The 53,148-nt window shown below is 60.0% G+C and carries 52 protein-coding genes, 3 tRNA genes, 1 rRNA gene and 1 pseudogene; 34 read left to right on the forward strand and 23 right to left on the reverse strand.

Annotated elements, in window-relative coordinates:
• Positions 1–116 precede the first annotated feature (116 nt).
• The 4 genes from rrf (at position 117) to ASH01S_RS01460 (ending at position 2,894) form a co-directional block, all read left to right on the forward strand.
• Positions 117–233, forward strand: a 5S ribosomal RNA gene (gene rrf, locus ASH01S_RS01445).
• A 239-nt stretch (positions 234–472) separates the two neighbouring features.
• A tRNA-Gly gene (locus ASH01S_RS01450) sits at positions 473–547 on the forward strand.
• Positions 548–551: 4 nt separating this feature from the next.
• A tRNA-Ile gene (locus tag ASH01S_RS01455) sits at positions 552–628 on the forward strand.
• Between the two features lie 403 nt (positions 629–1,031).
• Positions 1,032–2,894 carry an alkaline phosphatase D family protein gene (locus tag ASH01S_RS01460; protein ID WP_157066935.1) on the forward strand — a complete coding sequence of 621 codons (1,863 nt, stop codon included), beginning with the start codon at positions 1,032–1,034 and terminating at the stop codon, positions 2,892–2,894.
• A gap of 150 nt (positions 2,895–3,044) precedes the next feature.
• Here ASH01S_RS01460 and ASH01S_RS01465 read toward each other — a convergent pair whose 3' ends face one another.
• The 3 genes from ASH01S_RS01465 to ASH01S_RS01475 are packed head-to-tail and all read right to left on the reverse strand — an operon-like array spanning position 3,045 to position 5,088.
• Positions 3,045–3,698: a ferric reductase-like transmembrane domain-containing protein gene (locus ASH01S_RS01465; protein WP_067922316.1), complete on the reverse strand. Its 654-nt coding sequence runs from the start codon at positions 3,696–3,698 to the stop codon at positions 3,045–3,047.
• A complete protein-coding gene (locus tag ASH01S_RS01470) occupies positions 3,686–4,612 on the reverse strand; it encodes an FAD:protein FMN transferase (protein WP_083516721.1) in 927 nt (308 codons plus the stop codon). The genes ASH01S_RS01465 and ASH01S_RS01470 overlap by 13 nt, the downstream gene beginning before the upstream one ends.
• 8 nt (positions 4,613–4,620) lie before the next feature.
• Positions 4,621–5,088 (reverse strand): hypothetical protein, encoded by a 468-nt coding sequence (locus ASH01S_RS01475; protein WP_067922322.1) that lies wholly within the window; start codon positions 5,086–5,088, stop codon positions 4,621–4,623.
• Between the two features lie 205 nt (positions 5,089–5,293).
• Between ASH01S_RS01475 and ASH01S_RS01480 the strand changes: the two genes are divergently transcribed.
• Positions 5,294–5,367: transfer RNA gene (locus tag ASH01S_RS01480), tRNA-Gly, on the forward strand.
• Positions 5,368–5,676: 309 nt separating this feature from the next.
• On the opposite strand, the gene ASH01S_RS01485 is transcribed toward ASH01S_RS01480, so the two are convergent.
• Complete coding sequence (locus ASH01S_RS01485; RefSeq protein WP_067922325.1) at positions 5,677–7,305, reverse strand: MFS transporter; 1,629 nt, start codon at positions 7,303–7,305, stop codon at positions 5,677–5,679.
• Between the two features lie 3 nt (positions 7,306–7,308).
• Positions 7,309–7,845 (reverse strand): PadR family transcriptional regulator, encoded by a 537-nt coding sequence (locus tag ASH01S_RS01490; protein ID WP_067922328.1) that lies wholly within the window; start codon positions 7,843–7,845, stop codon positions 7,309–7,311.
• 227 nt (positions 7,846–8,072) lie between these two features.
• Between ASH01S_RS01490 and ASH01S_RS01495 the strand changes: the two genes are divergently transcribed.
• From ASH01S_RS01495 to ASH01S_RS01505, 3 genes are read left to right on the forward strand one after another with little or no spacing between them, the layout of a single operon-like run.
• A complete protein-coding gene (locus ASH01S_RS01495) occupies positions 8,073–8,819 on the forward strand; it encodes an ABC transporter ATP-binding protein (protein WP_067922331.1) in 747 nt (248 codons plus the stop codon).
• Positions 8,816–9,844: an ABC transporter permease gene (locus ASH01S_RS01500; RefSeq protein WP_067922338.1), complete on the forward strand. Its 1,029-nt coding sequence runs from the start codon at positions 8,816–8,818 to the stop codon at positions 9,842–9,844. Before ASH01S_RS01495 ends, ASH01S_RS01500 begins: the two co-directional genes overlap by 4 nt.
• Before the next feature lie 20 nt (positions 9,845–9,864).
• A complete protein-coding gene (locus ASH01S_RS01505; RefSeq protein ID WP_067922341.1) occupies positions 9,865–10,530 on the forward strand; it encodes a TetR/AcrR family transcriptional regulator in 666 nt (221 codons plus the stop codon).
• A 245-nt stretch (positions 10,531–10,775) separates the two neighbouring features.
• Here ASH01S_RS01505 and ASH01S_RS01510 read toward each other — a convergent pair whose 3' ends face one another.
• The 3 genes from ASH01S_RS01510 to ASH01S_RS18760 are packed head-to-tail and all read right to left on the reverse strand — an operon-like array spanning position 10,776 to position 12,673.
• A complete protein-coding gene (locus tag ASH01S_RS01510; RefSeq protein WP_067922345.1) occupies positions 10,776–11,144 on the reverse strand; it encodes a hypothetical protein in 369 nt (122 codons plus the stop codon).
• A complete protein-coding gene (locus tag ASH01S_RS01515; RefSeq protein ID WP_067922348.1) occupies positions 11,145–12,029 on the reverse strand; it encodes an ABC transporter ATP-binding protein in 885 nt (294 codons plus the stop codon). It lies immediately after the preceding gene.
• On the reverse strand, positions 12,026–12,673 hold the full coding sequence (locus ASH01S_RS18760; protein ID WP_067922351.1) for a TetR/AcrR family transcriptional regulator: 648 nt from the start codon (positions 12,671–12,673) through the stop codon (positions 12,026–12,028). The genes ASH01S_RS01515 and ASH01S_RS18760 overlap by 4 nt, the downstream gene beginning before the upstream one ends.
• Positions 12,674–13,447: 774 nt before the next feature.
• On the opposite strand from ASH01S_RS18760, the gene ASH01S_RS01525 reads away from it, so the two are divergent.
• The 3 genes from ASH01S_RS01525 (at position 13,448) to ASH01S_RS01535 (ending at position 16,983) form a co-directional block, all read left to right on the forward strand.
• Positions 13,448–14,926, forward strand: a complete 1,479-nt coding sequence (locus ASH01S_RS01525; RefSeq protein ID WP_067922354.1) for an IS5 family transposase — start codon at positions 13,448–13,450, stop codon at positions 14,924–14,926.
• Positions 14,927–15,225: 299 nt separating this feature from the next.
• Positions 15,226–15,459 (forward strand): hypothetical protein, encoded by a 234-nt coding sequence (locus tag ASH01S_RS01530; protein WP_217994672.1) that lies wholly within the window; start codon positions 15,226–15,228, stop codon positions 15,457–15,459.
• A gap of 6 nt (positions 15,460–15,465) precedes the next feature.
• Positions 15,466–16,983: a sodium:solute symporter family protein gene (locus tag ASH01S_RS01535; RefSeq protein ID WP_067922357.1), complete on the forward strand. Its 1,518-nt coding sequence runs from the start codon at positions 15,466–15,468 to the stop codon at positions 16,981–16,983.
• 101 nt (positions 16,984–17,084) lie between these two features.
• Here the strand turns inward: ASH01S_RS01535 and ASH01S_RS01540 are convergent, their stop codons facing one another.
• The gene (locus tag ASH01S_RS01540; protein WP_067922360.1) at positions 17,085–17,822 is read right to left on the reverse strand and encodes a class I SAM-dependent methyltransferase; all 738 of its coding nucleotides are present in this window, start codon (positions 17,820–17,822) and stop codon (positions 17,085–17,087) included.
• 263 nt (positions 17,823–18,085) lie between these two features.
• Between ASH01S_RS01540 and ASH01S_RS01545 the strand changes: the two genes are divergently transcribed.
• The 3 genes and pseudogenes from ASH01S_RS01545 to ASH01S_RS18765 form a co-directional block, all read left to right on the forward strand.
• Positions 18,086–19,378, forward strand: coding sequence for a homocysteine synthase (locus ASH01S_RS01545; protein WP_067922363.1), 1,293 nt, complete (start codon positions 18,086–18,088; stop codon positions 19,376–19,378).
• 320 nt (positions 19,379–19,698) lie between these two features.
• Positions 19,699–20,661, forward strand: coding sequence for a ring-cleaving dioxygenase (locus ASH01S_RS01550; protein WP_067922366.1), 963 nt, complete (start codon positions 19,699–19,701; stop codon positions 20,659–20,661).
• Positions 20,658–20,885, forward strand: a pseudogene (locus ASH01S_RS18765) (hypothetical protein); the annotation flags it as partial. The gene ASH01S_RS01550 and the pseudogene ASH01S_RS18765, both read left to right, overlap by 4 nt.
• Positions 20,886–21,120: 235 nt before the next feature.
• Here ASH01S_RS18765 and ASH01S_RS01560 read toward each other — a convergent pair.
• Genes ASH01S_RS01560 through ASH01S_RS01580 form a run of 5 tightly spaced genes read right to left on the reverse strand, consistent with a single transcriptional unit; the run spans position 21,121 to position 25,152 of the window.
• A complete protein-coding gene (locus ASH01S_RS01560) occupies positions 21,121–22,017 on the reverse strand; it encodes a glycine betaine ABC transporter substrate-binding protein (protein WP_067922372.1) in 897 nt (298 codons plus the stop codon).
• On the reverse strand, positions 22,004–22,402 hold the full coding sequence (locus ASH01S_RS01565) for a Rieske (2Fe-2S) protein (protein WP_067922375.1): 399 nt from the start codon (positions 22,400–22,402) through the stop codon (positions 22,004–22,006). Before ASH01S_RS01565 ends, ASH01S_RS01560 begins: the two co-directional genes overlap by 14 nt.
• Before the next feature lie 5 nt (positions 22,403–22,407).
• Entirely contained in the window at positions 22,408–23,505 is a 1,098-nt protein-coding gene (locus ASH01S_RS01570; protein WP_245628889.1) for an amidohydrolase family protein, read from the reverse strand.
• Positions 23,477–24,325 (reverse strand): ABC transporter permease, encoded by an 849-nt coding sequence (locus tag ASH01S_RS01575; RefSeq protein WP_067922379.1) that lies wholly within the window; start codon positions 24,323–24,325, stop codon positions 23,477–23,479. Before ASH01S_RS01575 ends, ASH01S_RS01570 begins: the two co-directional genes overlap by 29 nt.
• A 5-nt stretch (positions 24,326–24,330) precedes the next feature.
• The gene (locus ASH01S_RS01580; RefSeq protein ID WP_157066936.1) at positions 24,331–25,152 is read right to left on the reverse strand and encodes a quaternary amine ABC transporter ATP-binding protein; all 822 of its coding nucleotides are present in this window, start codon (positions 25,150–25,152) and stop codon (positions 24,331–24,333) included.
• A 228-nt stretch (positions 25,153–25,380) separates the two neighbouring features.
• On the opposite strand from ASH01S_RS01580, the gene ASH01S_RS01585 reads away from it, so the two are divergent.
• Both ASH01S_RS01585 and ASH01S_RS01590 read left to right on the forward strand, forming a co-directional pair.
• The gene (locus ASH01S_RS01585) at positions 25,381–25,932 is read left to right on the forward strand and encodes a TetR/AcrR family transcriptional regulator (RefSeq protein WP_067922385.1); all 552 of its coding nucleotides are present in this window, start codon (positions 25,381–25,383) and stop codon (positions 25,930–25,932) included.
• 4 nt (positions 25,933–25,936) lie between these two features.
• Entirely contained in the window at positions 25,937–26,257 is a 321-nt protein-coding gene (locus tag ASH01S_RS01590) for a DMT family transporter (RefSeq protein WP_067922388.1), read from the forward strand.
• A gap of 51 nt (positions 26,258–26,308) precedes the next feature.
• On the opposite strand, the gene ASH01S_RS01595 is transcribed toward ASH01S_RS01590, so the two are convergent.
• The 3 genes from ASH01S_RS01595 to ASH01S_RS01605 all read right to left on the reverse strand — a co-directional run bounded on the left by ASH01S_RS01595 (position 26,309) and on the right by ASH01S_RS01605 (position 29,335).
• Positions 26,309–27,310, reverse strand: coding sequence for a zinc-binding alcohol dehydrogenase family protein (locus ASH01S_RS01595; protein ID WP_067922392.1), 1,002 nt, complete (start codon positions 27,308–27,310; stop codon positions 26,309–26,311).
• Positions 27,311–27,462: 152 nt separating this feature from the next.
• Positions 27,463–28,824, reverse strand: coding sequence for a multicopper oxidase domain-containing protein (locus tag ASH01S_RS01600; protein WP_067922395.1), 1,362 nt, complete (start codon positions 28,822–28,824; stop codon positions 27,463–27,465).
• 310 nt (positions 28,825–29,134) lie between these two features.
• Positions 29,135–29,335: a hypothetical protein gene (locus ASH01S_RS01605; protein ID WP_067922398.1), complete on the reverse strand. Its 201-nt coding sequence runs from the start codon at positions 29,333–29,335 to the stop codon at positions 29,135–29,137.
• A 180-nt stretch (positions 29,336–29,515) separates the two neighbouring features.
• Here ASH01S_RS01605 and ASH01S_RS01610 point away from each other — a divergent pair, with 180 nt between their 5' ends.
• From ASH01S_RS01610 to ASH01S_RS01640, 7 genes are all read left to right on the forward strand, one after another.
• The gene (locus ASH01S_RS01610) at positions 29,516–29,869 is read left to right on the forward strand and encodes a PadR family transcriptional regulator (protein ID WP_217996290.1); all 354 of its coding nucleotides are present in this window, start codon (positions 29,516–29,518) and stop codon (positions 29,867–29,869) included.
• 3 nt (positions 29,870–29,872) lie between these two features.
• Positions 29,873–30,589 carry a hypothetical protein gene (locus ASH01S_RS01615; RefSeq protein ID WP_067922406.1) on the forward strand — a complete coding sequence of 239 codons (717 nt, stop codon included), beginning with the start codon at positions 29,873–29,875 and terminating at the stop codon, positions 30,587–30,589.
• A gap of 122 nt (positions 30,590–30,711) precedes the next feature.
• Entirely contained in the window at positions 30,712–32,268 is a 1,557-nt protein-coding gene (locus ASH01S_RS01620; protein WP_281178174.1) for a spore germination protein, read from the forward strand.
• Positions 32,265–33,551 carry a Ger(x)C family spore germination protein gene (locus tag ASH01S_RS01625; RefSeq protein ID WP_157066937.1) on the forward strand — a complete coding sequence of 429 codons (1,287 nt, stop codon included), beginning with the start codon at positions 32,265–32,267 and terminating at the stop codon, positions 33,549–33,551. The genes ASH01S_RS01620 and ASH01S_RS01625 overlap by 4 nt, the downstream gene beginning before the upstream one ends.
• Positions 33,548–33,787 carry a hypothetical protein gene (locus tag ASH01S_RS01630; protein WP_067922412.1) on the forward strand — a complete coding sequence of 80 codons (240 nt, stop codon included), beginning with the start codon at positions 33,548–33,550 and terminating at the stop codon, positions 33,785–33,787. Before ASH01S_RS01625 ends, ASH01S_RS01630 begins: the two co-directional genes overlap by 4 nt.
• Before the next feature lies 1 nt (position 33,788).
• Positions 33,789–34,892 carry a GerAB/ArcD/ProY family transporter gene (locus ASH01S_RS01635; RefSeq protein ID WP_067922415.1) on the forward strand — a complete coding sequence of 368 codons (1,104 nt, stop codon included), beginning with the start codon at positions 33,789–33,791 and terminating at the stop codon, positions 34,890–34,892.
• 105 nt (positions 34,893–34,997) lie between these two features.
• Entirely contained in the window at positions 34,998–35,894 is an 897-nt protein-coding gene (locus ASH01S_RS01640) for an aldo/keto reductase (protein ID WP_067922418.1), read from the forward strand.
• Positions 35,895–35,969: 75 nt separating this feature from the next.
• Here the strand turns inward: ASH01S_RS01640 and ASH01S_RS01645 are convergent, their stop codons facing one another.
• Entirely contained in the window at positions 35,970–36,542 is a 573-nt protein-coding gene (locus ASH01S_RS01645; RefSeq protein ID WP_067922421.1) for a hypothetical protein, read from the reverse strand.
• A 293-nt stretch (positions 36,543–36,835) separates the two neighbouring features.
• Here ASH01S_RS01645 and ASH01S_RS01650 point away from each other — a divergent pair, with 293 nt between their 5' ends.
• The 11 genes from ASH01S_RS01650 (at position 36,836) to ASH01S_RS01700 (ending at position 48,348) form a co-directional block, all read left to right on the forward strand.
• Positions 36,836–38,062: an MFS transporter gene (locus ASH01S_RS01650; protein ID WP_067922424.1), complete on the forward strand. Its 1,227-nt coding sequence runs from the start codon at positions 36,836–36,838 to the stop codon at positions 38,060–38,062.
• Positions 38,063–38,181: 119 nt separating this feature from the next.
• Positions 38,182–38,676, forward strand: coding sequence for a flagellar protein FlgN (locus ASH01S_RS01655; RefSeq protein ID WP_067922427.1), 495 nt, complete (start codon positions 38,182–38,184; stop codon positions 38,674–38,676).
• Between the two features lie 65 nt (positions 38,677–38,741).
• A complete protein-coding gene (gene flgK, locus ASH01S_RS01660; protein ID WP_067922430.1) occupies positions 38,742–40,388 on the forward strand; it encodes a flagellar hook-associated protein FlgK in 1,647 nt (548 codons plus the stop codon).
• A gap of 122 nt (positions 40,389–40,510) precedes the next feature.
• Positions 40,511–41,425 carry a flagellar hook-associated protein FlgL gene (flgL, locus tag ASH01S_RS01665; RefSeq protein WP_067922433.1) on the forward strand — a complete coding sequence of 305 codons (915 nt, stop codon included), beginning with the start codon at positions 40,511–40,513 and terminating at the stop codon, positions 41,423–41,425.
• A 120-nt stretch (positions 41,426–41,545) separates the two neighbouring features.
• Positions 41,546–42,118 carry a DUF6470 family protein gene (locus ASH01S_RS01670; protein WP_067922440.1) on the forward strand — a complete coding sequence of 191 codons (573 nt, stop codon included), beginning with the start codon at positions 41,546–41,548 and terminating at the stop codon, positions 42,116–42,118.
• A gap of 231 nt (positions 42,119–42,349) precedes the next feature.
• Positions 42,350–43,636: a flagellin N-terminal helical domain-containing protein gene (locus ASH01S_RS01675; RefSeq protein ID WP_067922443.1), complete on the forward strand. Its 1,287-nt coding sequence runs from the start codon at positions 42,350–42,352 to the stop codon at positions 43,634–43,636.
• A gap of 177 nt (positions 43,637–43,813) precedes the next feature.
• Entirely contained in the window at positions 43,814–45,850 is a 2,037-nt protein-coding gene (gene fliD, locus ASH01S_RS01680) for a flagellar filament capping protein FliD (RefSeq protein ID WP_067922446.1), read from the forward strand.
• A 15-nt stretch (positions 45,851–45,865) separates the two neighbouring features.
• Positions 45,866–46,264, forward strand: a complete 399-nt coding sequence (gene fliS / locus ASH01S_RS01685; protein WP_067922449.1) for a flagellar export chaperone FliS — start codon at positions 45,866–45,868, stop codon at positions 46,262–46,264.
• Positions 46,265–46,491: 227 nt separating this feature from the next.
• Entirely contained in the window at positions 46,492–46,911 is a 420-nt protein-coding gene (locus ASH01S_RS01690; RefSeq protein ID WP_067922453.1) for an SRPBCC family protein, read from the forward strand.
• The gene (locus ASH01S_RS01695) at positions 46,908–47,264 is read left to right on the forward strand and encodes an ArsR/SmtB family transcription factor (RefSeq protein ID WP_067922456.1); all 357 of its coding nucleotides are present in this window, start codon (positions 46,908–46,910) and stop codon (positions 47,262–47,264) included. Before ASH01S_RS01690 ends, ASH01S_RS01695 begins: the two co-directional genes overlap by 4 nt.
• 142 nt (positions 47,265–47,406) lie before the next feature.
• On the forward strand, positions 47,407–48,348 hold the full coding sequence (locus tag ASH01S_RS01700; protein WP_067922459.1) for an NAD(P)-dependent oxidoreductase: 942 nt from the start codon (positions 47,407–47,409) through the stop codon (positions 48,346–48,348).
• Positions 48,349–48,382: 34 nt separating this feature from the next.
• Here the strand turns inward: ASH01S_RS01700 and ASH01S_RS01705 are convergent, their stop codons facing one another.
• The 5 genes from ASH01S_RS01705 to ASH01S_RS18770 all read right to left on the reverse strand — a co-directional run.
• Complete coding sequence (locus ASH01S_RS01705) at positions 48,383–50,056, reverse strand: sensor histidine kinase (protein WP_067922462.1); 1,674 nt, start codon at positions 50,054–50,056, stop codon at positions 48,383–48,385.
• A complete protein-coding gene (locus ASH01S_RS01710) occupies positions 50,053–50,736 on the reverse strand; it encodes a response regulator transcription factor (RefSeq protein WP_067922465.1) in 684 nt (227 codons plus the stop codon). Before ASH01S_RS01710 ends, ASH01S_RS01705 begins: the two co-directional genes overlap by 4 nt.
• A 21-nt stretch (positions 50,737–50,757) precedes the next feature.
• Positions 50,758–51,204 (reverse strand): GtrA family protein, encoded by a 447-nt coding sequence (locus ASH01S_RS01715; RefSeq protein WP_083516726.1) that lies wholly within the window; start codon positions 51,202–51,204, stop codon positions 50,758–50,760.
• Positions 51,201–52,280 carry a glycosyltransferase family 2 protein gene (locus ASH01S_RS01720; protein ID WP_083516727.1) on the reverse strand — a complete coding sequence of 360 codons (1,080 nt, stop codon included), beginning with the start codon at positions 52,278–52,280 and terminating at the stop codon, positions 51,201–51,203. Before ASH01S_RS01720 ends, ASH01S_RS01715 begins: the two co-directional genes overlap by 4 nt.
• Positions 52,258–53,148, reverse strand: an 891-nt coding sequence (locus ASH01S_RS18770) for a mannosyltransferase YkcB-related protein (RefSeq protein ID WP_505578020.1), incomplete at its 5' end; no start/stop codon positions are given. The genes ASH01S_RS01720 and ASH01S_RS18770, both read right to left, overlap by 23 nt.

Genomic DNA, 53,148 nt, shown 5'->3' on the forward strand with positions numbered 1-53,148 from the left:
CGATCGGTCCGGCGTGGAAGCGTGGTGACACGTGGAGCGGACGGATACGAATCGGTCGAGGGCTTCACCAGAGGGTGGAGGGAGGAGCGCTTCGCTATGTCGGTGTCAAGGAGAGGTCTGGTGACGATGGCGGAGGGGACCCACGCGTACCCATACCGAACACGAGAGTTAAGCCCTCCAGCGCCGATGATACTGGGAGCGGGAGCTCCTGGGAAAGTAGGAGGTTGCCAGGCGCAGGACACCGCACCCGGTGGAGAGCATCCCCGCTCTCCCCGGGTGTTTTGTTGTGATGGGGGGGCTCTCCTTGGTTTGGTGTCGTATCGCCAGGATAGTCCATATAGTCCATATGGAAAACAAGATGCGTTGGGCCTGACATTCCGTGACATGATTGTCCTGCGCCACATTATGTGTTATACTGATCAATGCCTGTAGTCAGGCGTCGCGTCCGTTGTGTAGTGCGGTGCATTGATGGGCGGAAGTGGCTCAGGGGTAGAGCATCGCCTTGCCAAGGCGAGGGTCGCGGGTTCGAATCCCGTCTTCCGCTCCAAACTGGGCCCATAGCTCAGTTGGTTAGAGCGGCCGGCTCATAACCGGTTGGTCCTAGGTTCGAGTCCTAGTGGGCCCACCACAACGAACATCCGAAGCCCAGAAACCCTTGCATGGCAAGGGTTTTTCTCTTTTGACAATCGGGCAAGCAACAAGAAATCTACAAGGCGTTATTCATACCCTTCCCACTCGCCCAGCATGGCGTTCGACCTCGGTGTGGAGGCCGAGCTCCATATCCAACAGCCTGAACACAACGTTCCAGCCTGAACACAACGCTGCATCTGTGAGGCGAGCTGCATCCGCGAGTGAAGAAACCGTGCCTGCTGCCAGGTGTCTCCCACCTTCCCGTGTGTGATCGATTTGCGTTCCGTCATGCGCCACGCTCGAAGCCGACGAATATCGTATAGCGTTCAGAACGACTCCTGCCCAACCCTGGATCAGGGGGACCTGGACCTGAAACATGTCAAATCAGGGGCGTGGCCGATATGACGAGCGGATCGTGGAAAACGGTCAAAACGTGGTCGAGTGGGTCTATCTACGTGGCGGCAAACCGTCTCGGGCTGCACCATTGGGGGTTCTTGCCGCGGCTATCGCCTGGTGAGGGATTTCCGCAATCGGTGGCTGCTGGAGATCCGACGCCGACCGGGGCCGTCCTCTGGACGCGGGTCCATCCGTCCGTCTCCCGTGGACTGCGTGCCGCCAGCCTTCCCCCAGGGCACGTACAGTGGCTGGAAGAGGTGGGCCGGCCATCGTCGCGGCGGGCTTGGCGCCACATGCTGGCGCAGGCCATTCGCAGCGGCCGGTTTGTGCTGTTTGAGGTTGCCCGAGACCCCCAGTTCCAACAACCCGCGCTGAAAGGGTTTGCCCCCATTTGCGGCGATTTCGACAATGTGGTCAAGGTCGATCTGGATGGACGCCTGCATCCGAAGACGACGTATTATTACCGATTTGTGACCAAAGACGGGCATGTCAGCCGCCCGGGACGGTTCAAGACCTTGCCGCCGCAGGGCGATCCGCTTTCGTCCCTCCGTCTGGGGTATGTTACCTGCGCCGATTATACCAACGGGTACTACCACGCGTACCGGTTCCTGGCCGAGGAGGACGTCGATTTGGTCATCCATCTCGGCGATTACATCTATGAATCCGTCGCCGACGCGAAGTTTCAAGCCCCGCTGCCGGACCGCGCGTTGCGCCTCCCCGGCGGCAGGCTGAAAGCTACGACGCTGGCGGATTATCGCAGCTTGTACCAGACGTACCGGGCGGACGCAGACCTGCAGGCGTTGCACGAACGGCACGCGATGGTCGCGGTGTGGGATGATCACGAATTTGCCAACGACGGCTACGTGGACGTGGCGCCCGACGACGGCCTGGAAGCCGACGGCGACCGGCGCCGTGCTGCCACGCAAGCGTGGCTGGAATACATGCCCGTGCGCATCCCTCTGGCCGCGCAGCAAGATGCCGCTTCATTCCGGCTCTACAGATCGTTGCGGGTGGGCAACCTAGCGGAGCTCATCCTGACCGACGAACGACTCTACCGGAGCCCGCATCCGTGTGGATCGAAAGTGATGGGACAGCGCTATCTGACGCCCGGGTGCCCGCAGATGTTCAGCCCCAGCCAGTCGATGCTCGGGGCTGGGGTCTGTAACCAGCGGGAGTGGCTCGTGGATTGCCTGGCCAACTCGCCCGCCGTGTGGAAGCTGTGGCTGAATGAGGTGCACTTTACCCAGCTGAAGCTGCTTGGCCTCTATTGGAACCTGGACGCCTGGGACGGGTATTCCGCAGAGCGTGCCTGGCTGTTGAGGAAAATTCAGGCGGCGAGAGTCAAAAACTTCGTCGTCCTCACGGGGGATATGCATGCTTTTGAAGCCAGCCTGATACCGTCCCACTTTTCCTCCGTGCGTCCCGGGAAGAACCTTGGGGTCGAGTTGACGACCGGATCGGTCACGTCGGCCAATCTCAAAGAAACCGTGGAGCAGGTGTTGTTCGCCCGTCCGGCCCGTGGCTTGCCCTTTCCTCCCTCTGTCGCAAAGAAGCTGGTCCAGCACGTGTGGAAGCCGCTGCAGGACGGGGCGCACGAATACATCGAACGGTTCTTGCAGGAGGTCTCCCGTGTCATCAGCCGCGAAAACCCGTGGATAAAATGGTTAAATACCACGGAGCATGGTTACTGTATCCTGGAGCTGACGCCGGAGAGGCTCACCTGGACGGTGTACTCGGTGGGAGACATCCGCCTGCCTTCGGGTGCCAATAAGCAAATTTTGTACCAGTGTGAGGTGCCTTCCGGCCAGCCGTCCCTGCGCGTCCTTCAGCGTGCAGGGGATTCCCCTGCGAAGCATTCGAGCGCCTAAACAAAGGTGGCTGTCGATCCGCTCGTCACATGCGACCCGGTGAGGCGGTCTGGCGCGAGGGAATGTGGACACGCGTGAAGAAGCGAAACGACACATATGGGAAGATGCCGAAATCGGGTACAATCGTTACGAAGCGGTTGGCATCGGGAATTATGCAGGACGGGTTGTGCGCCGCCGCCGCGTCCGGAGCACCAGCAACACGAGGAACAGCGCCCACGGTACGCTGTACAGTACGAGTGCCCAGTGGCTGCCGGCATCGGTGCCGCTCAGCAGGCCGTGCAGCGTGACCAGGATGAACACCGGGATGGACAGGTAGTGGATGGTCCGCCACACCTTGGGTCCAATCATCGGGCGCAGATACGAGGTGAGAATCAGGACGAGGACGCCGTACATTCCTAGGACCCCGAGCGCCACCGGCAGCGGCCGGTACGACGAAACGAACGGAAGCAAGAGGCGTTGCAAAGAGAAAGGGATAGTCGTATCCTCGTGCAGTCCCCACAGGTGCAGAGCGAGAAATGCCAGCAGAAAAAGGGCGATGAACTGGTGCAGGTCCGTCGCTAATTTGCGCGCCCGCCACCTATCCCACAGCCCGCTGGCGCTGGCCATGCCGAGCAGCACGCTCGCGGCCAGCAGTTCGTACACCGTGAAACCAGCCGCCCGCTCCATGTACCAAAAGAACTGATTGGTACCCGCCTGTGTGTGGTACAATACGTGCGCCAATCCGTACGATCCGGTGATCATCAAGAACAGAAACAAGCCCGCGCTCAACAGGGCAGGTGTCTGCCGTTCATTTACCAGTTCCAAGCGTGAATCACCCTTCCGTGTTTGGTCACAATCACCCAGCCGTCAGGCGCGTGACGGCGCAGCCAAGGCATCCCATCGGTGCTGCCGAGGAGGAGGGCGGCCTTGGCCAGCACCTCGGCCGCCGCCAACCGCGGGTGAAGGACGCTGCAAGAGACCACGTCGGTTTCCGCCGGCCGGCCTGTGCGCGGATCGATGAGGTGGTGCAGAGTGGCGCCTGCTCGTTGCCAGCGGCGGCGGTAGGTACCGCTGGTCGCCAGCGAGAGATTGTCCACATCGAGCGTCAACAGCGTCCGTGCAGGCTCCTGTGGATCTGCGATGCCGACTTGCCACGGCCGCTCGCCGTGTCGCCCGGAGCAGACCATGTCACCGCCCGCGCTGACGATAAAGTCGTGAACGCCGTGGCTGCGCAGATACAGGGCGGCCTGCTCCACAATCCACCCTTTGGCGAGCCCTCCCAGGTCCAGCTTGTAGCCAGGCGCCACCCGAACGCGTCGTTCCGATTCACGAACCTCGAGCGGGCAAGCCGCGCCTGATGCGGGTGGCAGCGTGGGTACCGGATCCTCCGAGGGGGAGGGCAGCATGTCGAACGACACCGCATAGCCCAGGCTCTCCAACCATGTGCCGAGGCAGGGGTTGAAGAGGCCAGCCGTCGCCTCGAATCCTTCGACGGCCAAGGCCGCCACGCGTGCCGTCGCGGGGTGCACGGGTACCCATGTCCCGAGCCGCGCGTTGACCCGGGCGACGTCACTGTCCGACCGGAACCGCGAGAGCCGCCCTTCGTGCTCACGGATGATGGATTCCGTTGTGTCCAGTACAGTCTCGAGATCTGTCTCGATGGACTCTACCTCGATGGACGGTGGCGCGATGGCGATTTCCGCCGTCGTCCCCATGGCGGAGAACGTCCTCGTGTGCATGGTCGGCCTCACGACGCGTGCGACTGAACATCCGAATGGTTTCCAGGGCTGATGCCGGCACTGCCTTGTCCGCCGCCGTCAAACAGCCCGGACCCGCCGGAGCTGCCATAGTTGTCACCATAAGACCCGTGGTGGTGACCATACCCGTCGCCGTAGCCATAGTTCCCGGACTCTTCTGACCCAGACGACCCAAATTGCGACCCTGGTTCAGTTCCGCCGCCAGATTGGGCTCCTGAACTCGCGCCATCACCGCCGGAACCTGTGCTTGAGTTCCTATGCGAGTGGGCGCCCGCGTCGCGGCTGGCCGTGGTAGAGGATACGGGGCTGGCCTCTGCGGATTGGTGGATGTTGTACCAAATGGTGAAAAAACCGGCGACACTGGTGATAACCGTGCCCCAGGTGAAGACAGACAGCAGTCGCGCGCGCAGCGCGCTTCGCTGTTTTCGATCCGATTTCAAGTCGGTGGATTTCGCCATCCATTTCGCCTCCTCGAGGCACCATGGGCTTGTTATTCTGGAGTATAGGCGGTGATGATTGAAAAAGTCTCAAACAGGCAGTTGCATAGGAGGCGAAGTCTGGGTAAAATAGAAGGGTAACTGTGGAGGCATTGAAGGGGACTGGCTCGGGAAGGGCCTGTACGGAAGTAACCTACACAGGTACGCAGTTTGTCCGGAAAGATATGCGGGTGTAGTTCAATGGTAGAACTCCAGCCTTCCAAGCTGGTAGCGGGGGTTCGATTCCCCTCACCCGCTCCACAACGAACCAAACTAAATTTGAACTGCCGCTGTGATTCACTAAGTGTGAAGAATACAGCGGCAGTTTGTGTGAAAGGAGATACATTCATGTGAACGTACGGGCACTTCTTCGGCAGTTGAATGAAATCGCCGTTGTCGCCGAGAAGAAGGGTTGAACAATAAGAGACTTGTCGACGCCATCGCTCGCACTGGCGTGGACATTCCTCATCTGGAGTTCTTGGGGTGCTTTCGGGGACCTCACAAAGCATCAACAGGTTCGAGGGGGAGCCGTGGTCCCCCTCGAAAACCTTTGTGTGACCGGACCTCCTGTCATTCCGGCTGACGCTCAGGTGCATGCGGAACACGGACCATGTCCTTGTCGCGAATCAAGATCAGACACAAGAGTGCACCGATTGCCAGGATACTTCCTGCCATCACCAGAACATCAACCGTCCCGTGAATGAAGGAAGTGCGGGCGATGTGCTGGAGCGTTGGAAACGCGGGATTGTGTACATACGGAGCGGCCTCTGGTGAGGAACTCGGCAATCCCATACTTCCAGCAATCGTACCGGCCTTTTGCACGCCTGCAATCATGTTCTGCTTCGCGGCTTCCGTCAATCCAGGGACGCTAAGGGCGTTCACCATGCCCTGCACGGAGTGGTTGTACCGGGTGGTCAGCATGGCGCCCAGAAAAGCGATTCCGAACGCGATCCCGATTTGACGGCTCACATTGTTCACGCCCGACGCCATTCCAATCTGGGTGGGGTGGACGGTGCCCATCGCGATGCTGGAGAGGGGAGGATTGACCATCCCATTCGCAATTCCGGCGATGATGAAGGATGGAAGCAGTACGATCCAATCCGCCTTGGTGTCGACGGGCGAGATGCGGGTCATGAGGAATACCGCGATCGATAGCAACGCAAGGGCAATGACCAGGAACCACTTGGGTCCGAATTTGTCTGTCAATCTTCCGGCGAGGGGCGCGCCAAGCAAGACGAGTGCACTCATCGGCAAAGTCCGAAGTCCCGCCTGAAGGGAGTCAAATCCCAAGTAATTCTGCAGGAACAATGTCAAATAGAAGAACAGGGAGTAGAGCCCTGCGCTTAAGGTGAAGGCAGCAATGGCCGAACCTGTGAAACTCGGATTTTTAAAGAGCCGCGGATCAATCATCGGGTTTTTGATGCGCATTTCTCCGACAATGAAAACCACAAGGAAAACCGCAGCGACAATCAGCAAGGTCAGGATGTACCCGGAAGACCAGCCCTTTTCGTTGCCTTGCAGCAGGGCAAGCACAAGGCACAGCATGCTGACCGTGAGCGTGATGAGCCCGAACACGTCTATGAAATGAGCGGCCCGTTCTTCCTTCGATTCACGGATGGCCCACAGCGACAGCAAAATTCCGATAACGCCAATCGGCACATTGATGTAGAAAATCGATTGCCAGTTGACTTTCAGGACAAGGATACCACCCACGAGAGGTCCAACTGCCGTGGCTAGGCCCGATACTCCGCCCCAAATGCCGAAGGCCGCGCCGCGCTCTTTCCCATGAAATTCAGTCGAGATGATAGAGAGGGATAGTGGCATCATCGCCGATGCTCCGAGGCCTTGGATGGCACGGGACAGATTCAGCGTCGCGATATGCGACATTGTAAGGAACGTAAAATCGCCGGAAAGGGCGCAAAACAGAGAACCGAGACTGAAAATAAACAACCCGGTGATGAAGACCTTCTTTCGCCCAAGGATGTCTCCAAGGCGCGATGAGGTGATGAGCACAACCGCGAAGGAAAGGGCATACGCGTCAATGACCCATTCCAGGTCCGAGAAGGGGGCATTGAGGCTTGCTTGAATCGTCGGCAATGCCACATTGACAATGGTGACGTCGAGCAGGGCCATGAACAATCCAAAGCAAACTGCCGTTAAAGCCCACCACTTGTGCGATTTCACTTTTTCTGTGTTCATCTCTTAGTTCGCTCCTTCTGTACCCTGCTTCATCTTCTCAACCCACTCAAGTTCCAATTCCCACTCTGCTTTGATGTGTGTCATCACGCTGATCGATGATTCCACATAATCGCCAATGTCTCTGTGACGGTTTTGCAAGTCCTCGATTTCGTGGTCGAGGTGAAAAATGTGGGTCTGGCAATAGTTCCGGTAATGATCAAGCAAGTACAGTTGCTCATTGGGTTCGATGAGGTCCCAAAATACCATTTTCATTTGGAAAAGCTTTTTGTACTCGCCCGGATTTGACACCGTGTCCATCATCAACTGATGAAACCGCTGCTTTCCTTTCTCCGTGATGATATATTCCCGCTGCCTCGTGCCCTTGCCTTGCGCGTTTGTTGCTTCAATCTGTCCATCTCTGGCTAGTTTTTCGAACAAAGGATATAGCCTGCCGCTGCTCAACTTGGCATATGGACCAATAATGTCGTTAATGATTTTCACGATACGGTACCCGTGTGAAACGGAGCGCATCAGGAAGCCAAGAATGACGAGTTCGTACACCAGGACACCTCCTTCACGTGAAGTATAGATTTATTCTCATATAGATATATCACAATGATATACATCGCGTCAATGGTGTACGGTGCGGAACCGGGCATCATGGGCATCCTCATCCTGGCCACGGGCTTCATGCATCCCGTGGCTGCATCTTTCATCGGTATTGCGAAAGACACGCCTGTGTGGTATCTCGTTAGTGAGTGATTACTCACTTTAAAGGGGCGGATGACATGTTCGGCAAAGGGAGCCGCGAAGAAGGATGGGGAATCCAGGTCAGCCACGTGGACCGCAAGTTTGGCAAGAGGCTGGTGCTGCAAGACATCGATTTTGAAGTCAAGCCCGCAGAGATATTCGGGCTGTTGGGCCCCAGCGGATCGGGAAAGACGACGCTGGTCAAGCTCATGGCTGGAATCGATCGGCCTACGAGTGGAACGGTGGTCGTCGGCGGGGTACAGATGCCCCGGCTCGACATGTTGGGAAAAATAGGATACATGGCGCAATCGGACGCGCTGTACGCAGAGCTTACCGCGAAAGAGAATCTGGACTTTTTCGCATCCTTGTTCGGCCTGAGGGGCAGGGGACGCAGGCGTCGAATCGAGGAAGTCATGGAGCTTGTCCACCTCACCGATTCCATGAAAAAGCGGGTGTCGACGTATTCTGGCGGGATGAAACGGCGGCTGTCCCTGGCCATCGCGATGCTCCATCGGCCGCGGATTCTCATTTTGGACGAGCCGACGGTTGGCATCGATCCCGCCTTGCGCGTGTCCATCTGGAATGAATTGCGGGACATGAGTCAATCCGGAACGACCATCTTGGTCACAACCCATGTCATGGACGAGGCGGAGAAATGTCATCGTCTGGGTATGCTGCGGGACGGACGGCTGATTGCCGTCGGCACACCAGGCGAGCTGAAGGCAAGCACAAACGTGACGACAATTGAAGAGGCGTTCCTCGCCTTTGGAGGTGTTCGGGGATGAGGGTTTGCGCCCTGGTTGTCCGGATTTGGCGTCAATTCCTGCATGACAAACGGACCCTGATGCTGATGCTGGTGGCGCCCATCCTGATTCTGACCCTTGTTTCTCTCGTTTTCAACGGCAACACCTATAAGCCCAAAATCGGCACCGTCGATGTGCCGGCGATGGTGACGCAGCGCCTGGCCCAGGAGGACGTGAGCCTGGTTTCGTATTCGTCAACGAACAGCGCGCTTGAGGCATTGAAGACGCAGACCATCGACGCCTACATCAGCTGGCAAGACGGAAGGCCCGCTGTCGTTTTGGAAGGCAGCGATCCGTCCAAGAACAAGGCGATTCTCCTCGATCTTCAACAAATGGCCGAGGCCTCCTCGCCCGGCCCAACCGGCATCCAGCCCAAAATCACGTATCTGTACGGATCGGCCAAGATGTCATCCTTTGACAACTTCGGCCCTGTCCTCATTGGTTTCTTTGCGTTCTTCTTTGTCTTTCTGGTTGCGGGGATCTCCTTCCTGAAGGAGCGCACCACGGGCACACTTCAGCGCCTCGTGGCCACGCCGATTCGGCGTTGGGAAATCGTGGCGGGCTACGTCGCCGGATTTGGGTTGTTCACCACCATCCAGGCCATTTTGATAGCATGGTTTTGTGTCGACATCCTGGGCATGATGATGAATGGAAGGCTCATCAACCTGTTGTTGATCACCCTGCTTTTGTCTATCACCGCGCTGACGCTGGGGACGTTTCTATCGTCGTTCGCCAACTCTGAGTTTCAAATGATGCAGTTCATCCCGCTGGTCATCGTACCGCAGGTGTTCTTTTCTGGGCTGTTCAACATTGATACCATGGCGGTGTGGCTCCGTTGGCTGAGCAAGATCATGCCCCTCTACTACGGCGCAGACGCCATGCGAAACGTGATGATTCGGGGCAAAGGGTTTACTGACATCGTGATGGATTTGGCCGTGCTGCTGGCGTTCTCGCTCGTTTTCATGGTGCTGAACGTGTTGACGTTGCGCAAGTATCGGCACGTGTAGCCGGTGATGGGGGTGAAGCCATGGCTGAGGAGATGGAACAGTGGCTGTCTTCCCTGCTTCGTCTCACCGATGAAGAAGAGAAGATGACGGAAAAGCAGATCAAAATCATTCAGGCCGCCGTGGACATTTTTGCGGACAAAGGGTACGCGTCGACGTCGACAAGCGAGATCGCCCAGCGAGCCGGTGTGGCGGAGGGCACGATTTTCCGTCACTACAAAACGAAGAAAGACCTCCTCTTGTCCATAGTCGCGCCTGTGATGTCGAAGCTCGTCGCGCCGTTCGTGCTTCGCGATTTGCACCAAGTCCTGGATACGGAATACGAGCAGTTTGAGGACTTTCTGCGGGCGATGATGCGCAACAGGTTGGAGTTTGTTGTCAAACACGCGCCGATTGTGAAGATCATGCTGCATGAGATCCCGTTTCATCCCGAGCTGCAAAGCCAGTTCAAGGAGCAGCTGTTCCCCCAGGTCGGCGAGCGCCTGAAGCGCATCATCACGCATTTTCAGTCCCGCGGGGATCTCATCGAAATGCCCCCGTTCGCTCTTCTGCGAATGAGTGTGTCCGCCATCATGGGCTACATTTTCACGCGCTGCTATCTCTTTCCGGAGCATGATTGGAACGATGAGGAAGAGATTGAGCGTGTGGTGAATTTCATCATGCACGGATTGGCGCCGAGGAAGGAATGATTCTCCCCCGACGCGTTTTTCGGAAAGGCTTGCCGCGCGGCACGGGGTTCGTGTCCTGGCCTACGGATGCCGGGTCGAGGCCGACCGGCTTGAGCTGGGCGACCCCGTGCCTGTGCAGCTCACTTGATTCGTCACCTACAGCGACATCTCTCGCCGGCGGAAGCCAGCGACGGCGACGGCAAACAGCGCCGCGGCTGCGAGGGCGAGCCAGAGTGAGGTGGAGACAACGGGACCACGCCCGTGAATCAGGTCCTGCGGCTGGAAGACCGTGAACACGGACAGGTTAACAGATACGCCATCGATCCGTTGTCTACACTGCGCGCCATGAGTTTGGTGGCTGTCGTCACGGTATAGATGGCGAGGATAATCAAGTAGATGAGTCCGTAAAATTCGCCCGCGAGGAAGTCTCCCACTTGCGAGACGCCGGATTGGTACCCGATGACCTGCAGCATCCCGGGCGGCAAACTTTGCAACAGGGAGTTGAGCGCCGACGACTTGGCCAGCGACGGATACACGCCGATAAAGAGCCACAGATAGACGCTCGTGCCCAGTGCGTAACTCAGGATTGTAGGCGTATGGATCTTCAGGGTGGTTCGGAAAAGAGCCGCGCTCACTTATAACGCCTCCTGTCCAGCGTAATAGTGCATGAAGATCTCCTCCAATCCCAAATCCCGGGTGGTCATGCCTGTGACGTCGCACTGGGACAGGGCTTTGACGAAGCGGTTGTAATCCCCTCGCACCTCGATGTCGATTTCGTCGCCTCGCGTTTGCACGATTCGACATCCCGTTCTCTGCAGCTTCTGCACGTCTTCCCGGCCCGCCAGCTGCACCGTGAACACCCTGCGTTGGTGGGCGCGCAGGTCTTTCACGTCTTCCACGGCGACAATCCGCCCGTCCTTGAGGATGCCGACCCTGTCGCAGACGCGCTCCACTTCCGGAAACAGGTGCGAGGACAGCAAGACGGTGGCGCCCCGCCGCTCCTCCTCCTCAACCAGTTCCAGAAACCGCTGTTGCATCAGCGGATCCAGCCCGGATGTCGGCTCATCCAGGATCAAGACTTCAGGTCGGTGCATGAAGGCAGCCACGATGCCCAGTTTTTGTTTCGTCCCCTTTGACATTTTTGGAATCGGCATGCGGACGTCGAGTTCAAACCGCTCTATGAGTTCGTCTCGTCGCGTCACATCCTGGAGTTTCCTCATCCCTCCAAGCAGACGCAGAAACCTCATCCCGTTCATACCTTCCATGAAGCTCAACTCGCCGGGCAGGTATCCAACCATCTCATGTACCCGCGTCGCTTCCTGCCAACAATCATGCTGGCCAACGGTGGCGGCGCCGGAATCCGGACGGAGAAATCCCATGAGGATGCGGAGGGTCGTGGACTTTCCCGCCCCGTTCGGTCCCAGGTAGCCAAAGACCTCCCCCTTTTGGATGTCGAGGGACAGGTCGAAGATGCCCCGGCCACTCCGAAATCTCTTGGTGACTTGGCGGAGACGTATCACTGTTGATGGACCTCCTTGTATACACCGCGCTTGATGATGTCCAGGTACACGTCCAGCTCGTCGTGCAGCCGCTGAAAGGATGCCTCGAAGTTCTCATCCACTGCGTCCGGAATTTGGCTGATGTACGCCTCCCGAAACCCTCGCGTCATGCATTCAACGATGAAGAAGACCTGTTCCCACCGCAGCCCGTCGCGCAGCTTGCCCGGAGGGAGCAGCGCCGCGACCTGGGCCATATATTGCTGCGTCGTGGCGGTGATGGCGTCCATTACCTTCGCGTATACAGGGTGTTCCGGTTCTTTGGCTATTCGCACCAAAAACCGATAGATGAGTGGGTGCTCTTGGCTGAATCGGATTTTGCGCATGGTGACTTCCTTCAACCAATGAAACGGATCGTCGAAGGATGGCGCGTCCTCTGCAGGAAACGCATTGACATAAGCTTTGAGCGCAATCTCCACAACATACAGGAACAGGGATTCTTTGTCTTCGAAGTACTTGAACAGCACTCCCTTGGAAATCCTGGCCTGCTCCACGATGCGGTTGGTCGAAGCCCGGTCATACCCGTTCTCCGCGAACTCTCGGAGACTCGCCTGGACAATCTGCCCTTGTTTCTCCATGGGTAGGTTCAAAAACTGCGGAGAGGGCACACGTGTCACCTCCAGTTCTGGATGGGTTGCGGCCTGGACCAGGCCTGGCTCGGTCACGAGGGCGATGGCCGGCGGCCGATGGTCTGACCTGCAAAAGGGTGATGATGCAGCTGCCGTGACCATGTGGTCACGAGAGATGATAGCGGGTTGGAGGTGGGGAGTCAAGGGGGAGGTTGTCTGGAGACGGGTCATGTAGCAAACAGTTGCGCGTGGCTTTGGGTCATTGTAGGGAGCGCAGAGAAGTATGTGCACACATGGCACGGCAGGCAGGTGAGGCACGATCGGGTGCATGATCGAAGGAGTCTTATACGACATTTTTAGGGAATCTGCATCAATGCTCGCGTGGATGTGAAGCCGTTGTTGATACGCACAAGATCCGTCCTCCGTCATGAGCAACGAAAGATTTATTCCCGTGGAAAATGGAACCCTGTATTGTTCTGATGCACAGCTCTCGGCTTCCTGCAGTTACGGGATTTCGATATTCGTGTGAAGAAGCTGGTCATCCGCTCACAACACCAGCCATAGCGCATCCCACATTCTACCCAAGAGGGGCGGAGGGCTCATTTTGTGTACCATCCCTTTTTACAGACACAACTTCAACTGTCCATGTCAGGTTCGAAATAACCTAAGAGGTTATTGACGAAAGTAAATAGGGTCTGCTGAACGAACGGAAAGTCCTTTACCGGCCAGGATTTTTGGACCCTGGACGCGAATTTATGTGCAAGGGTTTTTGTAGACAGGAGCGCAAAATCCTTGCACATGGAGGACAGATCGATGTTCCGCGCGAGGGAGAACCAACTTATTTTGCCAGGTGATTTCTTCCTTCCGTTCGGTGGGAAGTTGAATGAGGATAATCGCTGGGTCAAGCTTGCGCAGGTGATCCCGTGGCGGAAAGTGGAAAAACACTACGGAGAACAGTTCAAATCCCGGACGATGGGTCAAGAGGCGTATCCAGTCCGTATGGCGCTTGGCGCCCTCATTATTCAGGAACGGTTAGGTCTCAGTGACCGGGAGACGGGCCAGCAGATCACGGAGAACCCGTATCTGCAGTACTTCATCGGACTTCCGGAGTTCCAACAGAAGCCGCCGTTCCACCCTTCCCTGATGACGCACTTCCGCAAGCGGCTAGGCAGTGACATCATCAACCAGGTCAACGAATGGATTGCCGAGGAACAAGACGATGACCACGCTGATTCGGATGATCAGGACGGTGGTTCCGGGTCTGAGGCGGACACACATGCGACGGAAGTGCGTGCTGAGAATACCCAAGAAACCGGAAATCAAGGCAAGCTCCTTTTGGATGCGACGTGTGCGCCGGCAGACATCGCTTATCCCACAGACCTGTCGCTGCTCAACGAGGCGCGTGAGAAACTGGAGGAAATCATCGACGTCCTGCATGCAGCACGGAAAGGCGGTAAGCGCAAGCCACGGACGTACCGTGAGAAGGCACGCAAAGCGTACCTGGCCGTGGCCAAACAGCGTCGTGTGAGTTCGAGGGTGCTTCGCAAGGCGATTGGCAAGCAGCTGCGGTTTGTGGCCAGGGACCTGCGCATCATTGCGCGGTTGAAAGATGAAGTCGGGCTGAGCGTACTCAGCTGGCGTCAGTACCATCAACTTCTCGTGATTTGCGAGCTGCACCGACAGCAAGAGGAAATGTATCGCAAGTGCACGCATCGCATTGAAGACCGCATCGTGAGCATCTCGCAGCCGCATGTGCGTCCAATCGTTCGAGGCAAAGCGCGGGCCAATGTGGAGTTCGGGGCCAAGGTGGCAGTGAGCCTCGTGAATGGGTATGTGAGGCTGGAACGGTTGGAGTGGAACAACTTCCACGAGGGTCTGACGTTGCAGGCGGCGGTGGAAGCGTACAGGGAGAGGTATGGTTGTTATCCGGAAACCGTGCTGGCCGACAAGGCGTACCGAACCCGGGAGAACCTGCGCTATTGCAAGGAACGGGGCATCCGGTTGAGCGGGCCAGCATTGGGGCGGCCATCGCGGTCCTTGGCGGTGGAACAAAAGCGAATCGAGCAGCAGGATGCAGCGGAGCGCAACGAGATTGAAGGCAAGATTGGCGAAGGCAAGCGCCTGTATGGGCTCGGCCTGATCCGTGCACGTCTGCGAGAAACCAGTGAAACGGTGATTGCCTTGCAACTGCTGGTGATGAACCTGGAGCGGCGGCTTCGCCTGCTTTTTTGTGCTATTTTGTACAGACTTATGACGATTGGTGTGTCGGGCAGGGGACCGTTGCTCGCGTGACGTTTGGCGGCAGGCCAAGACGCCATACAACAGCATACAAGCCAAGTGCCGTCGAATCTCGCAGAAAGACTCGTTCAGCAGACCCTAAATAAATATCATATACTTTCTGATCGTAAACCCTAAATATACTATTTGTTTACTATGCATTCCGCAATCCTGTCTTGATGTATCCCGATTTGGCATGAATTTGTTGCCTCTATGGATATCTCTGCAATTCAAGGATGCAGCCACAATACGTTGACGTCTATCTCGTCATCAGCTCAGATAAAACGCGGAGGAATAATTCGGAGGAATAGTCAATGAAGCGTGTAATAGCGATGTGGCTCGTTACCGTGGTTCTGATTGTCTTTCTGTACGTGGGAATGACCGCGCTTTGTATGAATCACGTAAAACCGACTGTGCTCGGTATGCCGTTGCTGTACTTCTGGTTTGTCTTAGTGCCTTTACTCAGTCCACTTATTCTCGGTGCTCTGTATTTGTATGATCTTCGGCATAATCCACAGTTGGAATACGATCAGCAGGAAAAGGGATGAAATAACATGTCTGTGGCAACTGTCATTCTGGGATCAAGTCTATTCATCGTATTCCTCATCACCTTGCTGGGTGCTTTTTCGGGCAGGTTACAGTCGAAGGACCTCGAGGGCTGGCTTGTGCACAGTAGGAGAATGGGTTCCCTCTTGGTATGGTTTCTCTTGGGCAGCGAGATCTACACGGCATTCACCTTTGAAGGGCTAGCTGGGTATGCGTATAAAAATGGGGCCGCCGCCTTCTACAACGTAGCTCTGAATGACGTGGCCTATGCTGTTGGATTTTTCGTGTTGCCAACCATTTGGCTGATTGGTAGGCGCTTTCGCTATGTCACTCAATCAGATTTCATCGCGGGTAGGTATCAAAGCAAGACACTCGGGATTTTCGTTGCCTTTACCAGCGCCATTATTATGATTGCCTACATCGATTTGAACATCACTGGCCTTTCGGCAGTCATTCAGGTCATTGGTAACGGTGCTATCTCTGATCTGTGGTCGGACGTGATTGGTTTTCTAATTCTTGCGCTCGCAGTGTTCCTTGGAGGAATTCGCGGCAATGCCCTCCAGGCGACGGTTAAGGACATGCTCATGTTTATTTCGATTGGTGTCCTGTTTGTCGTCATTCCCATCCACTACTTCGGTTCTTTTGGAATCATGTATAGCCAGTTCGTGCAGAAAATACCTTCCTACTTTGTATTGCCGGGGGTTTCTAAACATCTTGGGGTGGCATGGTTGATTACGACGGTTATCCTCAATGGCATAGGTCAATGGATGTGGCCGCAGTGGTTTGGTGTAGCATTTACCGCAAAGAGCCCAAGGACACTAAAATTGCAAGCCGTGTTCATGCCATTTTATCAACTGGTAAAGGTCGGAGTCATCACAATCGGATTTGCAGCGGTGTTGATCCTCGGTACATCGAAGCAAATCAACGGCAACAACGTTGTTATGATGTTGGCTACGAAGACATTTCCGGCGTGGTTCGTGGTTCTCTTTACTGTTGCGGCGATGTTGTCCGCCATCATTCCGGCAGGGCCAATTATCATGACATCATCTGGTCTTTTGGCGCGAAATGTGCTCCAAGCCCTAAGACCGTCCATGGGTGAAGAAACCGTATACTGGGTGACTCGTCTGCTCGTCTTCCCGTTAACCATTATCGCATTGATTCTTACACTGGTAGTTCCTTCCCTGATTGTATCCATCTTGCTCGTGGCTTATGATTTTATTTCACAATTCTTCCCGGCCGTGGTGATAGGTGGACTGTTCTGGCGCCGAGCGACCAAAGAGGGAGTTTTCGCCGGACTTATCACTGGGTGGCTGGTCACGGCCTACCTTGTTCTCACAAATCACGATCCGATTGGTGGTTGGAATGCAGGGTTTGTAGCCTTACTGGCCAACCTAGCCGTTTTCGTAGTGGTGAGTTTGCTGACGAAACCTGTCCCACGGACGCATCTAAATGAGTTTTACATGGGAGCCTTCCCGCAGGAGTCTCGACACGCAATGGGGAATGTCGCGCAACAGGCTGGTGATTGACCATCATGAGGCGTGTGCAACGAACTGTCATGAGTCTGTCAGGCACCCACACGTTGCCCGGGTAGGGCGCAACGAGAGTCTCGCCTACGAATCAGCCTCCCTCAACCGTTCTTTGATGCTGAATCCGATTCATCCTTTTTCACCGCCACAATCAGCGCCCGGTTGCCGACGACATACAGCGGTGCGGGGACGAGGCCGGCGGCCCGCAGCCATTGCAGGTGCTGTTCCACAGTGGCTGGCCGGTCGCCCCGGTCCTGCACGCGCTGTTGGTGCTCCTCGTAGCTTGCGCCTTCATGGGCGGCCCAGGCCGAATCATGCAGCGCGTCCATGTGTGACCAGAGAGCCTGCATCGGCTCCCACACGGCGGCATCCACCTGCACCCGGTCGAGCAGCGCGAACACGCCGCCCGGGCGCAGCACGCCAGCCGCCCATTTGTACACGCCCGGCATTTGTTCGTGCGGCAGGTGGTGCAGGGACTGGACGGCCAGCACGCACCCGTAGCGCGCCTGCGGGGGATGCCACCCCGCCAGGTCGAGCAAATCGCGCGTCACCGACACAAACCGGTCTGCGTCAGGCGCAAGCCGCTCGCGCGCCAATTCCATCATCGCCTCAGATCGGTCGACGCCGAGCACACGCACCTCAGGCAAGAGCGGAAACAAAAACGCCTCCACCTTGCCCGATCCGTACCCGAGATCGATCACCCACTCGCCTGGCTGAAGGATGCGCGCCAGCACGGATGCCAGCGCGTCCAGCTGGTAGGGACGCAGGGGATTGGCTTCGTCGCCGCGCGCGTCCCAGGCCCGGGCCACGGTTGGGTCTCGCCATTCCTGATACGCCATAGATTTCCTCGCGCTCCTCCCTGACGGCGCGCCGGCTCGGGCGTCCGAACGCGGCACGCACGCTTTTTTCCGCAGTCTACCCCACCAACAGGCGGGGCACAATCGCGGAGCAGAATCGTTTCGCGAGGATTCCCGCGAGTTCACCTCAGCGAGCCCGGGTCGCGAAAGTCGAACGATTGACACCAGTGTCTGAAAACTGTACAATCCATGCGAATAAAAATCCCACTAAACATCTGTGTTTGTGTAAAAATGGAGGAGAGCTAATGGAAGAGGAGATTCGCTGGGCGCTGGAGACCCTCGCCGTGCACGGGGGACAGCAGGCAGATCCAACCACGTTGGCGCGGGCGGTGCCGTTGTACCAGACCACGTCGTACGTGTTCCGGGACACGGACCATGCCGCCAATCTGTTTGGCTTGAAGGAGTTCGGCAACATCTACACACGCATCATGAATCCGACCACGGACGTGTTCGAGCAGCGCATGGCGCAGCTGGAGGGGGGCGTGGGAGCGCTGGCGGTGGCCTCGGGGCAAGCCGCTATCGCCTACAGCATCCTCAACATCGCTGGCGCAGGGGACGAGATTGTGTCGGCGACCAGCCTGTATGGCGGCACGTACAACCTGTTCGCCATCACGCTACCCAAGCTCGGTGTCCAGGTCCGCTTTGTCGATCCGTCCCAACCCGAAAACTTCCGCCAGGCCATTACGGATCGGACCAAGGCGTTGTACATCGAGAGCATCGGCAATCCCAGGTGCGATGTGCCGGACATCGCCGGCATCGCCGCGATTGCGCATGAACACGGCTTGCCGCTGATTGTCGACAACACCTTTGCCACACCCTATCTGTTGCGCCCGATTGATCACGGTGCGGATATTGTCGTCCACTCGGCCACCAAGTTCATCGGCGGGCATGGCACATCCATCGGCGGCGTCATCGTCGATGGCGGGCGCTTCGACTGGCAGGCCAGCGGCCGTTTCCCAGGCCTTACGGAACCGGATGCGAGCTACCACGGGCTTGTCTACACCGACGCGTTTGGTCCGCTGGCGTACATCCTCAAGGTCCGGGTGCAGCTGCTGCGCGACTTGGGAGCGGCGCTCTCGCCGTTCAACGCGTGGCTGTTCCTGCAAGGGCTGGAGACGCTGCACCTGCGCATGCAGCGGCACAGCGAGAACGCCCTGGCGGTGGCGCGCTTTCTGCAGACGCACCCGGCTGTTGAGTCGGTCAGCTACCCGGGGTTGGAAAGCCACCCTTCCCATGCCCTGGCGCAAAAGTATCTGCCAAAAGGTCAGGGGGCCATCTTGACCTTCGAGGTGCGCGGCGGTGTGGAAGCCGGCCGCAGGGTGATCAACTCGGTGCGCCTGTTCTCCCACCTGGCCAATGTCGGGGATTCCAAGTCGCTCATCATCCACCCGGCGAGCACCACGCATCAGCAGCTCACCGCCGAGGAGCAACTGGCGGCGGGGGTGACGCCAGGTCTCGTCCGCCTGTCTGTGGGGACCGAGGCTATCGCGGATATCCTGGATGACCTCGACCAGGCTCTGCGCAGCAGCCAGGCCTGATGTGCCCGCCACGTCCTGCACGCCGGTCGGGCTATCCAGCGCAGCCAACTGCGGCGCCTTGCGGCTGCGCCGACATACAAGGAACAAGCGTTCAGAATTCGGGCCCCGGGACAACCCCGGGGCTTTTCCTTACGGTGCGCCGTCCAGGGCGCAGCACGAGCCTTTCTTTTTACTTGCAAAAAGTAAGTAAATAGAATATGATAAGTCGGTGACAGGGCGGATTCATCGGTCTTGTCCACCCGAGCATCGCCTGTCTTTGCTGCGCAGGATATGGCGTCCACGCACTTGGAAGAATAGCTACTATGAAGGGGGGCTTGCTGATGCCATCGGCCATTCGCGGCATTCACCATATCACCGCCATCGCCGGCGATGTCCAGCAAAACGTGGATTTTTATGTCGGGCTGTTGGGGTTGCGACTGGTGAAGCTCACCGTCAACTTTGACGATCCCGGCACCTATCACCTCTACTACGGGGATGAACTGGGGCATCCCGGCACCATCCTTACTTTCTTCCCGTGGGGGGCGGGCCATCCGGGGCGCATCGGGACCGGTCAGGCCACCGTCACCTCCTTCTCCATACCCGAGGGTTCCGTTGGGTTCTGGACGGATCGGCTGCGGCGGGCCGGTGTCTCGTTCACCGGCCCCACACGGCGATTGGATGAACAGGTGATCTCGTTGGCGGATGCGGACGGCATCCGGTTGGAACTGGTGGCCCACCCGGGAGCCGAGGACCGCCCCGGTTGGCCGGAGGGGCCGGTGCCGCATGAACACGCGGTGCGCGGGTTTTATGGTGTCACCCTGTCTCTGGCCGACAGCACGGCGACGGAGCAGCTGCTGGCCGAGGTGATGCAGTTTCGCCCGGTCGCAGCGGCCGACAACCGGCGCCGCTTCACAGTCGGGGACGGGGGGGCCGGCGCCTACGTGGACATCCTCACCCACACGGCAGATGCGCGCGGCCTTGTGGCCGTTGGCACGGTTCACCACGTGGCCTGGCGGGTGGCCGACCGCGAGGCGCTGGTTGCTTGGCAGGGACTGATGGCCAAGGCGGGCCTGCGTGTGACTCCTGTCATGGACCGGAAGTACTTTCAATCCGTGTACTTCCGGGAACCTGGCGGTGTCCTGTTTGAATTCGCGACCGATCCGCCCGGATTTGCGGTGGACGAATCTCCTCGGGAGCTTGGAACGCACCTGATGCTGCCCGAGTGGCTGGAGCCAGACAGGGAACAGCTGGAATCGGTGTTGCCGCCGATTCGCATTCCGGCGGTGGGGGGTGGCGACAGATGACCGGCACCTCACACCCGCGGGATGGACACCTGGATTTCGCGCATGCGTTCATCCCGGCGCAAGATGCCGACGCCGCGACGCTGGTGCTGTTGCACGGAACCGGCGGCAACGAGGAGGACCTCATTCCCATCGGCCGTACCTTGACGCCAGACGCGCACCTGCTTGGGGTGCGCGGCAAGGTGCTTGAGAACGGCATGCCGCGTTTCTTCCGCCGCCTGGCGGAACTGCTGACCACGGCCGGGGCCGACGTGTCGCTCTCCTGGCAAGATACCGGGCACGGGCTCGTCCAGGATGAGGTCTGGGCGGCGCGGGACTGGCTGCAAAAAGTGCTCAGGGCTCTCTCCACGCAGCCTAGGAAGTGAAGGGCACAAACTTGCGAGAACGAAAGGACTCTAGACGGCATGCAGCCGGACAACGAGAGGAAAAAGGAGCGACGCGGGCGTCACCCCAGACATGGTATCACGTGAACCACGTGTCGATGGTGGAACGGTTATTTTGCATCCATTTTTCCACACCCGCCTGAGGGGTCTTGGCGGCATGAATGTCTTGCTCCAGCGTTTCTAACTGGTGTTCGCTCAGCTTAAAGTTGCGGAACCACTTCATGGCTTGTGGATGTTCAGACGCCCAGGCCTTGTTCGCTTCCCCCTGAATTCTGCCAGCCTTGCCCCAATCGCCTTTCGGATCCGACAGATATTTGAGCTTGTACTCCGAGTATATCCAGTGCGGGCTCCAGAGTGTGACCACTACGGGTTTCTTGGCTTCATAATCTTTCATGAGGGTTGCGAGCATGGCAAGGTCTGAACTCGGGACCAGGGTCAGCTTGCTGGCACCGTAGTCGTCCAATGCCTTCTGCGCAATATGCATTTCCACGGAGCCCGCATCAATACCAATCACTTGGTTACCGAATTCCGACGCATGAGTCTTCAAATCGGAGATGGAGTGGACATCCGTCACGTACTGGGGAACCACAAAGCCTTCCTGAGTTACTCCCTCATACCACCTGCCAATTTCCGTGAGGGTGGAGCTGTAGTGGTGCAAGTACTGTTGCTGCTCCGGCACCCAAGCATCCAAGAACACGTCCACGCCGCCTTTCGACAGACCGGCGTACATAGGGCCGAGATCGAGCGCCTGCAAGTCGACATGGTAACCCCTCTGTCGCAGTAGGTTTGCCCACAGATACGTGACGGCCACGTCTTCTTCCCAATTTACATAACCCAGTGTGATTGTCTTGTCTTGGTCAGATGCGGTGCTCGCGTTCGCGTTATGGAGCGCGTTCTGACGAATCTCAACAATTCCCACAATGATGATGGCAGTCATCACGGCGGCAGTCACGCCCGCCCGCCTATTTTTGTTCATCGGCCACTTCTCCCTTCTCCGGCTTGTTCAGAGTGGAGACGACAACATCCTCTCCAGCGACGAATATTTGGAACCTGCCCAGCGCCCGTCTTGGGTCGGACATCATTTGTCCACCTGCCGTGACATCGAATTCCCGGCCGTGCCATGGGCACCGCAGCACTTCGCCTTCCTTCACATAACTGTACTGACCAGGCAGATCCGTGGGAGCGGACGTTCCGCACAGTTTGCCTTTGGATAACGGGGCCCCTTGGTGAATGCACCGATTGGAGAAGGCGAACAATTCTCCGGCCCCGGTGCGGCCGATTACCAAGGAAATGCGGCCAAACTGAATCTCCTTCAGCTCTCCTGGTTGCAATTCGGTGAGTTTGCAAACGACCTGCTGCATGTCGGTCACCTCCTGTGGTCCTGTGGGAGTTTCGGGTAGAGGGCCAGCGCGTTATCGTGAAATATTTTCTGGCGCAGGGAGTCGCGCATGTTCGGGAACCCTCCAACGGGATGATCAAAGTCCCAGTGTGGATAGTCTGAAGAGAAGCACACCATCTCCTCGGACCCTAGCAAATCCAACCATTGTTCAAACTCCGCTTTGGAGAATTCCTCCATAGGTTGGGTTGTGAAGCGGATATGCTCGCGAACAATTTCGGACGGCAACCGCTTAATCCAAGGCACCTCATGGCGAAGGTCCCGGTATTGCTGGTCCATTTTTCTCATCAGGTGTGGCACGTAGGTAAAACCGGCTTCAATCATAAGCAGCTTGAGGTTCGGAAACTTCTCAAACACGCCGTTGAACACGAAGCTGGTGACCTGCATCATGTGCGCCGTGGAAATCAATGTGTGCCATTCGATGAAATATCTCGGGAAGCGGCCGAAATAGACAGCGGGTTCGTTGTGATGCATAGCGATCACCAGGTTGTTGCGTTCAGCCGCCGCGAATATAGGGTGATAATACGGATCGCCCCACACGATGTTGTCGATGGGGAGCAGCACCTGGACCATTTTCGGATGCGGGCCCACCCGGTCGATCTCGCGGGCGGCCGCCTGCGGGTCCTGAGCTGCGATATGTACAGATCCATACAATCTGCTGTCTTTCTCCAACCAATGTTCAATCTGATAGTCGTTGTAAGCAGACGCCAGGGCGGTCGCCATCTCATGCCATCCATTCATGGAAGAAGGGCTTGGATCTAGGGCGCCTGTCAGAATGCCGTACCGAATGTTCAACTCGTCCAGCAGTTGGCTGCGTAAAAAGGCTAGATCCGATCCGGCTGGACGCCCGTCTGGGAGCGCGGCGTCTGCCCGGTTCAGCCCGGCCACTGTGGGCTGGGTGTAAGGCAGGTGTTTCTCCTGAACCCAACCACAGTCGGTGATGTAGCGCCGCCAAGGGTTGTCGAGATAGGGGACCAAGTCGGGATACAACACCCGCTCATGGATGTCTGTATCAATGATGCCCGTCTCCAGCGGCCCGTCAGTTGTTTGTCCCTGTTTGACTTCCACGTTGCATGCCTCCTATCGTCTGCGAAATCCTATCCAGGATGATGGCTAGAATCACGATGCACAGCCCGGCTTCCAACCCTTGCCCGATGTTGACCGTTTCCAGGGCTGTCATCACGCTGTTTCCGAGCCCTCCGGCGCCAATCATCGCCGACACCACCACCATGGAGAGGGACAGCATGATGGTCTGATTGATTCCGGTCATGATGCTCGGCAGGGCCAATGGCAACTGGAGCTTGACAAGCACTTGCCAATCGTTGGCGCCAAACGCAGCCGCGGCCGCCACGAGGTCGTCCGGGACTTGCAAAATGCCTATCCGAATCAGTCGTATGACAGGCGGGATTGCGAAAATCACGGTGGCCAACACCGCGGGCACCGGCCCCACACTGAAAAACATGACCGCCGGCACCAGGTACACGAAGGACGGCATCGTTTGCATGACGTCGAGAATGGGCGAGAGGATGCGATACGCAAACCTGCTCTGGGCGCACCAGACACCCAGCGGGAAGCCAATGAGCAGGGATACGCATGTCGACACCAGCACCAGGACCAATGTGGTAATCATGGCGTTCCACATGCCCAGGTTTTCAATCATCGCAAATCCCAAGACGGTTCCTACAACCAGCCGCCACTTTCCGCCGTAGTACGCCAGTGCTGCAAATGCGGCCGTCACCAGCCACCACGGGAGGGCAGACAGGACGTGGATGAGGAGGTCCAGGAAGTGCAGCAGGGCATTGGAGAACTGGTTGAAACCCGAGCCGGTCCGGTTGTAGAGCCATGTCACGATTGTGTTGATCCATACATCGAGCGGAATACTGTGCATGGACGTCATCCCTTCTCCGGTTCCACGTTGCGCAAGAGATTGGCTACGTAGTCATTGACTGGAGCCTTTTTCATGACTTCGGGTGTGCCCACCTGGACCAGTTCCCCATCCTTCATCACTCCGACACGGTCCCCCAGGCGCATGGCCTCTTGGGGATCATGCGTGATGAAGAGGATGGTCTTTTTCAGCGCTCCTTGCAGGCGAATTAACTCGGCCTGCATCTCCGTTCGCGTGACGGGATCGAGGGCGCTGAACGCTTCATCCATGAGGAGAATGTCGGCATCGGTGGCTAAAGCCCGCGCCAAACCCACTCTTTGTTGCATGCCTCCGCTCAACTGGCTCGGATAGTGAGATGCCCACTGTTCTAGGCCAACCATCTGAAGTTTCTCCTTCGCGATGCGCCAACGTTCGCTTTTGGGCACACGCTGGACCTCGAGTCCAAACGCGACATTGTCCAGAACGGTGCGATGGGGAAACAGCGAGAATGTCTGAAACACCATCGCCATGCGCCGCCGGCGGAAGCGAAGCAAGTCCGGTTTCTTCATTGCGGTCACTTCTTCATCTTCTACCTGCACACGCCCCGCAGACGGTTCCACGAGTCGGTTGATGCACCTGAGCAGGGTGGACTTGCCGCTTCCGGAAAGCCCCATGATGACAAACAACTCACCGTCATGAACCTCTAGGTCAACCTGGTGGATGCCCACGGTGCAGCCCGACTGCTCCTGGATTTGCCGCTTACTGGCGCCGTTTCTTAACAGTCTCAGCGCCTCATCGGACCTGGGGCCGTAAAATTTGGTGAGACGGTAAGTCTTCAGGAGGGTACTCATGCGTGTACGTGCGTCACTCCCTTCTTGGCTGGAAAAAAAGAAGACAAAAGCAACCACAGCCCGTCCCCTCGGGCGTACGTCGCTCTTGTCTTCGGTGGTCCGATCGACAATTCGCAGTATGCAAATCAGTATAGAGAGAATATAATCGTCTCCAGTGGTTGTGTCAATATGTGTACCGTACGGACGGTACAGATTTGGACTGAAACGGTGGGAAAGGATGAAGCGAATGTGAGCACGCATCGTGGACGTCCGTCGAAGCGTGAACAGATTTTGCGAGCCGCCGCGCAGTTGGTCCGCGAACAGGGGGTGGCCCACCTGACGATGGAGGCTGTGGCCGAGCAAGCTCACGTCAGCAAGGGGGGCGTATTGTATCATTTTCCAACGAAAGAAGAGTTGGTCAAGTCTATGGTGAATCACATCATGGACCAGTTCACCGCGAATATGGAGAGGACCGCTCTGTCCGACGAGGAAGGGGTGGGGCGGTGGACGCGGGCGTATGTATGGGAGACATTTAAACTGCTGGAGGGGGTCCCCGACATGACAGTTGGGCTCCTCGCCGCCAGTTCAGAGAATCCTGAACTCCTGAAGCCGGTACAAGACCACTACGACACTTGGCAGCTGCGGATTGAGAACGACGAGATTGACCCTGTGCTGGCCACCATCATTCGCTTGGCCGCAGACGGACTGTGGTTCATCGAACTGTTTGGCTGCACCTCTTTGGAACCCAAATTGCGGCAACAGGTAAAAGACACACTCATAACCATGACGAAAGGACATTGACGACATGGCCTACTTGTATCTTGGCATCGCTATCGCCAGCGAGGTGTTCGCCACTTCCATGCTGAAGGCCACGCTGGGGTTCACACGTATTCTGCCTACCATCGGTGTGTTTCTCGGATACGGCGTCGCCTTCTACGCCATGTCGCTGGCGCTCAGGGACATCCCGCTCAGTGTATCCTACGCCATCTGGTCGGGCTTGGGGACTGCCAGCACGGCCATCATCGGCTGGATTTTCTGGAAGCAGGCTCTGAACGGGACGATGGTGGCCGGCATCCTGCTCATCATCGCCGGGGTGGTGCTGTTGAATCTGAATCGGGGCGCCTAGCGGACGGCCGCCTTCTGGGTTCGCGGCGGCCGTCGGATTCCGGTGCGGGTATTACCTCGCAAACCCCTCCAGCGCAATCTTACCAATGGTGCGCCGCGAGCGGATCTTGGCGAACGCGGCCGCCAGGTTGGCCGCGGAGATGGGCGACAGGCGCTCGGACAGGGTGGTCTGAATCTGCCCCGCGTCCACCCAGTCGGCCAGTTCGCAGAGGATGCGGTGCTGTTCCTCCATATCCGGCGTTTGGTGCTTGGAGCGCGCGAACATCGCCTCAATCGACCAGGTGATGCTTTTGTCCGCCATCGGCCGGAAGTTGAGCGGCTCCATCGGCGGCAGGATGGTGCAGATGCGGCCCATCGGGCGGAGCACCGAGAGCATGTTCTCCCAGTTGGAATGCACTTCGTTCAGGCAAAACACGTAGTCCACCTGGGGAATGCCAAGCGCCTGCAGCTGCGTCGCAAACGGCTGGGTGTGGTCGACGACATGGTGCACGCCGTGGGCCAGGGCCCATTCCCGCGATTCGGGTCTGGACGCGGTCCCGATGACAGTGAGGCCAGCGCGCCGTGCCAATTGCGTCGCTATCGATCCGACCCCGCCCGCGGCTCCGACGATGAGGATGGGCGCTCCCTGCATGCCCGTTTTGGCCACGCCGAGGCGCTCGAACAGGCCCTCCCAGGCGGTCAGGCTGGTCAGCGGCAGCGCCGCGGCTTCGGCGAAGTCCAGCGTGCGCGGCTTGCGTCCGACGATCCGTTCATCCACCAGGTGGTACTCACTGTTTGCGCCATTGCGCACGATGGAACCGGCGTAGTACACGTCGTCTCCTGGGCGAAACAGGGTGCACTCGCTGCCCACCGCCTCCACCGTCCCCGCCGCGTCCCAGCCGAGAATCCGCGGGGGCGCGGACGGATCGGCCGGGGGTTGCTTAGTATCGACGGGGTTCATCGCGACCGCACGTACACGCACCAGCAGGTCACGGCCGGTGGGCTCTGGTTTCTCGACCTCGATGTCCACCAGATTTTGGTTGGGATCCAGAGCGACGGCTTTCATCTTGGCCATGGTATCGCCTCCCAACAGTTGTTCATCCCCATTGTAACGCAAATCGGCGCCAAGCGGCGCCGCGCCCCAGGCACCCGGCAGGCTGACCCAGTTGCCTGCGGACCCGCGGATGGGCCGGATACAGCGGTCGGGCCCGCCCAGGCTGGCTGGGGCTACTTTTTCACGTCAAACATCGTGATCATCCCGCTCATGTTGCCTTGGCTGTCGGTCACGTGCGCCGCGATGTGGCAGTGGAACAACCACTTTCCGGGTTGGCTGGCCACAAACGACAGGTCATACGTGGTGCCGGGAGCGGTGTTGACCGTATCCATGGTCACGGGGGCGGGCAAGGGATACCCGTCCTGTTCAATCAACTGGAAGTGCATTCCGTGCAGGTGCATCGGATGATCCATGGCCCCGATGTTGATGAGGTGGACGAGCACCTTGTCACCGACCTTGGCGGGCAAGACGGGCGTGGCCGGGTAGGACAGCCCATTGATGGTGTACCCGAACTGCGGCGAGTCGTTGACGACCAATGTGTACTCCCGCTGATACCCGGGATGCACCTGTTTCCATGCGGTTCCTTTCGGTTCTACGATGAACGGGCCGAACAAACCCATGTTCTCCTGTTTCTCCATATCTTTCATAGGGTGGCTATGGTAGATATACGTCCCAGGTGGAGCCTTGACGGTGAACGTATAGGTCCACGAATGGCCGGGTTGAATATCGGGCTGACTGATTCCACCAGTGCCGTCCTGGGAAAACGGGACGTCGAGCCCGTGCCAATGCACGGTCGTCCCTTCCGGCAGTTTGTTGTCGACGACAATTTTCACTTTGTCCCCTTGGTCCACTTTGATTTCCGGCCCGGGTACAGATCCGTTGTACGCCCACGCTTTCGCCTTCTGCCCTGGTTTCACCTGCCACCATACGGGCTCGGCCGTCAAATGGAACACTTTATATCCGTCTTCCATCTTATACGGCAGCAGGCGGATATCGTCCGCTTGTTTCGGCTCCCCGGACCATCCGGTGCCGAGCGGCGCATACTGGGTCTTTGAACTGGAACTCGGTGTTTGGGAACGGGTGTCATGCATGCCCGTCATCGCATCGCCGGTCGTCGTTGGGGACGCGGCCTGGGGCTTGGAGACGACCACTGTTCCGGTCATGCCCGGATGGTAGGCGCAAAAATAGTGGTAGGTTCCCGGTTTGTGAAAGGTGTACGAGAAGGTTTGGCCCGTGGCCAGGTTCCCCGAATCGAAAAGCCCGTCCTTTTGCTCATGGGCACCGCTGGTGACCGTGTGCGCGACCGAATCGTCGTTGCGCCACGTGATGGTGGTGCCCGCGGTGATATGGATGGTTTTCGGATTATAGGCCATGTTCGTGATGGCGACGGTGATGGTCTTGTGCGGGGATGATTTGGCGGAGGCGGCGACACCTTGGGCGTCGTTGTGGGCAGCGGCTGGGGTTTGACACCCAACGCTGACCCCGGCTACACACAGTGCGGTCAGAACTGCTGCCAGTCGATACAATCGTTTCATCCCATCATCATCTCGGTGTCCATTTTTGGCGTTCACAAACTCGGTGCCAGGTCGATTGTATCACTTGTCCAGTTAGGGGATGCTAATTATCCGTGACAAGACTATGGCGATTGTTTGTCGATGACGGGGATTGTCATCGTCGCGCAGCCAGGAGGTTTATGCGCGACGAGGTCTCGCCTGCCGGAGGGCCGCCTTTTTTGGCGATGCCCAGCGGGCAGGGGGGAGGGGCAGAGCCCCGCTCACACGGCGCGCCGGGCGGGGCGGAAGGATTGTGCCCCGCCCGCGGGTAGGCGCCGGTCAAGTGAACCGGTCACCGCTTGTGGTGCACTGGGCAGCCGGGATCCAGCGTGACCTCTTGCGATCCGGGCTGCACCACATACCGGGGCACGTTGACCACGATGTTGCGCCGCACGTGAATCACCGGCTGCACCACGGGCACCTCGCGCGCGACATAGCAGTCGTGGTACACGTACACCGGCGGGCAAACAATGGGCGAGCAAGGTTTCATCATCAATTCTTCCTCCCTCCGTCGGAGTCGACATGGTATACATCCTTGCGTGTTCCATATCATGCTGGCGGGCGACCGCCTGATACGGACAGGTGTCCGGCGTGCATATGCCCGACGCTTCGTACTCCACGCCGCCATTGACTCCTCCGCTACCTTGCCATACAATGCACCCAACTAACTTGTATGACAAGGTATGTGATCCGTTTGAACGACCGCACACAGTTGCTGAAGGGCACACTGGAGGGCTGCATCCTGCAGGTCATCCGCGGTGAGGAGGCATACGGCTACGAGATCTCCGAAAAGTTGAGGATGGCGGGCTTTCCGGCGGTTTCGGAGGGGACGATATACCCACTCTTGCTCCGGCTCGAAAAAAACGGTTTGCTTACCGCCACCTACAGGGACTCTCCGTATGGGCCCAGGCGCAAGTACTATCGCCTCACTGAACTCGGGGAGGTGGCGCTGAAGGATTTCTACCGACAGTGGCGAGAGCTGGTGAGCTGTGTGGACCGGCTGTTCGCGGGGAACGAGGGGGAGTGAACCATGACCACGTTCAAGGAACTCAACCGAAAGAACAACGAGCTGCATCATCGCTTGAACGATGAAAACATGGAGATCATGACCAACATGGTGGTGTACCTGCGCTCGCGCCTGTCTGACTTCCAGGTGGAGCTGATTCGCCAGGACCTGCTCGACATGGCGCTCTCCGCGCAGGACCGCCATGTGCCGCTGTCGGAAGTGTTTGGGGAGGACTACAAAAAGTTTTGTGACGAGATTATCGAAAATGTGAAGCGACGGGACGGCCTGTGGACGGCGCTCGACTGGATCCGCTACATGAGCCTGGGGGTGGCCATGTTGGCCCTCTATGATTGCGTGTTGACAAAGCGCGTGCTGGACCTCTGGCGCTTCGTGGCCTCAGGCGCTCACGTGGTTCCGGCGTACCCCATCACAGCCGGTTTTGTGTTCAGTACCTTGGCAATTATGGCGGCGGCGCATGCGTTGGTGTTTGCCATTGCGAGGCACGCCTTCGAGACCCATCGGCTGTTGACCCTCTCAAGGCCGAGGCGATTCGCCATAGGCGCCGCCCTGGCGACACTGTTCTGTGCGTTTGTGCTGGCGACGTACGCATTGTCGAAGGTCGTCCTCGTGCGTATTTCCATGTATGCGTACCTTTGTGCGCTGGCTTCGTTGTTCGTCCTCTACGGCCTGTTGTCTCTGGTCCTGAAACGGCGCCGCGTCCCCATCGCCGGGTCATGGTAAGGAAATTCCTCCACAAGACGCACGCGCATGCGTGTTCCAAGTATTGGGCATGATACCTCCGACATGGGAATACCCAAGGTAGATAGACTCATTGTGGCAGTACAGAGGTGGGAGGGAGTATCGTGAGACGCCGACAAGGCCCGACCCCCGTCCCGCAGCAGGCCGAGCGGGCGGCTGCGGAGCTGGAGCGGCGGTTGATGCCCTGTCCCGATTTGCGCCAGCAGAGTCTGGTGGTGGCCGGACGGACTGCGGTGATCGTCTGGTTGGAGGGTCTGGTCGATGAGCAGCGCCTGCAGATAGGGCTGGGGGCGTTTGCGGCAGGAGGCCGAGAAGCGGCGCAGCCGGGCTGGTGGGAGCGCCTGGGCCTGGGGCAGGGACGGGCGACGGCCGAATCCAGGCGCGGTCCGGCTCCAGGGGGGCGCTCGCCGCTGTTGCCGATGCGGTCCGTCCGGCACATGGAGGCCGCCGTGGAGGCGGTGCTGGCGGGCAACGCGGTGGCGTTCCTGGACGGGGAGCCGTTCGCCACCGCTTGGGATGTCGAGAAATCACCAGGACGTACCATCGAACGGGCAGAAAATGAACCGACCCTGCAAGGTCCACAAGAAGCGTTTACCGAAAACTTGGGGGGAAACCTGGCGCTCTTGCGCAAGCGCCTGAAGACGCCCGGTTTCAAAGCAGAACCGTGGGAGTTTGGTGAGCGCTCGCGCACGCAAGCGGCGTTGCTCTATATCGAGGGCATGACCAAGCCGGAACTGTTGGACACTGTGCGCCGCCGCTTGGAATATGTGCACGTGGACGCGGTGGTCGACTTAAATGTGGTGCGTGAGTACATCAACGACGCACCGTTCAGCCCGTTTCCAACCACCGAGGAGACGGAGCGGCCGGAGCGGGTGGTATCGAGTCTGCTGCAGGGGCGGGTCGGCTTATTGATAGATGGATCGCCCAACTGTGTGATGGTGCCTGTGACCCTGCCCATGCTGCTCAACTCCCCAGAGGACTATTACATGCGCTTTGCGCTCGCTCTGCCGCTGCGCCTCATGCGCCACCTGATGTTTTGGTCGGCGATGTTGTTGCCTTCTCTGTATGTCGCCCTGCTCACGTACAACCAAGACCTGATGCCGACGCCGCTTCTCGTCAGCGTCGCAGCCCAGCATACAGGCATTCCGTTTCCCACGGTGATTGAGGCGCTGGCAATGATGGTGGCGTTCGAGACGCTCCGGGAGGCGGGCACGCGGCTGCCGCGGGCGGTCGGCCAGTCGGTGAGCATCGTCGGGACGCTCATCATCGGGGACGCGGCGGTACGGGCTGGGCTCGTGTCGCCGGGGATGGTGATTGTGGTGGCGGCGACAGGGGTTGCGTCGTTCACTCTGCCGGCTTTGGGGTTGGTGCAGGTGACACGATTGTTGCAGTTCTTGTTTGTCGGCGTCGCCGCCCTGATGGGGCTGTACGGGGTTATGCTACTGGCGGTGGCCACGGTAGGTCACCTGGTATCCATCCGCTCCTTCGGTATCCCCTATATGTCACCGTTGGCGCCAACGGTATGGAGCGACATGAAGGACACGGTCGTCCGCGCACCGTGGTGGGCGATGCGACAGCGTCCGCGCCAGTTTGAGCCGCTGGATTCAAGGCGGGCCAAGGGGAGGCCCGGGCAGCGCCAGAAGCGGTGGTGGGCGCGTTGACAAGGGCGTGGGCGTGGTGCCGTGCTTGGCTGTCAAGCCTGTTGCTCACGGTGTCTCTGGCGGCCGGGTGCGCTGACTACACGGAGGTGGACGACTTGTATGTTATGACCGGGCTGGGCGTGGACGTGGCCGATGACGGACGTTTGCGGGTAACAGCCGACATTATCAATCCAGACGCCAGCCAATCCCAGCAGACGGTCGGCACGGGCGGCGGGTCGCAAACGCCAGACCTGGTGGTGCAGACGGAGGCGGACAGTCTGGAGATGGCGATTGACGATGTACAGCGGCGCCTGCCACACCGGGTCTATCTGTCGCACAACGCGGTGGTGGTGCTCGGTGAGGGCATTGTACAGCGGCAGCTGCAGTCGCTCATGGACGAATTGGAGCGCAACCGCTCCATTCGCCGCAGCGAGCTGCTCATCATGACCAAGGACAGGGCGGCCGATGTGTTGTCGGCGCGAGTGGCAGCATCGGTGTCCTCGGCTCTGCGCCTGCAGGACGTGGTGGAACAGGCGGCCGACTGGTCTCCGGTTCTCCGCAGCGACCAACTGCATGTCATGAGGCGCTGGCTGAGCCCCTCCGGCACCAGCGCCATGATCTGGATCGACAGGAACGGCCAAGGTGAGCCGATTGTGCGCGGTTTGGCTTTGGTGACGCGCGAGGGACGGACGTTGTGGGTGGACGCTAAGGAGTGGCGCGGGATGTTGTGGTGGCTCTCTTCCACACGGGGGCTGCTGGATTCGGTTGCATGCCCAAAACCGCATGGCACGAGGATATTCGGCGGCGGTCGTGCCCGCGAAGCAGCGGGCCACCAAGGAGAGGACGGGTTGACCCGTTTGGACGAAACCGTCTTGGTTCACTGGCTGAGTACGCGCACGCGCGTACGCTGGGCGGGGACGGCGCAGAGGCCTAGGTTTTGGGTCGAGTGGCGGGGGGAAGGAGAGGTGGAACGCGGGTGCGCATCCATGCGCTTGGATACGGATGCGTACAGCCGGTTGGAAGCGGCCGCAGCGAGTTTGGTGCGGACCGAGATGCAGGCGGCGCTGCAGCGTGCGCGGCGTGCGGGGGTGGATGCGATGGGCCTGCAGAACGCGTTGTACCAGGCGGACGCGAAGGCCTACCAGGCTCTGGCCGCTCATCCCGACTGGTGGCAAACGGCCCCGGTTCACTACGACATCCGGGCGCGGCTGGTCCGGTCTTACATGGTGACACACTCGCCGTTTGGCGAGTATGCCCGCGAGAGTCAGAAGAAATCACTGGGCACGGGCGGATTGAGCCGATGAACGGGGTGGTCGGGGTGGGGCTGGCGCTGCTGTGCGGTGTGCTGCAATGGCGTTTTTTGCTCCGGGCCGAGGAACCTGGGGCCAAAACGGCCCGCTTGGTTTGGTGTGTGCTGATGGGGGCGGGTATGGTGGCAGCGTTTGTGGCGGGGCGTCAGGACTTTCCGTCCCTGCATCCACTCGGGTGGCTTGAGACGGTGTTCACGCCGCTGACGCGGTGGCTGTACGAGGTGGGATAGGGTGGCCCAGATTTCGCGTTACCAGGTGATTTTGATGCTGGTGTGGGTGGTGCTCGGAACGGGCATTCTCACCATGCCTGGCACCATCGCCCAGTTCACCGTGCACGACGCCTGGATGGGCGCCTCCTTCTTGCTGTTGGGAGGGGGACTGTCGGCCGGGGTAGCGTGGCTGCACGTGCGGTTGTTTCCCGGCCTCACGCTGACGCAGGCTGTGCGGGCGGCATTTGGACCGTGGATTGGCCGCTTTCTGGCCGTGTGGCTGTGCCTGTGGCTGCTGATTACCACCGCTACGGTTGGACGCGAGATGAGCGCCTTTGTCACGGTCGCCACATTGCCCAACACGGCGGAGTATCTGGTCGGCGCCGCTGCTTTCGCCTGTGTGGCGTATCTGGTGTATCTGGGGATTGAGGTGGTGGGGCGCGTCAACGAGTTCATCATGCCGCTGGTGCTGGTCATTGTCCCTCTCTTGTTCGTGTTGGCGCTGCGCTGGTTTGACGTTGCCGCCTTTCAGCCGGTTTGGGCGGAGGGATTCACTCCCATCTGGCGCTCCGGCATCGTCCCGGCTTTTGCCTACGGTCTGGAGTTTGTTGTCGCCCTGCAGTGGGTGCCTGCGCTGCGGACTCCGCGCACGCTGCCCTTGGACATCCTGATTGCGTCCGCAGTCAGCAGCCTGATTCTCACCGTGTTGGTGGTGGAGACGGTCGGCGTCGTCGGCTGGCCGGTGAAATACATGAACTACCCTGTGTTGGAGGTGGTGCGGGCGATTCGCCTGGGAAAGCTGATTGAGCGGCTCGACACCGTGTACGCGATGGGGGTGGTAGCCATCCTGGTGTTGAAGCTGAGTGCCATTCACCTGTCCCTGTGCCGCGCGCTGCAGGATGTCTGCGGTACGCAAGATGCGCGCTGGGCTGTGTTGCCGGCCGCGTTCGCCGTGTGGGCCGCGAGTTACTTTTTATTCCGCAACACTGCGGGCGTCACCGCCTTCATCCTGTCCGTGGTGCCTGGCTACTTTCTGGTGACAGCCATCTTCCTTCCGCTTGTTTCCTACGCCGCCGCTTGGCTGCGGCGGAGGCCGTGGCGGCGCACAGCAGCCGGCCGCCTCTGACCCGCCCGCGTTGCTCATTGCCGTGGATTCGTCCGTTCATGCATCAGACCCTTTTATCTTTTATAATAAATTTCGATAGCGAATTTTGGGGCAGGAGATGAGACCATGGAGCGGAGAAAATACGGCAACACCGATATGACGGTCAGTGTGCTGGGCTTCGGCGGCGCCGAGATCGGCTTTCGTGGTGCGTCCGTTCAGGATGTGGAGCGCCTGTTGGGGTCGGCGCTGGATGCGGGGTTGAACGTGATTGACACGGCCGCCTGCTACGCGACCAGCGAAGAGCTGATTGGCCAGGCGGTCGGTCATCGGCGCCAAGATTATTACCTGTTCACCAAGTGCGGCCACGCGGCCGGTCTGGATACGCCGGACTGGCACCCGCAGACAATAACCGCCAGCATCGACCGCAGTCTCAAACGACTGCGCACCGACTACGTCGACGTCATCCACCTGCACAGCTGCACCCTGGACGTGCTCAAGCAGGGGGACGTCATCGAGGCCCTGCAAAAGGCACGGGAGGCCGGGAAAACCCGCTACATCGGCTACAGCGGCGACGGCCAGGCGGCGCTGTACGCGGTCGAGTCGGGCGCCTTCGATAGCCTCGAGACCTCCGTGAACATTGCGGATCAGGAGGCGATTGAACTGACCCTGCCGAAGGCGCAGGCGCGGGGTATGGGGGTTGTCGTGAAACGGCCGATTGCGAACGCGGCGTGGCTGCACGCCTCCCTCCCGGACAATACCTACATCCAACCGTACTGGCGCCGTCTGCAGGAGCTGGATTTGGACATCACAAGGCGTGGCCCGCGCGATTCGGTGGCCGCCGCGTTGCGTTTTACCCTGAGTGTGCCGGGGGTGCACACGGCGATTGTCGGGACGTCGAATCCCACCCGGTATGTGGAGAACGCGGCGATGGTGGCAGAGGGCCCGCTGCCGGCGCCGGAGTACGACGCCATCCGCCGGCGCTGGCGCGAGGTGGCCAAACCCGACTGGGTGGGACTGGAGTAAAGCGGGGGCTGTGTCCGTATGACCATGGCCAGCCCCGACGGCTGGCCATTGTCGACGAAACATGGCTGACGCTGCTTAGCTCTCCGGATTGCCGGGCCGGCTCCTCCGCCGACGCCGGCGCGTGGTTGCCTTGCGCTTGGAAATGCGGAGCTTCACCTCCCGTTCAATCGTGGTGTGGCGCGTGATCATCGCGGGTGTCATTTTACCCTGCGCGGTGAAGGCGCAAAAGTCGTATGGGGTTTTCAGCTCGTCTTTCGAGACCTGCATCTCGTCGGCCAGGCCGTCTCTGTCCAGCACCTCGCGCTCCCGAAACTTGGGTGAGAGCACAGCGTTTTCTCCGCTGGGCAGAGGGATGATGATTTCCTCTTCGCCGCTCTCGTGAAACAACTGTTCCAGCTCTTCAAACAGAAGCTTGTTTTCCTCGTTGCGCTCCTTGGCAATTTCCTTGTTCTGAAAATAACGCCGGACTAAATCCTCCAGCTTCAGGCGCAGGGTCTCCTCGACCTCTGTTTCCGCGAACGCCGGCGGCGCCTCCGCTGTGTCGGTTGTTGCCTCCCCTTGGCTGGCCAATCCGTCTTCTTTCACGCTCGCCAAGGTCTTGTCTTCTGGCTCACTCGGCGTCCGCAGACGGTTCTCGGTTGTTGACACGATACCTTCCACCTCACAACGTGTTGTCCCAACGAAACTGCCCGTATCGCTCCGTCGACTGGACCCCGGCGGGAACCCACAGAGGTCTATGTTACACGATGCGGACGGGCCGTGTCATGTGAAGGGAGGCTGCGGTTGCGAAGGCAGGTGAGCAAATTCCTTATTGTCAGGGACGGCAGACAGGTTTAGACTGTATCTGTTTTCTGACGGCGTCGCCGCCGGGGGATGTATGGACGCGCTGGAGGCTCGCGCGTCGACGCCAGTCCAATTCGCACACAGCGGGGGAAGTCGGGATGGGCCTGCCCAAAGACTTGCGGCGGATTTTGTGGATGTCGTCCGTGTTTCTCGTCATCTTTACCTTCATGGGCATCTTTGTCAACCTGTACATCTGGGAGCGTCACCAAAGCATCGCCGAGTTGTGTTGGTACAACATCGTCCTGTTCATGGCCTGGGGCGTCGGTTTCACCACCGGCGCGGGCAGTCTCACGCGGTTTTCCTGCCGGGTGCCGATGCGCCTGTCGGCGCTCTCGGGCCTGGCGGCGTTCGTCGTCCTGTGCCTCGTCCATGTCCATGACGAGTACCTGTGGATTGCGCTGGTCGCCATCCCCGCCGGCCTGTTTGGAGGTTTTTATTATTCCGGGCAAAACCTGAGCATCATCCGCTTGGGCCGAGGCGAGGAATTCTCCGCGTTCTACTTCTATCAGAACTTGATCAACCAGGTGGTCGGTCTGGTCAACCCGCTTCTGTTCGCGCTCTTCATCCACTGGTTCGGCTATGGCAGCTCGTTCCTCCTGATGATGCTGTTTGTCTGCGTCATGTTTGCCCTCTCGTTTCTCGTCCCGCCCATCACGTACAAACAGGACGTGGACGCGGGCGGATCGTTCTACAGCCACATGTCCTGGCGGGACGTGTTTCCGACGCGAAGCCTGCGCTGGATGCACGCTGGGTTATTTGCGGGCGCGCTGTTCTTCCAGTTCCAGTCTGCCCTCTCGCTGATTCTGACGTTCAGCGTCACCGGCAACAGGGTGGTCATCGGGCTGCTGAGCATGGGCTACACCCTGGCCTGTATCCTGGCCTTGCGGCTGTACCAGCGCCTGGAACTCCCGGGCCGGCAGTGGATGAACATCGGCGTGGGGCTCATCGCGGCCGGGTTCCTGCTCGCTGTGTTCCCGCAGGCCACTGTCCGCGTCGTCTCCAACTTTTTTACCACGGTCGGCATGTTTTACTTCGGATCCGTATGGAATGCGCAGCAGTACGCGATGTTCAGCGAGTTGTCGCCGATGCATTCGGCGCGCCTTTTCACCTGGCGCGAGAACACGTTTAATGTGTCGCGGATTTTTGTGTACGCGGCTTTGTTTCCGCTGCACCGGTTGGCGGGGCCGCCGTTTTACGCCATCCTGGCGGCGATTCTGGTCTGCTCGGTGCTGGTCCCGTATCTGCAGAACAAGTCGCTGGAGCTGGCGCGGGGGTCTCGCGTGGCGGCCCGCCCGCTGCCGCAGGGACCGGGCAAAGGTGTGTAGCAAGATGCAAGATGCGGGCGCGTGGTGCCGATATATTGATAGAGGACAGGAGCACCCGTTGGGTTGACACGGCTGCTTGGGTTGGCAATCCCGGCCCCCATCAGCAAAGGGGTGGTTGCATGAGCGACACAGTCCAGAGGCTGTTGACGCTGCTTGAACTGCTGCTGGCGGAGCACCAGCAGTTGGTTTCCTTGACGGAACGCCAAAAGAGTGCATTGATTCGAAGGGACACTCGCGCCTTGGAGCCGCTGGTGGCGAAGATTGACAGGTCCGTCACCCGCGTGCAGGAGCTGGAAACCGAACGCCGACGTCTGCAAGCGGATTTGGCCCGGGAATACCAGCTGGAGGAAGGCCAGGTGACGGTGTCGGAACTGGCGCGCCGCTTGGAGGCGCCGCTGGCGGGGCGCCTGCAGAAGCTGGGGGCGGCCCTGCGCGAGGCGATTGTCCGGCTGCAGCAGCTCTGCGCCGAAAACGAGCGAATCATGCAGCAGTCGCTGCGCTACATTGAGCAGATGTTTGAGTGGATACGGGGCAGCGCCGAGAGCACAGGCTATGGGCCGCGGACCCCGGCGGGGCGTTCCCCGTCGTCTGTGGCCATCAACGTGCGGGCGTAGAGAGAAGCTGCGGAGGGAGCAACCGCTAGGCTTCGTCATGCTGGAACATAGAAGGAGGTTGTCGCGTGCTCGGAACCTTTCTCGGCTTGGAAATCGCGACGCGGGGGCTGCAGGCGCAGCAGGCGGCGATTGAGGTTACCGCCCACAACGTCGCCAACGCCAATACACCGGGGTACAGCCGCCAACGGGCCGATTTGACCGCAACCCTGCCGCTGGAGGTCCCCGGATTGACCAGCGCGGTGCACGGACAGATTGGTACCGGGGTCGAGGTGGCGGAGATTCAGCGCCTGCGGGACAACTACCTGGACAACCAGTACTGGGACCAGAATCAGTACCTGGGCCAGTGGCAGGCGACACAGGATTCGCTGCAGAAGATCACGGCCATCTTGAATGAACCGTCCGATTCGGGCATTTCCACCGTGATGCAGAGCTTTTGGAACGCTTGGGACCAACTCGCGACCAATCCGGGCGATTTGAGCGCGCGCAACCTGGTCGCGCAAAGCGCGGTCACGGTCGCCCAGACGCTCAACCAAATGGCCAATCAGCTTTCCGACCTGAACGACGATTTGACGACCAGCCTCGGCGACACGGTGGATCAGGTCAATTCGTACCTGACCCAAATTGCCCAGTTGAACAAGCAGATTGACATTGTCTCCCAATCTGGCAACCAGCCGAACGACCTGTTGGACCAGCGTGACTACCTGGTGGACCAGCTGTCGAGCCTCGTGGATATCTCGGTCAAGTCGGACGGGACGACGCCGTTCCAGATCTCGATTGGCGGCACGGTGGTGCTGGACGACCAAACGGTGGAGACCGATCCGTCCGACCCCTCGCAGCCTGTGCTGCATACCACGGGTGACCCGGCGAATCCGTTGTCCATTCCGGTGAGCGGTGGCCAGGTGAAGGGGTTGGTCGACTCGCTGTCGCTGCTCGCGGGCTATCAGGAGGATTTGGACGCGTTTGTCAACGGTTTGGTTAACGGCCCGGCGACCATCACCCTGGCCGGGGACTGGACGGTGAGCGCGTCCGCGGGCGGGGCGACCCTGCCGGTGGACATGACGATAGGGGGCCAATCGTATTCTGCCGGGACGCTGCTCTCCGACATCGCGGCGGACAATCCATCGCTCGGCATCACGTTTGACGCTTCGGGGGACGCGACCATCCCGCAGGGAACACAGATCACCGTTGACGGGCTGAACGCGTTGGAGGAGATGGGGTACAACGAGAACGGGGACCACGCGCCCCCCTTGTTCCTCGCCGGCACGGAGACGTCTGGGGAGCCCATCACCGCGGCCAACATTACGGTGAATCCGGAAGTGCTTTCGGACGTGTCCCAGTTGGCGGCGGGGCTGTCCACAAACGCGGGCGATGGGACGCTGGCCACCACCATCAGCAGCCTCAAGAGCGCCGAGATTCAGTTTTCCGATGCCGCCGACTCATCGGCCACGATGCCGCTCAAACAAGGGACCTTGGACGAATTCCTGCAGGCGGTCGTCGGCCAGCTGGGCATCCAGGGCCAGCAGGCTGAACAAGAAGTGTCCGCGCAGCAGGCGGTGATGCAGCAGATTGACATGCAGCGCCAGTCCGTGTCCGGGGTGTCGATTGACGAAGAGATGTCCAACCTGATTCAGTACCAGCAGGCGTACAACGCCTCGGCGAAGGTGATATCGGTCATCAACGATCTGCTCGATACCCTGATACAAAACGTGTGATGCTCTGCACCTCGCTCGCGGGATGGTGTGGCTTTGTGGCGGCTTGCGGGCGGTGCCGGAAGAGCTGGCGCGGCGGCTACGGCCTGCCGGCGCGCGGTGTTCAGTTCGGGGAGGGATGAACGGTGCGAATCACCCAAGGCATGCTCAACCAGCAGATGCTGTATGATCTCGAAAACAACACGCAGCGACTCAGTCAACTGCAGAATGAGGTGGCGACGGGCCAGCGGATCAATTCCCCGGCGGATGATCCGATTGGCGTCGGTTTTGTGATGCGCTACAACAGCGACATCGCCTACTACCAGCAGTACCAAAGCAATGCCAACGCCGCTCAGGGCTTCCTGAATTACACCGATACGGTGATGAACCAGGCGATACAGGTTATCCAGCGTGCCCGCGACCTGGCGGTGCAGGGGGCGTCCGACACCATGGCGCCGTCCGACCGCGAGGCTTTGGCTTCTGAGGTCGACCAGCTGTATCAGCAGCTGGTGACCATCGGCAACTCGCAGTACAACGGCCAATACATTTTCAACGGCCAGCAGACGAACATTGCGCCCTACCCCACAACCGGTGCCGAGAACGCCACAACCGATACGGGATCCATCCTGTACGACCTGGGTGACGGGATTGAGATGAACGTGAATACCCCGGGCAGCCAGTTTTTTGGCGATGCGGTCGCTGCAACGGACGCGGGCAAGGGCGCGAGTGACAACGCGTTTGACCTGTTGTTGAGCCTGAGCACGGCGCTGAAAAACGACGACGGGCAGGCCGTCAGCCAACTGTTGGGGCAATTTGACTCGCGGCTCGACCAAATGACCGCGGCGCAGGCCAATGTGGGCGCACGGCTCGACCGCATCCAGTTTGAGCAAAACCGTCTTTCCGACTTGGTGAACAACTTCCAGTCCTTGCTCGCTGGGGTGCAGGACGCGGACATGGCGCAGACCATCACGGATTTGACCACCGCCCAGACGGTGCAGCAGGCGTCGCTCGCGGTTGGGGCACGCATCATCGTGCCGACGTTGGTGGATTTTCTGAAGTAGCCTTCCCGGTCCCTGGCGTCGCTTTGGTGCAAGCTGCCGTCCGGCGCCTGAGCGCTGTGTGATCTGTGTCAAGTGGGCGAGAGTCCTGCGGACTGATGGCCGCATGTCGGAGGGGGACGGATGATACCGCAAATCCAGATTCAGCAGGTGTTTGGACAAATCGGTATACGCTACTCCCCGGCGCACTGGGAGATTCACACCCGCCAGGCGGACTTGACGATTGACGCCCCGGCTGCGGAACTGACCATTCACACAATCCCCGGCCGCTTGGATATCGACCAAACAGAGGCGTTTGCGGACGAGGGCCTGCGCACCCCGCTTGAGTTCTCCAAGCACCAGGCCGCCCTCGCCCGCCAGGCGGCCGCCCAGGGTGTGGCGGACACGGCCGACTGGGGCCAGCGCTTTTTGCACATTGAGCAGGGCGACCCCCTGCCGCAGTGGGTGATGCGCTATCGTGACCACCAGCGTCAATTTGCCCCTCAGTTGGTTCCGCGCCCGTTTTCTGTGAAGATTCACTACCAGCCGGGGCACGTGGATATCAAGGCGCACGTTCAACCCGTGCGGGTGTCCGCCGTCACGCATCCGGTCGAGGTGGAGTTTCAGCCGGGGAGCGTACACACCTACCTCGCGCGGGCTCCCCAATTGCGGGTGATTTCTCCACCGATGGCGGCGTTGGCTGACGTCCGAGCGTGAGCGCACGGATGCGTCCACGCCGGACCGCACAGCCGTGTTACCGGGCTGCGTCGAGATATAGATTGGCCTCTCGATCTCCTCTTTCCAGCCCTCTTGATTTCCAGCACGCGATTTCATGACGAACGATGCAAGTTTGGGGCGCTTTCCGCCGATATAAGGAATGAGTGGATGGACAAGTGTCCTCCGAACCCCGCGCAGCCGGGGAAACCTCACAAGGGAAGGGTGTACTGCATGAGCTATGGACTCATCATCAACCACAACCTGGGTTCGATGAACGCTCTGGCGGCTCTGGACCAGAACCAGAACAGCCTGCAGTCCGCACTGCAACAGTTGTCTACCGGCAAGCGCATCAACAGCGCGGCCGATGACGCGGCGGGCCTGGCGATTTCGCAGAAGATGCAGGCGCAGATCAACGGTTTGGACCAGGCGTCGCAGAATGCGCAGGATGGAATTTCGTTGATTCAGACCGCGGAAGGTGCGCTCAACGAGACGCAGAGCATCCTGCAGCGCATGCGGGAACTGGCCGTCCAGGCGGCAAACGATACGAACACGGATGCGGACCGTGCGCAGATTCAGACGGAAATTGACCAGCTCTCGCAGGAAGTCTCCCGTATTGGCAGCACGACACAGTTCAACACCAAGAACTTGTTGGACGGTTCTTTCAGCGGCACATTCCAAATTGGGGCCAACCAGGATCAGAACCTGTCCCTGAGCATTGGGGATATGCGCGGCTTCGCGCTGGGCGTGGCCGGCGATGTCGGCGAGCAGGTTTCTGCAACCGTCACCAATACCAACGGCACGCTCACGGCTGGAACATACAACGTCGTGCAAGACGGTTCGAATTACAACCTGGTGGACGGCAGCGGCAAGGTGGTCGCCACGAGCACGGACGGTGGCATTACCTACGTTTCAACGGCCGACCCGTCCGGCGCTGATCAGTTGGCGTTCAGCGGTGCCACTGAAGCCGTCACCTCTGGTGAAATTACGATCTCGAGCACTAGCGGCGGCCTGACCGCTGTTGGGTACCACGACGTGGCCAACACCGGCCTGCAGGCTGGTACGTACACATTGGACGCTACTGACCAGTACCTGAAAGATTCGAATGGCAACATTATCGCCACATCTACCGATGGTGTGACGTACAAAGATGCCGCCGGTAATACGCTCTTCAAATTGGACGCTGCGCCAGCCGCCGACACCACCATCCAGGTTGGCGGCATTGACGTGTCGAGCCAGTCGGCCGCAAACGCCGCTATAACCACCATTGACAAGGCGATTCAAACGGTATCGACGCAGCGCGACAATCTGGGCGCCTATCAAAACCGTCTTGAGCACACCATCAACAACCTGGAGGCCTCGTCGCAGAACTTGACCTCCGCCGAATCCGGCATCACCGATACCGACATGGCGTCTGCGATGGCTGAGTTCACAAAGGACAACGTCCTGCAGCAGGCGGCGGTGTCCATGTTGGCCCAGGCCAATCAGCAGCCGCAGTTGGTTCTCAAGCTGCTCGGTTGATTCGGTGCTGCTTTGGCGGGAAGCCGGCCGCCTTGGCCGGTTTCCCGGCCAAGGCGGTTCTGCACGTCTCCTGCCTTGTGCGCGGCTTAGATTAACGGTCTGCGAATCGTGCATCCGCGTTCTGTACCTAAATCCATGCGTGCACCCGCGCGTATTTCCTTATGAGGAGGCCTTGCCATGACTTACATCGGTGCGCTGTCGGGGGGTTATTCGGGTGGCGGAAGCTCCGCCAGCGGAATAAACCAGGCGACGTACACGCTGGGCTCGGGGCTGTCCGGTTTGGCGTCTGGCGTTGACACCGACAGCATCGTCAACGCCATGGTGCAGGCGGCCCAGGTGCCGCTTGTGCAGCTCTTGCAGCAGCGGCAGATCCTGCAGTGGCAGGAGATGCGGTATCAGCAGGTCAACGCTTCGCTCACGCAGTTGCAGAACACGGTGCAGTCGATGCAGCTGCAATCCACATTCATGGCGCACTCAGTGACCTCGTCGAACACCTCTGTGGTGACGGGGAGCGCCACGACGCTGGCGGCCAACGGAACGTACAGCGTCACGGTCAACCGGCTGGCCCAGGGGGCGACCGTGGTTTCGACATCGCCGGTCACGGCCAATTTGAGCACGGAGACGGTCGGGGATGTCAACGGCGGCAACGGCATCACCCTTAACATCAATGGACAAACGCTGCAGTTCAGTGCGTCCGACACACTGCAGTCCGTGTTGTCGTCTATCACGAGCAACACCGCTACTGGGGTCTCCGCGTTTGCCGATCCGAACACCGGCAGTGTGGTCCTGCAGACGTCCTCGACGGGCGGCGCGGCGAAGATCCAGGTGGACAGCCAAACGTACGCGTTTTTGAGCGCCGCCTTCAACCTGGGACAGCCGCAGTCCTTGACCACCAAGGACCTTTCCGCAGGCCTCGCCCAGAACACGACGATCCAAATCAACGGACAGACCATCACGCTCCAAGCGGGATGGACAGCGGCGGATATCGCCGCCGCCGTGAACCAGTATTCGTCCACCACCGGCGTATCCGCGCAGGTCAACGGGGACGGAACCTTGACCTTAAATCCGTACGAGACCGATTCCACCACGGGCACGACGTACGACCTGCTCTCGCTCATCAGCGTGGATGATCCGTCCGGTGCCCTCGGGCTGCCCAGTTACTCAGCCACCGACAGCCAGCGTGTGGCCCAGAACGCGGAGTACACGATCAACGGCTACACTACTACCAGTCCGACCAACCAGGCCACCTACAACGGTCTCACCCTGAACCTGTATTCCACCGGCAGCGCCAACGTGACGGTGGGAACGGACGTGGACTCGATTGTCAATGCCATCACCAACTTTGTGCAGCAGTACAATCAAACGCTGCAATTGATGCAGGGGCTGTACAACGAGCAGCGCAATTACGACTACCAACCGCTGACGGCGCAGCAGGCGTCGCAGATGACCCAGGACCAAATCGAAAAATGGAACGAGCAGGCGCAGAGCGGCATGCTCGCCAACGATCCGCTTTTGGGCAGCATCATGGACACGCTGGAGAACGACATGCAGCTGCAGCTCTCCGGGCAGACCCAGTCGACCGTCAACGGACAAACGGTGACATTAAATACGCTTGCTTCCATCGGCATCACACCGATTGACCCGTTGACCGGCGTCTCGTCGGGAGCAACGGCGCCTGGGGTGACAACCACCGGCTGGAACACATACGGGCTGCTGCAGATTGACACGGACCAGTTGCGTGCCGCCATTCAGGCCGATCCGCAGGCGGTGATGCGACTGTTTACGAACAACCCGCAGATATCGAGCGGATCGTCTATGGGCACAGGCGTCGCTGTGCAGTTGTACAACGATCTTTCGAACTCCATCCAGCAGTTGACCGATGAAGCCGGAAGCAACCCGAACATTCTCAGTGAAATCCAGACCCAAACTTCGAACGGGACAACCATTTCTGGGGCCGGGCTTCTTCCGTACACATTGATAGATCCTAATGCCGACTTTTCTACATTGTTTGGCTCGGATAGTCTCGATATCAGCTTTTTGGGCCAGCAGATATCCGGCATGGATTCCGAGGCCGAGGATATGCAGCAACAGATCAGCGACTTGCAGCAGCGTTACCAAAACGAATTCAGCCAGATGGAGCAGGCCATTGCGCAGCTGAGTACGCAGTCCAGCTACCTGTCTAGTCTGTTCGGGTCTTCCAGTTCTTCGTCGTAAGGAGGTCTTTGATTCGTGACGAATCCAGCATATGCGGCGTACCGTCAGGCGTCCGTGCAGACAGCGAGCCCGGACCGGCTGCTCATCATGCTGTACGATGGCCTCATTGCCGCTTTGGAGAACGCGAAGGCGGCGCTGGAGAGCGGCGATGTCGACGTGTCGCACAAGCAGTTGATGAAGGCGCAGAGCATCATCCGGGAAGGGTTGTGGGGGCCGCTTGACATGCAGTACGAGATCTCGAAGCCGCTGGCGTCCCTCTATCAATACTTTCACCAGCGCTTGGTCGAGGCCAACCTGAAAAAGGACGTCCATCCGGTCGTGGAGGTCCTTGACCATATCCGCGGCCTCCGCGAAACATGGGTGGAGGCAGCCGCCAAGGCTCGGCAGGAGCAGGCCCAGCAGCTGCAGGGATGATCCACCGGCGCAACGCGCGGTGCGGTCCGGCAGCCACATTTGGTATCACGCTAGGGGAATCATCGGTATGAGGCGCGTGTTTCCATTGGGAACGCGCGCCTCGCTTTCATGTGCGGGACAAGGAGGCGGACGTCATCCGGCCAGCGTGCTTGACACATTCCCAAGGATTCATATAGTGTTGAAATAACACCTTTGGGTGTCATGTCAAAGCGGCTGGAGGTAAAAGGATGCCAGACTCGAAAATCTCCGATATTCGCAAGACCGTCCTTTTGAATGCACCGATTGACAAGGTGTGGAAGGCGGTTGCCACAGCGGAAGGCATTGCCGCGTGGTTTATGCCAAGCGACTTTCAACCTGTTGTCGGTCATGAATTTATGCTGGACGCAGGTCCCTGGGGAAAGTCGCCCTGCAAAGTCACAGAGGTCAATCCGCCCCACCGCATAGGGTTCAACTGGGGCAAGGACTGGCACGTCCTGTTTGAGTTGAAAGATCTAAACGGGAAAACGGAACTGACGCTTGTCCATTCTGGCTGGGATGCCGAGAAGGTGACCGAGTTTGGTGAATCCCACACGGTGGTTCGGGATCGCATGGATGGCGGATGGAATCGCCTGGTCTTTGAGTCCCTGCGAGGCTATGTTGAGAAATGATGCGCACTGCCGTCCGACATGACGTGTTTCAGGCCATCGCGGATCCCAACCGGCGCCAGGTGATTCGACTCCTGGCGGAGGCGGACGAACTGTCGATTGCGTCCATCAGTGACCGCCTGCCGATAAGCCGCACCGCGGTGAACAAACACCTGCGCGTGCTTGGCGACGCTGGGCTCGTGAAAAGCCGCAGGGTCGGACGGGAAACTCGGTACCATTTACAGCCCCAGCCGCTGTTGGAGGTCAAGCGTTGGCTTGCCGATTACGAGCGATTTTGGGATGAGAAGCTGGCCGCGCTCAAGCGGTACGTGGAATCGGAAGGGGAGGACGACGCTCATCCTTCCGACCTGGGATAGGCCGGCGCGCCATCAGCGGAACCCAGGCTTGACGGACGCAACCGAAATTTTGTTTTAGTCACCCATCGTCTCATCCCATGCCGTCCTATACTATCACCGGAAAGGGTTGCCCTTGTGAACCGATGAGATGGGAGTGAAACGTATGCAGCAGGAGATGCGGACGACAGCAGCCACGACACAAAGCGAGGCGGCGGGCGGAATCCAGGGCGCCGCCCGGCCCATCCGCAAGGTCGCCTGGATTGGCTTGGGCGCGATGGGTCTGCCCATGGCCCGCAACCTCGTGCGGGCGGGGTTTGACGTGCGGGCGTTCAATCGGACGCCGAGGGACTACAACCTGGGCGGGGGACGTCTGTGCGTGTCAGCGCGCGAGGCGGTCGACGGGTGTGACGCGGTGATTCTGATGGTCGCCGACGGCGCGGCGGTACGCGAGGTGCTGTTTGGACCGGACGGCGTGGCGGACCACGTCCCGATGGGAACCCTCATCGTCAACCAGAGCACCATCGGTGTTGAGGAGACGCAGGCCGTCGCGCAGCGGCTGGCGCAGGCGGGGCTGGAGTTCATGGACGCGCCGGTGTCCGGATCTGTCCAGCCAGCGGAGCAAGGGCAACTGGTGGTGTTGGCGGGCGGATCGGCCGAGGCGTTTGCGCGCATGCAACCGGTGTTCGCGGCTATGGCCAGACACGCTTTCCACCTGGGCCCGGTCGGTAGGGGGGCGGCGATGAAGCTGCTGGTCAACGCGTACCTGGGCGTGGTGGTGGAGGCGGCGGGCGAGTGCCTGACGGCCGCGGACAAGGCCGGTTTGGGCCGGGAGGCGTTCCTCAAGGTGCTGGCCGAAACGGGGATGTGGTCACCCATCCTGGCCATGAAGCGGCCGCTGTGGACGGCGGACGAGTACGCACCGGCGTTCGCGCTCAAACACATGCGCAAAGACCTGCGTCTGGCGCAGGCGTTCCTGGGCGATCTGGGGCACGCAGGCGCGGCCATCCAGGCGGCGCTGTCGGCGTATGACCGGGCGGCCGACCAGGGCCTGGCGGATGCCGACATGGCGGCGGTGGCGCGGGCGCTGGCCGAGCCGAGCGCATGAGGGCCAAACGCACGCGCTGCGTGTGCGCGGTCCGTTAACGGCCAGCTTCGCCACCCGGCTTTGCCGGGTCCGGGTTGCACGGCGGCAGCCGCACCGTGAACGTGGTGCCCACGCCCAACTCGCTCTCGCACTCGATGTTGCCTCCGTGCAGCTGGACGATGGATTGGGTGATGGCGAGGCCGAGTCCGGCGCCCTGAGTCGCGGGGGCGGCCGCACGGCTGCGGGAGGCGTCGATGCGGTAAAAACGGTCAAAGATGTGCGGCAACCGATCAGGCGGGATGCCGCTGCCGTTGTCGCGCACGGTCAGCAGGACGGCGTCGGGCTCCGCCTGCACGCTGACCTCGATTCGGCCGGTGTCCGGCGCGGTGTGGTGGACGGCGTTTTGAAACAGGTTGAGCACCACCTGCTTCATTTTGTCCACATCCGCTTCGACCAGCGCCGGGCATGCCACGTTCAGACGCACCTGGCGCGATCCGGCCAGCACCTCCAACTGCGGGCGCATCCTGTCCAACAGTCCGCCGAGATCAGCCGGGCGGCGGTTCAGCTCCGGCTGGCCGTCCAAGCGGGCGAGTGTCAGCAGGTCTTCCACCAGGTGGCTGAGCCGTTCCGTTTCGGCGCGCATGCTGGTGAGCGCCTGTTCCAGCTGCTCGGGGTTTTTGGCGGCGCCGCGCTGCAGCACCTCAAGGAAGCCGCGGATGGAGGTCAGCGGCGTGCGCAGTTCGTGCGAAGCGTCGGCGACAAATTGGCGCATCCGTTCCGTCGCGATCCGCTCGTTCGCGAACGCCTGCGCCAACCGCTCAAGCATGGCGTTGAAGGACTCGGCCAACACGGCCACCTCGGTCTGCGGGCGGACCAACTGCACGCGCTCCGCGAGGTTGCCGGCGCCAATGTGGCGGACAGTCCGAATCATGCTGGAGAGCGGCACGAGGGTGCGCCGGACCGTCGGGGTCAGCGCCAGGATGGCAGCCAAGAGCGCGGCCGCGGCCAGGATGATGAAGACCAGCAGTTGCTGCACGACGACGTGGCGAATTTGGGCGACATCGGCGCTGACCTGGATGAGTCCGGACGGCTGCCCGGGCGGGCCGATGGGCGTTAACACGACCAATTGCGCGCCGGCTGGTGTCTTGACGATTTGGTACTGGTTGTCAGCCTGCCCGTACGTCAGCGCGGCCTGGTAAACAGTCTTCGGCAGGTGCGGCGCGGCATCCGCCTGCTGTGGGTGGAACAGCTCGTGAAACCCGCCCGTGTCGTCGATGAAGGTGACGATGGCCCCGGGCAGCGTGAACGGGATGGGTAACGGGCGCTGCGCGGCCGTCGGGTTGCCGGTCGCTGTGGATAGGGACGGATCGGCATCGACCGCATCAGTCGTGCTCCCGCTGGATGCACCGCGTTCACGCGGGACGGTGGCGTTCCCACGGGCCTTGCCTGGGCTCGCCGTGCCGCTGTCGGTAAAGGCGGCTCCAGGGTTGAGAAGGCTGCCCGCGGCCCATCTACCTTCCAGGCGCGGCGCATCGTGCAGCCAAAAGCGCAGCGGCAGAGCACGCACCTGGGTGTGCACCATGTGCGCAGTGTTCTGGTACACAAAGCGGCTCATCGCCAGGTATTGAAAGAAGCCGATGAACACGAGCAACCCGGCCAGGATGGCCAGGCACCGGACCAAAAGCTGCGCGCGCAGGGAGCGGGGGAGTTGAAACGGCAGCCTCGTCATGGCAGGTCCACCCTGTAGCCGAGCCCGCGCACGGTGCGGATGAGCCGGTGGTCGCTGTCGCCCAGCTTGTCGCGCAGGGATTTGACATAGACCTCGACGATGTTGTCTTGCCCCTGGAAGTCGTAGCCCCATACTTCGTCCAAGATCTTCGCTTTGCTGAGCACGATGCCGTGGTTGAGCACCAGGTAGCGCAGGACGTCGTATTCGGTCGTCGAGAGCGCGAGCGCCCGTCCCTGGTAGCGGATTTCCTTGCGAGCGTCGTCGATGTGAAACGGTCCAATCCTCACTTCGTCCAATAGTTGTGGAAACTGGCCGCGGATGCGCGCGTGGATGCGCGCCAATAGTTCCTGAAAGCTGAACGGTTTGACCACGTAGTCGTCGGCGCCCAGGTTCAACCCTTTGACCCGGTCTTCGACTTCATCTTTCGCGGTCAGCAGGATGACGGCCACGTTCTGGCTGCGTTTGAGCAAACTGCACACTTCGAAGCCGCTGATGCCGGGCATCATGACGTCGAGGATGACCACGTGCGGGCGGAAGCCCTGGGCGCGGTTGACCGCTTCCAGCCCGTCAGCGCAGGTTTCGACCTGAAAACCTTCGTTCTTCAGTCCGAATTCTAGAAACTGGAGTATGTTCGGCTCGTCGTCCACGACGAGAATGCGGATATCGGCGTTGTTGTACACAGTGTCACCTCGGGTTCCATTCTAGCGAATGGGGCGGCTGCGGAACACCCACCAGCGGCCGCCGGCGAAGTTGACGACGGTGGTGAGGCCGGTGGCTGTCATCTTGACTCCCAGCGCCGGCCAGCCTGCGTGCCGCAGGATGGCGAGGAGCGCAAGGGACAGGCCGCAGGAGAGCCCGTTCACCGCCGCAAAGCGCAACGCCTCCCGGAGGCTGGGGTGCGCCTGTTGCCGGAACGTGAAGGTGCGGTTGCACAGGTAGCTGTTGACGAGGCCGCAGGTGTAGCTGACGCACTGGGCCACAAGCCATGGCCAGTGGCCAAGGTGCACGAGCAGCCAGAACACGCCCACGTCAAGGCCGGTGTTGAACATGCCGATGAGCGCAAACCGCATCGCTTGTGGCATCACGGCCTGACCGAATCGGGTCTCCCCTTGGCCGGCGACACCCGGTGCACGCCCGGTATCCGTCATGTCTCCGCGCCCAATCCGTCGTCAAACCCATCCTTGCCGGCGACCACGTACAGCGGCCGGCGGCGGCTCTCGCTGTGAATGCGCGCGACGTACTGGCCGAGGACGCCGAGGGCGGACAGTTCTATCCCGGACAGCCCAATGATGAGAGCTGTAAGCCACAGCACGACGGGCCAAGCGCCGCCCGCCATGCCTTCAACCAGCGTCGCCAGCGCCAGGCCGAGTCCAATCGCCATAGCCAACGCGCCTAGGTACAGCGGCCACAGCAACGGCCTGGTGGAGAAGGAAGTGACGGCGTCGCCCGCCAGGCGCAGCATCCTCCGCAGCGGGTATTTCGTCGCCCCGGCGTAGCGGGGGTCCCGAACATACGGCACCGCCGTCTGGCGGAAGCCAACCCAGGCCACCAGCCCGCGCACAAACCGTCCGCGCTCGTCCAGTTTTCGCAGCACCTGGCAGACCGTGGCGTCCATCAGGCGGAAGTCCCCCGTGTCCATGGGGATCTGGATGTCGGTGAGCGCGCCGAGAACGCGGTAGAACGCGGCCGCGGTTGTGCGTTTCCAGACCCCTTCGCCGCGGCGGCGGGTGCGTTGGGCGTAGACCACATCGTACCCTTGCTGCCATTTGGCGATCAGCTCCGGGATGAGTTCCGGCGGATCTTGCAAATCCGCGTCCATGACGATGACCGCCGCGCCGCGGGCGTAATCGATCCCGGCCGTAATCGCCGCCTGGTGGCCGAAGTTGCGCGAGAAGTGGAGCACCCGCACGTGCGCGTCGCGCTGCGCGAGGGAGGTGAGCCAGGCCCCGGAAGTGTCCTGGCTGCCATCGTCGACAAACAGGATCTCGTACGGATGGCCCAACTGATCCATGACCGGCTTGAGCCGCTCGTAGGTCACCGGCAGCACCGCTTCCTCGTTGTAGACCGGGATGACGACCGAGTAACGCACGGCCTCTGCGGCTGCCGGGCCGAACGCCGGCCCCGCGTGCGAAGCCGCGTCCACCCGGTGGTGTGCGGATGCGAACTGCGGCGTCCGCGGGTCGCCCTGCGGCCGGCGAAACTCATTTGGAGCCGGTGTATTCATACAGCTGTGCGCCTCCCTGTCTCAAAAATCCACCCTGCCCCTGCGCGGAAGCCGCATTCCGGCCGGCCGCAGCGGATTGAGTCGACGATCCGGTGGATGCGGACGACGAGGTCCAGGCTGATTCCGGTACCACCTTGCAGTGTTGGAGGATCCACTGGGTGACCTGCGATTGCCCGCCAAACCGCCCGCTTGATTGAATCAAAAAGTAGCGCAGCTTGCCGGATTGGGTCAACTGCTGCAGTTCCTGGACGGTTACGGCCGGGTCCGACCCCGAAAAGCCGCCCATCGCCATGACCGGCAGACCGGTTTGGAGGATGATGGGCGCGGCCTGGTTGGCGTTCTGCGTCGCCACCAGATACGCCCCGGCCGAGGCCTTGTAGTGGCGCTCCAGGTATTTTATCAGTGCGCTGTCCACCGTTTCGACGTCGCTCAACCCGCGCTTGCTCCCGTCCGGTCCGTTGCCGAGGCCGCTGTTGGCACTGCCGCTTGCGCCTGGGAAGCTGCCGCCGTTGGTGGCGCCGGGGAAAGCCCCGCTGTACCCGCGCGCGCCGCCGGCAAAGTAGCCGCGGCCAAAGCGCCTACCGGCTGCTCCGTTCCAACTGCTTCCGGGGGAGCCGCCTGTTTCCCCGCTAGAAAACCGGCCCGCCCAACGGCCTGGCTGGAAGTTTCCTCTCTGCCCGGTCGCTGCGAAGAAGGGCAGGCTGGTGCGGGTGAACGTCCCGGTCGGGCCGGCCGCTGGCATGACCGCGTTCACCCCGTACTGGATGGGGGTGAATGCCCAGTAGCCAGGGGCGACGAGCAACGCTGCCACACCGGCCGCCGCTCCGGCCCGCCGCAGGCCCAAGCCTGCCGCGTTCGGAGCGGCGGG

Origin of the sequence: Alicyclobacillus shizuokensis NBRC 103103 (assembly GCF_001552255.1) — a bacterium.
Lineage (GTDB): Bacteria > Bacillota > Bacilli > Alicyclobacillales > Alicyclobacillaceae > Alicyclobacillus_G > Alicyclobacillus_G shizuokensis.

What these genes read in the sequence shown, in the direction of transcription:
- ASH01S_RS01460 (WP_157066935.1), top strand. Translation starts at nt 1,032, where the DNA reads ATGACGAGCGGATCGTGGAAAACGGTCAAAACGTGGTCGAGTGGGTCT.
- ASH01S_RS01470 (WP_083516721.1), bottom strand. Translation starts at nt 4,612, where the DNA reads ATGCACACGAGGACGTTCTCCGCCATGGGGACGACGGCGGAAATCGCC.
- ASH01S_RS01475 (WP_067922322.1), bottom strand. Translation starts at nt 5,088, where the DNA reads ATGGCGAAATCCACCGACTTGAAATCGGATCGAAAACAGCGAAGCGCG.
- ASH01S_RS01485 (WP_067922325.1), bottom strand. Translation starts at nt 7,305, where the DNA reads ATGAACACAGAAAAAGTGAAATCGCACAAGTGGTGGGCTTTAACGGCA.
- ASH01S_RS01495 (WP_067922331.1), top strand. Translation starts at nt 8,073, where the DNA reads ATGTTCGGCAAAGGGAGCCGCGAAGAAGGATGGGGAATCCAGGTCAGC.
- ASH01S_RS01500 (WP_067922338.1), top strand. Translation starts at nt 8,816, where the DNA reads ATGAGGGTTTGCGCCCTGGTTGTCCGGATTTGGCGTCAATTCCTGCAT.
- ASH01S_RS01505 (WP_067922341.1), top strand. Translation starts at nt 9,865, where the DNA reads ATGGCTGAGGAGATGGAACAGTGGCTGTCTTCCCTGCTTCGTCTCACC.
- ASH01S_RS01525 (WP_067922354.1), top strand. Translation starts at nt 13,448, where the DNA reads ATGTTCCGCGCGAGGGAGAACCAACTTATTTTGCCAGGTGATTTCTTC.
- ASH01S_RS01530 (WP_217994672.1), top strand. Translation starts at nt 15,226, where the DNA reads ATGAAGCGTGTAATAGCGATGTGGCTCGTTACCGTGGTTCTGATTGTC.
- ASH01S_RS01535 (WP_067922357.1), top strand. Translation starts at nt 15,466, where the DNA reads ATGTCTGTGGCAACTGTCATTCTGGGATCAAGTCTATTCATCGTATTC.
- ASH01S_RS01540 (WP_067922360.1), bottom strand. Translation starts at nt 17,822, where the DNA reads ATGGCGTATCAGGAATGGCGAGACCCAACCGTGGCCCGGGCCTGGGAC.
- ASH01S_RS01545 (WP_067922363.1), top strand. Translation starts at nt 18,086, where the DNA reads ATGGAAGAGGAGATTCGCTGGGCGCTGGAGACCCTCGCCGTGCACGGG.
- ASH01S_RS01550 (WP_067922366.1), top strand. Translation starts at nt 19,699, where the DNA reads ATGCCATCGGCCATTCGCGGCATTCACCATATCACCGCCATCGCCGGC.
- ASH01S_RS01560 (WP_067922372.1), bottom strand. Translation starts at nt 22,017, where the DNA reads ATGAACAAAAATAGGCGGGCGGGCGTGACTGCCGCCGTGATGACTGCC.
- ASH01S_RS01565 (WP_067922375.1), bottom strand. Translation starts at nt 22,402, where the DNA reads ATGCAGCAGGTCGTTTGCAAACTCACCGAATTGCAACCAGGAGAGCTG.
- ASH01S_RS01575 (WP_067922379.1), bottom strand. Translation starts at nt 24,325, where the DNA reads ATGCACAGTATTCCGCTCGATGTATGGATCAACACAATCGTGACATGG.
- ASH01S_RS01580 (WP_157066936.1), bottom strand. Translation starts at nt 25,152, where the DNA reads ATGAGTACCCTCCTGAAGACTTACCGTCTCACCAAATTTTACGGCCCC.
- ASH01S_RS01590 (WP_067922388.1), top strand. Translation starts at nt 25,937, where the DNA reads ATGGCCTACTTGTATCTTGGCATCGCTATCGCCAGCGAGGTGTTCGCC.
- ASH01S_RS01595 (WP_067922392.1), bottom strand. Translation starts at nt 27,310, where the DNA reads ATGGCCAAGATGAAAGCCGTCGCTCTGGATCCCAACCAAAATCTGGTG.
- ASH01S_RS01600 (WP_067922395.1), bottom strand. Translation starts at nt 28,824, where the DNA reads ATGAAACGATTGTATCGACTGGCAGCAGTTCTGACCGCACTGTGTGTA.
- ASH01S_RS01605 (WP_067922398.1), bottom strand. Translation starts at nt 29,335, where the DNA reads ATGATGAAACCTTGCTCGCCCATTGTTTGCCCGCCGGTGTACGTGTAC.
- ASH01S_RS01610 (WP_217996290.1), top strand. Translation starts at nt 29,516, where the DNA reads ATGACAAGGTATGTGATCCGTTTGAACGACCGCACACAGTTGCTGAAG.
- ASH01S_RS01615 (WP_067922406.1), top strand. Translation starts at nt 29,873, where the DNA reads ATGACCACGTTCAAGGAACTCAACCGAAAGAACAACGAGCTGCATCAT.
- ASH01S_RS01630 (WP_067922412.1), top strand. Translation starts at nt 33,548, where the DNA reads ATGAACGGGGTGGTCGGGGTGGGGCTGGCGCTGCTGTGCGGTGTGCTG.
- ASH01S_RS01640 (WP_067922418.1), top strand. Translation starts at nt 34,998, where the DNA reads ATGGAGCGGAGAAAATACGGCAACACCGATATGACGGTCAGTGTGCTG.
- ASH01S_RS01650 (WP_067922424.1), top strand. Translation starts at nt 36,836, where the DNA reads ATGGGCCTGCCCAAAGACTTGCGGCGGATTTTGTGGATGTCGTCCGTG.
- ASH01S_RS01655 (WP_067922427.1), top strand. Translation starts at nt 38,182, where the DNA reads ATGAGCGACACAGTCCAGAGGCTGTTGACGCTGCTTGAACTGCTGCTG.
- ASH01S_RS01670 (WP_067922440.1), top strand. Translation starts at nt 41,546, where the DNA reads ATGATACCGCAAATCCAGATTCAGCAGGTGTTTGGACAAATCGGTATA.
- ASH01S_RS01675 (WP_067922443.1), top strand. Translation starts at nt 42,350, where the DNA reads ATGAGCTATGGACTCATCATCAACCACAACCTGGGTTCGATGAACGCT.
- fliD (WP_067922446.1), top strand. Translation starts at nt 43,814, where the DNA reads ATGACTTACATCGGTGCGCTGTCGGGGGGTTATTCGGGTGGCGGAAGC.
- ASH01S_RS01690 (WP_067922453.1), top strand. Translation starts at nt 46,492, where the DNA reads ATGCCAGACTCGAAAATCTCCGATATTCGCAAGACCGTCCTTTTGAAT.
- ASH01S_RS01695 (WP_067922456.1), top strand. Translation starts at nt 46,908, where the DNA reads ATGATGCGCACTGCCGTCCGACATGACGTGTTTCAGGCCATCGCGGAT.
- ASH01S_RS01700 (WP_067922459.1), top strand. Translation starts at nt 47,407, where the DNA reads ATGCAGCAGGAGATGCGGACGACAGCAGCCACGACACAAAGCGAGGCG.
- ASH01S_RS01705 (WP_067922462.1), bottom strand. Translation starts at nt 50,056, where the DNA reads ATGACGAGGCTGCCGTTTCAACTCCCCCGCTCCCTGCGCGCGCAGCTT.
- ASH01S_RS01715 (WP_083516726.1), bottom strand. Translation starts at nt 51,204, where the DNA reads ATGACGGATACCGGGCGTGCACCGGGTGTCGCCGGCCAAGGGGAGACC.
- ASH01S_RS01720 (WP_083516727.1), bottom strand. Translation starts at nt 52,280, where the DNA reads ATGAATACACCGGCTCCAAATGAGTTTCGCCGGCCGCAGGGCGACCCG.